At 35.1% G+C, this 57,671-nt stretch carries 48 protein-coding genes, 1 rRNA gene and 1 riboswitch (1 of these 50 running past the window's edge); of the genes, 44 read left to right on the top strand and 5 right to left on the bottom strand.

What is annotated here, in order from left to right; genetic code table 11:
- The 14 genes from rrf to purD all read left to right on the top strand — a co-directional run.
- Window positions 1–76: ribosomal RNA gene (rrf, locus tag CAB05_RS22775) — 5S ribosomal RNA — on the top strand; the annotation flags it as partial.
- A gap of 260 nt (window positions 77–336) precedes the next feature.
- Complete coding sequence (locus tag CAB05_RS22200) at window positions 337–1,428, top strand: PRK06851 family protein (protein WP_088001766.1); 1,092 nt, start codon at window positions 337–339, stop codon at window positions 1,426–1,428.
- A 320-nt stretch (window positions 1,429–1,748) separates the two neighbouring features.
- A riboswitch (purine riboswitch) is annotated at window positions 1,749–1,850 on the top strand.
- A 117-nt stretch (window positions 1,851–1,967) separates the two neighbouring features.
- Window positions 1,968–2,453: a 5-(carboxyamino)imidazole ribonucleotide mutase gene (gene purE / locus CAB05_RS16305; protein ID WP_088001768.1), complete on the top strand. Its 486-nt coding sequence runs from the start codon at window positions 1,968–1,970 to the stop codon at window positions 2,451–2,453.
- The gene (purK, locus tag CAB05_RS16310; RefSeq protein ID WP_088001770.1) at window positions 2,450–3,598 is read left to right on the top strand and encodes a 5-(carboxyamino)imidazole ribonucleotide synthase; all 1,149 of its coding nucleotides are present in this window, start codon (window positions 2,450–2,452) and stop codon (window positions 3,596–3,598) included. Before purE ends, purK begins: the two co-directional genes overlap by 4 nt.
- Window positions 3,595–4,890, top strand: coding sequence for an adenylosuccinate lyase (gene purB, locus CAB05_RS16315; RefSeq protein ID WP_088001772.1), 1,296 nt, complete (start codon window positions 3,595–3,597; stop codon window positions 4,888–4,890). Before purK ends, purB begins: the two co-directional genes overlap by 4 nt.
- Window positions 4,891–4,999: 109 nt before the next feature.
- Window positions 5,000–5,722, top strand: coding sequence for a phosphoribosylaminoimidazolesuccinocarboxamide synthase (gene purC, locus CAB05_RS16320; RefSeq protein WP_088001774.1), 723 nt, complete (start codon window positions 5,000–5,002; stop codon window positions 5,720–5,722).
- Entirely contained in the window at window positions 5,710–5,964 is a 255-nt protein-coding gene (gene purS, locus CAB05_RS16325; protein WP_088001776.1) for a phosphoribosylformylglycinamidine synthase subunit PurS, read from the top strand. Before purC ends, purS begins: the two co-directional genes overlap by 13 nt.
- Complete coding sequence (gene purQ / locus CAB05_RS16330) at window positions 5,961–6,644, top strand: phosphoribosylformylglycinamidine synthase subunit PurQ (protein ID WP_088001778.1); 684 nt, start codon at window positions 5,961–5,963, stop codon at window positions 6,642–6,644. The genes purS and purQ overlap by 4 nt, the downstream gene beginning before the upstream one ends.
- Entirely contained in the window at window positions 6,628–8,850 is a 2,223-nt protein-coding gene (gene purL / locus CAB05_RS16335) for a phosphoribosylformylglycinamidine synthase subunit PurL (protein WP_088001780.1), read from the top strand. Before purQ ends, purL begins: the two co-directional genes overlap by 17 nt.
- Complete coding sequence (gene purF / locus CAB05_RS16340; RefSeq protein WP_088001782.1) at window positions 8,835–10,247, top strand: amidophosphoribosyltransferase; 1,413 nt, start codon at window positions 8,835–8,837, stop codon at window positions 10,245–10,247. The genes purL and purF overlap by 16 nt, the downstream gene beginning before the upstream one ends.
- Window positions 10,248–10,339: 92 nt before the next feature.
- Window positions 10,340–11,377 (top strand): phosphoribosylformylglycinamidine cyclo-ligase, encoded by a 1,038-nt coding sequence (gene purM / locus CAB05_RS16345; RefSeq protein ID WP_088001785.1) that lies wholly within the window; start codon window positions 10,340–10,342, stop codon window positions 11,375–11,377.
- Complete coding sequence (purN, locus tag CAB05_RS16350) at window positions 11,377–11,943, top strand: phosphoribosylglycinamide formyltransferase (protein WP_088001787.1); 567 nt, start codon at window positions 11,377–11,379, stop codon at window positions 11,941–11,943. Before purM ends, purN begins: the two co-directional genes overlap by 1 nt.
- 50 nt (window positions 11,944–11,993) lie before the next feature.
- Window positions 11,994–13,529 carry a bifunctional phosphoribosylaminoimidazolecarboxamide formyltransferase/IMP cyclohydrolase gene (gene purH, locus CAB05_RS16355; protein ID WP_088001789.1) on the top strand — a complete coding sequence of 512 codons (1,536 nt, stop codon included), beginning with the start codon at window positions 11,994–11,996 and terminating at the stop codon, window positions 13,527–13,529.
- 19 nt (window positions 13,530–13,548) lie between these two features.
- Entirely contained in the window at window positions 13,549–14,814 is a 1,266-nt protein-coding gene (purD, locus tag CAB05_RS16360; RefSeq protein ID WP_088001791.1) for a phosphoribosylamine--glycine ligase, read from the top strand.
- Window positions 14,815–14,929: 115 nt separating this feature from the next.
- Here purD and CAB05_RS16365 read toward each other — a convergent pair whose 3' ends face one another.
- Window positions 14,930–15,187, bottom strand: coding sequence for a YgaP family membrane protein (locus CAB05_RS16365; RefSeq protein WP_244972783.1), 258 nt, complete (start codon window positions 15,185–15,187; stop codon window positions 14,930–14,932).
- A 264-nt stretch (window positions 15,188–15,451) separates the two neighbouring features.
- On the opposite strand from CAB05_RS16365, the gene pcrB reads away from it, so the two are divergent.
- The 9 genes from pcrB (at window position 15,452) to gatB (ending at window position 27,679) form a co-directional block, all read left to right on the top strand.
- Window positions 15,452–16,150: a heptaprenylglyceryl phosphate synthase gene (gene pcrB, locus CAB05_RS16370; RefSeq protein ID WP_088001793.1), complete on the top strand. Its 699-nt coding sequence runs from the start codon at window positions 15,452–15,454 to the stop codon at window positions 16,148–16,150.
- Window positions 16,151–18,322: a DNA helicase PcrA gene (gene pcrA, locus CAB05_RS16375; protein ID WP_088001795.1), complete on the top strand. Its 2,172-nt coding sequence runs from the start codon at window positions 16,151–16,153 to the stop codon at window positions 18,320–18,322.
- Between the two features lie 15 nt (window positions 18,323–18,337).
- The gene (gene ligA / locus CAB05_RS16380) at window positions 18,338–20,338 is read left to right on the top strand and encodes an NAD-dependent DNA ligase LigA (protein WP_088001797.1); all 2,001 of its coding nucleotides are present in this window, start codon (window positions 18,338–18,340) and stop codon (window positions 20,336–20,338) included.
- Window positions 20,339–20,427: 89 nt separating this feature from the next.
- Window positions 20,428–21,624 carry a CamS family sex pheromone protein gene (locus CAB05_RS16385; RefSeq protein WP_088001799.1) on the top strand — a complete coding sequence of 399 codons (1,197 nt, stop codon included), beginning with the start codon at window positions 20,428–20,430 and terminating at the stop codon, window positions 21,622–21,624.
- A 200-nt stretch (window positions 21,625–21,824) separates the two neighbouring features.
- Window positions 21,825–23,372 carry an L-glutamate gamma-semialdehyde dehydrogenase gene (gene pruA / locus CAB05_RS16390; RefSeq protein ID WP_088001801.1) on the top strand — a complete coding sequence of 516 codons (1,548 nt, stop codon included), beginning with the start codon at window positions 21,825–21,827 and terminating at the stop codon, window positions 23,370–23,372.
- A 396-nt stretch (window positions 23,373–23,768) separates the two neighbouring features.
- Window positions 23,769–24,296: a deoxycytidylate deaminase gene (locus CAB05_RS16395; RefSeq protein WP_088001803.1), complete on the top strand. Its 528-nt coding sequence runs from the start codon at window positions 23,769–23,771 to the stop codon at window positions 24,294–24,296.
- A 177-nt stretch (window positions 24,297–24,473) separates the two neighbouring features.
- The gene (gene gatC, locus CAB05_RS16400) at window positions 24,474–24,764 is read left to right on the top strand and encodes an Asp-tRNA(Asn)/Glu-tRNA(Gln) amidotransferase subunit GatC (RefSeq protein ID WP_088001805.1); all 291 of its coding nucleotides are present in this window, start codon (window positions 24,474–24,476) and stop codon (window positions 24,762–24,764) included.
- A 14-nt stretch (window positions 24,765–24,778) separates the two neighbouring features.
- On the top strand, window positions 24,779–26,233 hold the full coding sequence (gene gatA, locus CAB05_RS16405; protein WP_088001807.1) for an Asp-tRNA(Asn)/Glu-tRNA(Gln) amidotransferase subunit GatA: 1,455 nt from the start codon (window positions 24,779–24,781) through the stop codon (window positions 26,231–26,233).
- A 15-nt stretch (window positions 26,234–26,248) separates the two neighbouring features.
- Complete coding sequence (gene gatB / locus CAB05_RS16410; protein ID WP_088001809.1) at window positions 26,249–27,679, top strand: Asp-tRNA(Asn)/Glu-tRNA(Gln) amidotransferase subunit GatB; 1,431 nt, start codon at window positions 26,249–26,251, stop codon at window positions 27,677–27,679.
- A gap of 47 nt (window positions 27,680–27,726) precedes the next feature.
- Here gatB and CAB05_RS16415 read toward each other — a convergent pair whose 3' ends face one another.
- On the bottom strand, window positions 27,727–28,524 hold the full coding sequence (locus CAB05_RS16415; protein ID WP_088001811.1) for a formate/nitrite transporter family protein: 798 nt from the start codon (window positions 28,522–28,524) through the stop codon (window positions 27,727–27,729).
- 316 nt (window positions 28,525–28,840) lie between these two features.
- On the opposite strand from CAB05_RS16415, the gene CAB05_RS16420 reads away from it, so the two are divergent.
- From CAB05_RS16420 to CAB05_RS16500, 18 genes are all read left to right on the top strand, one after another.
- Window positions 28,841–29,725: a diacylglycerol kinase gene (locus CAB05_RS16420; RefSeq protein ID WP_088001813.1), complete on the top strand. Its 885-nt coding sequence runs from the start codon at window positions 28,841–28,843 to the stop codon at window positions 29,723–29,725.
- A 297-nt stretch (window positions 29,726–30,022) separates the two neighbouring features.
- Window positions 30,023–31,396 carry a 23S rRNA (uracil(1939)-C(5))-methyltransferase RlmD gene (gene rlmD / locus CAB05_RS16425; protein WP_088001815.1) on the top strand — a complete coding sequence of 458 codons (1,374 nt, stop codon included), beginning with the start codon at window positions 30,023–30,025 and terminating at the stop codon, window positions 31,394–31,396.
- A 178-nt stretch (window positions 31,397–31,574) separates the two neighbouring features.
- Complete coding sequence (locus CAB05_RS16430; RefSeq protein WP_088001817.1) at window positions 31,575–32,675, top strand: glycosyl hydrolase family 8; 1,101 nt, start codon at window positions 31,575–31,577, stop codon at window positions 32,673–32,675.
- A gap of 125 nt (window positions 32,676–32,800) precedes the next feature.
- Window positions 32,801–34,477 (top strand): DUF2334 domain-containing protein, encoded by a 1,677-nt coding sequence (locus CAB05_RS16435; RefSeq protein ID WP_088001819.1) that lies wholly within the window; start codon window positions 32,801–32,803, stop codon window positions 34,475–34,477.
- Between the two features lie 325 nt (window positions 34,478–34,802).
- Complete coding sequence (locus CAB05_RS16440) at window positions 34,803–35,531, top strand: hypothetical protein (RefSeq protein ID WP_088001821.1); 729 nt, start codon at window positions 34,803–34,805, stop codon at window positions 35,529–35,531.
- A 19-nt stretch (window positions 35,532–35,550) separates the two neighbouring features.
- Window positions 35,551–36,867: a glycosyltransferase family 2 protein gene (locus CAB05_RS16445; RefSeq protein ID WP_088001823.1), complete on the top strand. Its 1,317-nt coding sequence runs from the start codon at window positions 35,551–35,553 to the stop codon at window positions 36,865–36,867.
- Between the two features lie 28 nt (window positions 36,868–36,895).
- Complete coding sequence (locus CAB05_RS22805) at window positions 36,896–36,988, top strand: acyl-CoA dehydrogenase family protein (protein ID WP_142283123.1); 93 nt, start codon at window positions 36,896–36,898, stop codon at window positions 36,986–36,988.
- A 185-nt stretch (window positions 36,989–37,173) separates the two neighbouring features.
- On the top strand, window positions 37,174–38,106 hold the full coding sequence (locus CAB05_RS16450; RefSeq protein ID WP_088001826.1) for an N-acetylglucosamine kinase: 933 nt from the start codon (window positions 37,174–37,176) through the stop codon (window positions 38,104–38,106).
- Between the two features lie 25 nt (window positions 38,107–38,131).
- Window positions 38,132–39,259, top strand: a complete 1,128-nt coding sequence (locus CAB05_RS16455) for a MupG family TIM beta-alpha barrel fold protein (protein ID WP_088001828.1) — start codon at window positions 38,132–38,134, stop codon at window positions 39,257–39,259.
- Between the two features lie 24 nt (window positions 39,260–39,283).
- Complete coding sequence (locus tag CAB05_RS16460) at window positions 39,284–40,651, top strand: nucleotidyltransferase family protein (protein WP_088001830.1); 1,368 nt, start codon at window positions 39,284–39,286, stop codon at window positions 40,649–40,651.
- A gap of 57 nt (window positions 40,652–40,708) precedes the next feature.
- Window positions 40,709–41,425 (top strand): SIS domain-containing protein, encoded by a 717-nt coding sequence (locus CAB05_RS16465; protein WP_088001832.1) that lies wholly within the window; start codon window positions 40,709–40,711, stop codon window positions 41,423–41,425.
- A gap of 415 nt (window positions 41,426–41,840) precedes the next feature.
- Window positions 41,841–43,781 carry a BglG family transcription antiterminator gene (locus tag CAB05_RS16470; protein WP_088001834.1) on the top strand — a complete coding sequence of 647 codons (1,941 nt, stop codon included), beginning with the start codon at window positions 41,841–41,843 and terminating at the stop codon, window positions 43,779–43,781.
- A gap of 323 nt (window positions 43,782–44,104) precedes the next feature.
- Window positions 44,105–48,211: an InlB B-repeat-containing protein gene (locus CAB05_RS16475; RefSeq protein ID WP_088001836.1), complete on the top strand. Its 4,107-nt coding sequence runs from the start codon at window positions 44,105–44,107 to the stop codon at window positions 48,209–48,211.
- Window positions 48,212–48,332: 121 nt separating this feature from the next.
- Window positions 48,333–49,679, top strand: a complete 1,347-nt coding sequence (gene celB, locus CAB05_RS16480; protein WP_088001837.1) for a PTS cellobiose transporter subunit IIC — start codon at window positions 48,333–48,335, stop codon at window positions 49,677–49,679.
- A 15-nt stretch (window positions 49,680–49,694) separates the two neighbouring features.
- Window positions 49,695–50,276: an RDD family protein gene (locus CAB05_RS16485; RefSeq protein WP_142283118.1), complete on the top strand. Its 582-nt coding sequence runs from the start codon at window positions 49,695–49,697 to the stop codon at window positions 50,274–50,276.
- A 29-nt stretch (window positions 50,277–50,305) separates the two neighbouring features.
- Complete coding sequence (locus CAB05_RS16490) at window positions 50,306–50,611, top strand: PTS sugar transporter subunit IIB (protein ID WP_088001839.1); 306 nt, start codon at window positions 50,306–50,308, stop codon at window positions 50,609–50,611.
- A 148-nt stretch (window positions 50,612–50,759) separates the two neighbouring features.
- A complete protein-coding gene (locus tag CAB05_RS16495) occupies window positions 50,760–51,071 on the top strand; it encodes a PTS lactose/cellobiose transporter subunit IIA (protein WP_088001840.1) in 312 nt (103 codons plus the stop codon).
- Entirely contained in the window at window positions 51,071–52,387 is a 1,317-nt protein-coding gene (locus tag CAB05_RS16500) for a 6-phospho-beta-glucosidase (protein ID WP_088001841.1), read from the top strand. Before CAB05_RS16495 ends, CAB05_RS16500 begins: the two co-directional genes overlap by 1 nt.
- Before the next feature lie 164 nt (window positions 52,388–52,551).
- Here the strand turns inward: CAB05_RS16500 and CAB05_RS16505 are convergent, their stop codons facing one another.
- Genes CAB05_RS16505 through CAB05_RS16515 form a run of 3 tightly spaced genes read right to left on the bottom strand, consistent with a single transcriptional unit; the run spans window position 52,552 to window position 54,838 of the window.
- A complete protein-coding gene (locus CAB05_RS16505) occupies window positions 52,552–54,222 on the bottom strand; it encodes a b(o/a)3-type cytochrome-c oxidase subunit 1 (RefSeq protein WP_213087743.1) in 1,671 nt (556 codons plus the stop codon).
- Window positions 54,215–54,691, bottom strand: a complete 477-nt coding sequence (locus CAB05_RS16510) for a cytochrome c oxidase subunit II (protein WP_088001842.1) — start codon at window positions 54,689–54,691, stop codon at window positions 54,215–54,217. The genes CAB05_RS16505 and CAB05_RS16510 overlap by 8 nt, the downstream gene beginning before the upstream one ends.
- An 18-nt stretch (window positions 54,692–54,709) precedes the next feature.
- Window positions 54,710–54,838, bottom strand: coding sequence for a cytochrome C oxidase subunit II (locus tag CAB05_RS16515; protein WP_088001843.1), 129 nt, complete (start codon window positions 54,836–54,838; stop codon window positions 54,710–54,712).
- A gap of 419 nt (window positions 54,839–55,257) precedes the next feature.
- Here CAB05_RS16515 and CAB05_RS16520 point away from each other — a divergent pair, with 419 nt between their 5' ends.
- From CAB05_RS16520 to CAB05_RS16530, 3 genes are all read left to right on the top strand, one after another.
- On the top strand, window positions 55,258–55,911 hold the full coding sequence (locus CAB05_RS16520; RefSeq protein ID WP_088001844.1) for a response regulator transcription factor: 654 nt from the start codon (window positions 55,258–55,260) through the stop codon (window positions 55,909–55,911).
- Window positions 55,904–57,016 carry a PAS domain-containing sensor histidine kinase gene (locus tag CAB05_RS16525; protein WP_235821544.1) on the top strand — a complete coding sequence of 371 codons (1,113 nt, stop codon included), beginning with the start codon at window positions 55,904–55,906 and terminating at the stop codon, window positions 57,014–57,016. Before CAB05_RS16520 ends, CAB05_RS16525 begins: the two co-directional genes overlap by 8 nt.
- 83 nt (window positions 57,017–57,099) lie before the next feature.
- Window positions 57,100–57,671: the beginning of a methyl-accepting chemotaxis protein gene (locus CAB05_RS16530; protein ID WP_088001846.1), read on the top strand. It continues 721 nt past the right edge of the window; 572 of the gene's 1,293 nt are visible here — the first part of the coding sequence; the start codon lies at window positions 57,100–57,102; the stop codon falls past the right edge of the window.

A 57,671-nucleotide genomic window follows, 5' to 3' on the forward strand; every position in this document is an offset into this window, starting at 1 on the left:
CGAACACGGCAGTTAAGCTCTTCAGCGTCGATGGTAGTTGGGGGTTTCCCCCTGTGAGAGTAGAACGTCGCCTGGTAAATGAAAAACATCAGCTATTAAGCTGATGTTTTTTTGTGTTTGTTCCTATTATACTCATAACCGAGAGAGGTCCAGTGAAATTTAGGTGGCAAGTATAATGACCGAATGAAATTTTTCATATCTCACTTAAATAAATGTATACCTGAATGAACAATAACAATGGTCTTATATTTTATGGTAAAGAGTAAATAATATCATTACTAGGCAAACACCCTTCTAAGAGAGTTTACATATGTTAGATTGAACGGAGGGGAATAGATGAGAGGGAAAATTCGTAATTATTATGCAGGTGGCAACACAGCAAAAGGATTTTATAATTTCTATGACTCAGCTTTAGAGGATTTAAACAAATTATATATTCTAAAAGGCGGACCAGGAACAGGTAAATCAACATTGATAAAATCAATTGGAGAGTTCATCGTAAACAAAGGGATAAATATAGAATATTTACATTGCTCTTCAGATACCAAATCTGTTGACGGTGTTATTGTCCCGGAATTTCAAATTGGAATAGTTGATGGAACCGCACCCCATGTAATTGAACCGAAAGCTCCTGGTGTAATTGAAGAATACGTCAATCTAGGTGTCGCATGGAACTCGAAAAAATTATCAGTTCATAAAGAAGCAATATTATCTTTAAATGATGAGATTTCGAGGAAATTTCAAACTGCATATGACACATTTTCAGCTGCACTAAAGGCTCATGATGAAATTGAAGAAATTTATATATCTAATATGGACTTTCAAGAAGCTAATAAACTGACTGATGAACTAAATGAGTTATTCTTTAGTAATGATACTGTATCAAAAGAACCTAAGATAAAGCATAGATTTTTAGGCGCAGCTACTCCAAGTGGTGCAGTTGATTTTATTCAAAATTTAACAGAAGACATTGAAAAACGTTATTTTATTAAAGGTAGAGCAGGTTCCGGTAAATCTACTATGTTAAAGAAAATTGCATCAGTAGGAGAATCAAGAGGGTTTGATATTGAGGTTTATCATTGCGGATTCGATCCGAATAGTCTTGATATGGTGATAATTCCTGAAAAAAGCATAGCAATTTTTGATAGCACTGCTCCACATGAATACTTTCCAGATCGAAAAAATGATGAAATAATTGATATGTATGAAAGATGTATTACACCAGGGACTGATGAGAAATTTTCAAATGAAATTGAAAGAACGACAAAGTCCTATAAAGATAAAATGAAAGAGGCTATATCTTACTTGGCAGAAGTAAAAGTCCTTCGGGATCAGTTAGAAGCGATTTATATTGAAGCCATGGACTTTTCTAAAGTTGATCAAATTCAAAAGGAAATACTTAAAGAAATTATAAGTATAATCGAATAAAAATATATTGTTTGAAAGGGCGTAGACCACATCGGTCACGCCTTTTTAATTTTATTGTGTTGATAGCTTACTGATTTTAAGTTAATGTATAAGTAGCTTCAAAGCGGTAAGTATTTTAATAATTTGTTTAGTGAGAATTTTTTATTTCAAATTTATTAAATAGGATGCAGAAAAGAAGTAATTAGAGAAAAGAATGTGAAAATCATTCATATTCACGTAAAATAGAACATAAAAATAGAGTAAAACACGAACATTAAAATATTTTTTAAATAAAATATTCATATTTATTGAAAAAGGTAACATTAATTGTTACTATAAATATAGGAAGTTTAGCAAAACCTCATATAAAGTTGGGAATATGGCCCAAAAGTTTCTACCTAGTAACCTTAAATTACTAGACTATGAGGGGAAGTTAATCACACGTGTACGTTTATTTGTATGCGCCTAGGTAGATTATCTTTCTCATCATAGAGATAATACTACTCTAGGCTTTTTTTGTGGAAAAAATTAACAGCGATAATTTACTTGGGGGAAAATGGATGAAACCGGTAGTTGGGATCATTATGGGAAGTACAAGTGATTGGGAAACAATGAAAAATGCATGTGATGTATTAGATGAACTAAATATTAGCTATGAAAAACGAGTGGTATCAGCTCATCGTACACCAGATTTAATGTTTGAATATGCAGAAACTGCTAGAGAAAGAGGAATACAAGTAATAATTGCTGGCGCAGGTGGGGCTGCTCATCTACCGGGAATGGTTGCTGCGAAAACAACATTACCCGTAATTGGTGTACCGGTTCAATCTAAAGCTTTAAATGGCTTAGATTCATTACTATCAATCGTACAAATGCCAGGAGGAGTGCCAGTAGCAACAGTAGCAATTGGTAAAGCAGGAGCTACAAATGCTGGATTACTTGCAGCACAAATTATTAGTATTCATGAACAAGAAGTTTATCAAGCGTTAGAATCCCGTCGTGAAAACACACGAAAAGAAGTGACAGAAGGTAGTGTTTTACTATGAATAAAAAAGTAATCTTACCAGGGCAAACAATTGGCATTATCGGCGGTGGACAGTTAGGTAGAATGATGGCGCTTTCTGCAAAAGAAATGGGATATAAAATTGCCGTTTTAGATCCTACGCCAAATTCACCGTGTGGACAAATAGCTGATTTCGAGATAACTGCTGAATACTCTGACTTACAAGCAATTAGTCAGCTCGCGGAATTAAGTGACGTTATAACATATGAATTTGAAAATATAGATGTAAAAGCTTTGGAATATTTAGAAGGAAATTCATATTTACCACAAGGTAGTGAGTTATTGAAGTTAACGAGAAATAGGTTAACAGAGAAGACTGCCATTCAAAATTTAGGCATCCAGGTTGCACCTTTTCGTTTAGTAGAAAATGAGGCTCAATTTTTTGAAGCAATTTCAATAATTGGTTTACCTGCAGTTTTGAAAACAACAACGGGTGGATATGATGGAAAAGGGCAAGTCGTTATAAAATCAGAAGTAGCTTTCGAGGAAGCATTAAGTTTAATTGCTAAACAACAATGTATTCTTGAAGGGTGGGTACCTTTTGAAAAAGAATTGTCAATTATTGTCGCAAGAAATTTAAACGGGGATGTAAATACTTTCCCAATTGCAGAAAATGTTCATTTTAATCAAATACTGCATACATCATCAGTACCAGCAAACATAACAGAATCTGTAAAAAACACTGTTGATCAATATGCAGAAAAAATTGCTAGTTCATTTCATTTAGTGGGTGTTTTGGCAATTGAATTATTTGTTACAAATGATGGACAGGTTTTTGTAAATGAATTAGCTCCACGTCCACATAATTCAGGACATTATAGTATGAATGCGGGCGAGACTTCACAGTTTAATCAACATGTTAGAGCAATATGTAATTTACCTTTAGGTAGTACTGAATTATTAAAACCAGTTGTAATGGTAAACATACTTGGTGAACATGTTGAAGAAGTATTAAAAGTTATGAAGAAAGATAGCACATTAAAAGTTCATCTTTACGGTAAAGAGGAAAGTAAAAAAGGCCGTAAAATGGGACATATTAATATAATGGCAGCAACAACCGAAGAAGCAATGAAAAAAGTAGAAGAGTTAGGGATCTGGAAAAGGAACCCAGTGGAGGTAAATGTATGATTGAACGTTATTCACGCCCAGAAATGGCAGCTATTTGGACAGAAGAAAACAAATTTAAAGCTTGGTTAGAAGTTGAAATCTTAGCTTGTGAAGCGTGGGCTGAATTAGGTGATATTCCAAAAGAGGACGTAAAAGTATTACGTGAGAATGCTTCTTTTGATATCAATAGAATTTATGAGATTGAAAAAGAAACTCGTCATGATGTAGTAGCGTTTACTCGTGCAGTATCAGAAACATTAGGCGATGAGCGTAAATGGGTACATTACGGTTTAACATCTACAGACGTAGTAGATACGGCACTTTCGTATTTATTAAAACAAGCAAATGATATTTTATTTAAAGACATAGAGAATTTTATTGGAATTCTTGAAAATAAAGCAAAAGAACATAAGTATACAGTAATGATGGGACGTACTCATGGTGTTCATGCAGAACCAACTACATTCGGCCTAAAGCTTGCTCTATGGACGGAAGAAATGAAACGTAACTTAGAACGCTTCAAGCATGCTACTGAAAGTGTGCGAGTTGGTAAGATTTCAGGAGCTGTAGGAACATATGCAAATATTCCTCCGTTTGTTGAAGAATATGTATGTGAGAAATTAGGTATTCAAGCTGCACCTATTTCAACTCAAACATTACAACGTGATCGTCATGCACACTATATGTCGACATTATCTTTAATTGCAACATCAATCGAGAAGTTTGCAACTGAAGTACGTGGATTACAAAAAAGTGAAACGCGCGAAGTAGAAGAATTCTTTGCTAAAGGTCAAAAAGGTTCTTCTGCAATGCCTCATAAGCGTAACCCGATTGGTTCTGAAAATATGACAGGGTTAGCACGTGTTATTAGAGGACATATGATTACAGCATATGAAAACGTGTCACTTTGGCATGAAAGAGATATTTCTCATTCATCAGCAGAAAGAATTATCTTACCAGATGCAACAATTCTTTTAAACTATATGTTAAACCGTTTTGGTAATATCGTGAAAAACTTAACTGTTTTCCCTGAAAACATGAAACGCAATATGGATAGAACGTATGGATTGATTTACTCACAACGTGTATTACTTGCTCTAATCGAAAAAGGAATGTCACGTGAAGAGGCTTATGATACAGTTCAACCAAAAGCAATGGAAGCATGGGAAACACAAGTACAATTTAAAGAATTAGTAGAAGCTGAAGAAAAAATTACCTCATTATTAACGAAAGAGGAAATTGCTGATTGCTTCGACTATAGCTACCATTTAAGTCAAGTAGATACAATCTTTGAACGCTTAGGATTAAATTAAGATACATGCGTTTGGCTAGGGTGGATTTATTTTCGACCTTAGCCAAACAAAATAAAAATAGCTAACATTCAATTAAGTGTAGATATAAATTTATGGGGGGCAATGTTTCATGGTAGAGCAAGAATTATTGTATGAAGGTAAAGCTAAGAGAATTTATTCTACAGACAATCCAGAAATTGTACGAGTAAAGTATAAAAATTCTGCGACAGCTTTTAATGGGGAAAAGAAAGCAGAAATAGCTGGTAAAGGTCGTTTAAATAATGAGATTACTAGCTTACTATTTTCAAAGTTAATGGATTCAGGTATAGATACACATTTCGTAGAAAAAACATCAGAGCTTGAACAACTCGTTAAACGAGTAACAATTGTTCCGTTAGAAGTTGTTGTACGAAATATTGTTGCTGGTAGTTTATCTAAACGAATGGGATTAGATGAAGGTGTGGTTTTAGCTAAACCAATCGTTGAATTCTACTATAAACGTGATGACTTAGGAGATCCGATTGTAAATGAAGATCACATCGCATCACTTGAGCTAGCGAAACCTGAAGAACTTCAAACAATTAAAGAAATTGCTCTTCGTGTAAACAATATATTAGTTGATCATTTTAATGAATGTAATGTTCGATTAGTCGATTTTAAATTAGAGTTCGGTAAGTTAAATGATGGCTCAATTTTATTAGCAGACGAAATTTCACCTGATACATGCCGTTTATGGGATAAAGAGACGAACGCAAAGTTTGATAAAGATGTGTTCCGAAGAGATTTAGGGAACTTAACAGATGGATACGAAGAAATTTTAAAACGCTTAGGGGGATTATCATGTTCAAAGTAAGAGTATTCGTTACATTAAGAGAAAGTGTATTAGATCCACAAGGAAACGCAGTGAAAAACGCGCTTCATAGCATGAATTTCAATGAAGTAAATGATGTTCGTATCGGTAAATATATGGAACTTTTAATTGATAAAAATGTAGCTGATTTAGATGCTTCAGTAAAAGAAATGTGTGAAAAATTATTAGCAAACATCGTAATTGAAGATTACCGTTATGAGGTAGAGGAGGTAGTCGCACAGTGAAGTTTGCAGTAATTGTGTTTCCAGGCTCAAATTGTGATGTAGATATGTATCATGCAATAAAAGATGAATTAGGCGAAGAAGTAGAATACGTATGGCATGATTCAACTAATTTAGATGAATTTGACGGTATTTTATTACCAGGTGGTTTCTCATATGGTGATTACTTACGCTCTGGCGCAATTGCAGGTTTTGCCAATGTGATGGAAGCTGTAAAAAAGGCTGCTGCTGAAGGTAAACCAGTATTTGGAGTATGTAATGGATTTCAAATATTAACAGAAGCAGGTCTTTTACCAGGAACGCTTCGACGTAATGAGAAATTAAAATTTATGTGTGGCCAAGTAGAATTAGTTGTTGAAAACAATGAAACGATGTTTACAACTGGTTATGAAAAAGGTCAAGTGATCACTGTACCAATCGCACATGGTGAAGGAAATTACTATTGCGACAATGAAACATATGAATCTCTTAAAAATAATAATCAGATTATTTTCCGTTATCAAAATAATCCGAATGGTAGTTTAGATGATATTGCAGGTATTGTAAATGAAAAAGGAAATGTTTTAGGAATGATGCCACATCCTGAGCGTGCAGTAGATACTTTGTTAGGCAGCGCTGATGGACTTCAACTATTTCGTTCGATTGTAAGAAACTGGAGGGAAAACCATGTCGTTACTTCTTGAGCCAAACCCAATGCAAATTGAAGAAGAAAGAATTTATGCCACTATGGGCTTAACAGATGAAGAGTTCCAATTAATTAAATCAATTATTGGTCGTGGACCAAATTATACTGAACTTGGATTATTCTCTGTAATGTGGTCAGAACATTGTAGCTATAAAAATTCTAAACCTCTATTACGTAAATTCCCTATAAGCGGAGAGCACGTTTTACAAGGACCAGGTGAAGGTGCAGGTATTGTTGATATTGGTGATGAGCAAGCAGTTGTATTTAAAATTGAAAGTCATAATCATCCATCAGCAATTGAACCTTACCAAGGGGCTGCTACTGGAGTAGGTGGAATTATTCGTGATGTATTCTCAATGGGTGCACGACCTGTTGCTCTTCTGAACTCTTTACGTTTTGGTGAATTAGAAACACCTAGAGTAAAGTATTTATTCGAAGAAGTAGTGGCTGGAATCGCAGGTTATGGTAACTGTATTGGAATTCCAACTGTTGGCGGAGAAGTAAATTTTGATCCTTGTTATGAAGGAAATCCTTTAGTAAATGCAATGTGCGTTGGCTTAATTAATCATAAAGACATTAAAAAAGGTCAGGCTCATGGTGTAGGAAACACTGTTATGTACGTTGGTGCATCAACAGGTCGCGACGGTATTCATGGCGCAACATTTGCTTCAGAAGAATTATCAGATGCATCTGAAGAGAAACGTCCAGCGGTTCAAGTGGGTGATCCATTCATGGAAAAACTATTACTTGAAGCATGTTTAGAGGTTGTTCAAAATGATGCGCTTGTTGGTATCCAGGACATGGGTGCAGCAGGACTGACATCTTCATCTGCAGAAATGGCTTCAAAAGCTGGTATGGGTATCGAGATGAATCTTGACTTAGTTCCTCAACGTGAAGCGGGTATGACTGCTTACGAAATGATGTTATCTGAATCTCAAGAGCGTATGTTACTTGTTGTAGAAAAAGGAAGAGAAAATGAAATTGTAGAGTTATTCGAAAAATATGATCTACACGCTGTATCTGTTGGACGTGTAACGGATGACAAAATGCTTCGATTACTTCATAACGGAGAAGTTGTTGCAGAATTACCAGTTGACGCTTTAGCAGAAGAAGCACCAGTATATCATAAACCATCTACAGAGCCTGCTTATTATGGTGAGTTCCAAGCGATGGAAAACTATGTTCCTGAGTTGAAAGATTCAAAAGAAACATTAAAACAATTACTAGCTCAACCTACAATCGCAAGTAAAGAGTGGGTTTACGGACAGTATGACTATATGGTAAGAACAAACACTGTAGTGGCACCTGGTTCTGATGCAGCTGTAATTCGAATTCGTGATACGAAAAAAGCTCTTGCAATGACGACAGATTGTAATGCACGTTATCTATATTTAGATCCAGAAGTTGGTGGCAAAATTGCTGTTGCTGAAGCAGCACGTAATGTTATTTGTTCAGGTGCTCGTCCTCTAGCAATAACTGACTGCTTAAACTTTGGAAATCCAGAAAAGCCTGAAATTTTCTGGCAGTTAGAAAAAGCAACTGACGGCATGAGCGATGCTTGTAATGTATTAAGTACACCTGTTATCGGTGGAAATGTATCACTTTACAATGAAACGAATGGCGAAGCAGTTTATCCAACACCTGTAGTAGGTATGGTTGGATTAATTGAAGACATTGATCATATTACAACACAGCATTTTAAAACTGCTGGTGATTTAATTTATGTAATTGGTGAAACGAAAGAAGAATTTGGTGGCAGTGAGCTACAAAAGCTTTTAAATGCTGGAAAGATCTTCGGTAAAGCACCAAGTATTGATTTAACAGTTGAGTCAAAACGACAAGAACAAATTCTTGCAGCGATTCAAGCAGGTGTTGTTGCATCAGCTCATGATATCTCTGAAGGTGGACTTGGTGTTGCAATTGCTGAAAGTACATTTGGTCCAACAAGTGTAGGGGCAAATATTTCAATTGAAGGTAATGAGGTAGCTGCATTATTTAGTGAAACACAATCTCGTTTCTTACTTTCTGTTAAACCAGAGCATAAGGCACAATTTGAAGCGATGGTTGAAGCGAAATTAATTGGTACAGTTACAGAAGAAACTTCAGTTACTATCCGCAATCAACAAAATGAAACGGTTCTTCATGCTTCTGTTGAGGAATTAAAACAGTCTTGGAAAGAGGCGATCCCATGTTTGCTGAAATAAAAGGGTTAAATGAAGAATGTGGAATATTTGGAATTTGGGGGCATACTGATGCTGCCCAAATTTCCTACTATGGTCTTCACAGTCTGCAGCATAGAGGCCAAGAAGGTGCAGGTATTGTTGTAACTGATGGTCAGAAACTTGAAGGTGCAAAAGGCTTAGGTTTAATCACTGAAGTTTTCAGTAAAGGTCAATTAAATGACTTAAATGGAAAAGCAGCAATCGGTCATGTGCGCTATGCAACTGCAGGTGGTGGAGGGTATGAAAACGTTCAACCACTTTTATTTCAATCGCACACAGGCGGACTTGCACTTGCTCATAATGGAAATCTAGTTAATGCGAATAGATTAAGAAAAGATTTAGAAATGCAAGGTAGTATATTCCAAACTACATCTGATACAGAGGTTCTTGCCCATTTAATCAAACGAAATGGTTCAGCACCATTAAAAGATTGCATAAAAGCATCTTTAAATATGATTAAAGGAGCATTTGCTTATTTAGTACTAACTGAAGATGCAATGTATGTTGCATTAGATCCAAATGGATTTAGACCTTTAGCTTTAGCCAAATTAGGTGATGCTTATGTAGTAGCTTCTGAAACATGTGCTTTTGACGTTGTAGGTGCTAAATATATTCGCGATATTAATCCTGGAGAATTATTAATTATCTCTGATGAAGGAATCGAATCAGATCAATTTACTTCTACAATCGATCACACAATTTGTAGCATGGAGTATATTTACTTCTCACGTCCTGATAGCAATATTGATAATATCAATGTTCATGCTGCTCGTAAAAACATGGGAAGAGTATTGGCAAATGAGTCTCCAGTTGAGGCTGATGTTGTCATTGGTGTTCCTGATTCAAGTATATCAGCGGCTATTGGTTATGCAGAAGAATCTGGCATCCCATATGAAATTGGTTTGATTAAAAATAGATATGTTGGACGTACGTTTATCCAGCCTTCTCAGGAACTTCGTGAGCAAGGTGTAAAAATGAAGCTTTCACCAGTTCGTTCAATTGTTGAAGGTAAACGAGTTGTAATGGTTGATGATTCGATTGTTCGTGGTACGACTAGCCGAAGAATCGTACAAATGCTTCGCGATGCGGGAGCTAGTGAAGTACATGTTCGAATCGGTGCACCACCTATTAAAAACCCTTGCTACTACGGAATTGATACTTCAACTAGAGAAGAGTTAATCGCTGCTTCTAAAACAGTTGCAGAAATGTGTGAAGAAATTGGAGCAGACACACTTGAATTTATTAGTTTAGAAGGCTTATTAGGTGCTATTGGTCGAAACCATGCAGGACCAACAAGAGGTCAATGTACAGCATGCTTTACTGGATGCTATCCTACAGTGATTTATGATGAAAATGAGCTAGTACATTCTCACAATTAATAGAAATACCGTTAAGACAAATTAGAGGCGGCGAGCAAAAGTCGTCGCCTTTCTTGAATATATTTATGAGGAACGAGAGGGGAAATCATCACATGGCGAATGCATATAAACAAGCTGGTGTAGATATTGAAGCTGGTTATGAAGCAGTCAACAGAATGAAAAAACACGTTCAAAAAACAATGCGTCAAGAAGTACTTGGTGGTTTAGGTGGATTTGGAGGAATGTTCGATTTATCCAAGTTCAATTATAAGGAGCCGGTTCTTGTATCAGGAACTGACGGAGTTGGAACAAAATTAAAGTTAGCATTCCAAATGGACCGTCACGATACGATAGGCATTGATGCAGTCGCGATGTGTGTGAATGATATAGTTGTTCAAGGAGCAGAGCCATTATTTTTCCTTGATTATTTAGCTGTAGGAAAAGCAGTGCCTGAGAGAATTGAACATATTGTAAAAGGTGTTTCAGAAGGTTGTATTCAAGCAGGTTGTTCTTTAATTGGAGGAGAAACTGCAGAAATGCCAGGTATGTACCCAGAAGATGAATATGATATTGCAGGATTTGCTGTTGGGATTGCAGATAAATCTAAGTTGGTTACAGGACAAAACATTCAAGCAGGTGACATTCTTCTAGGTATTTCTTCAAATGGTATTCATAGTAATGGTTATTCGCTAGTTCGTAAAGTGCTATTAGAAAAAGGTGGATACACTCTTGATCAACACATTGATCAACTTGGACATACATTAGGTGAAGAATTACTTCGTCCTACAAAAATTTATGTAAAACCAATCTTAAATGTGCTGAAAAACTTTGAGATTAATGGAATGGCTCATATTACTGGTGGAGGATTTATTGAAAATATTCCTAGAATGCTTCCAAAAGGTATCGGTGCAGAAATTGACTATGGTTCATGGCCAATCCAACCAATTTTTGATCTTTTAGAAGAAACTGGTGAACTAAAGCGCGAAGAAATGTTTAATATTTTTAATATGGGAATTGGAATGGTACTGGCAATTAAAGAGGAAAACTTACATGACATTATTAATCTATTAGAAGAATCTGATGAAAAAGTTTTCATCATTGGTAGAACGAATGCAGGTGAAGGCGTCACTTTTGGTGGAGGTTCACTGTAATGAAAAACATTGCCGTATTTGCTTCAGGAAATGGCAGCAACTTTCAAGCAATTCTTGATGCGACTAGGAGCGGAGAATTAAACGCAACAATTCAATTGCTAGTATGTGATCGTCAAAATGCTTATTGTATACAAAGAGCAGAAGAAGCGAATATTCCTTCGTTTGTCTTTACTGCCAAACAATATGAATCAAAAGAACATTACGAAGCAGAAGTGATCTCTCATTTAAAAGAGCTAAATGTCGAATTTATCATTTTAGCAGGTTATATGAGATTGATTGGTCCGACAATTTTAGACGCATTTCCCGGGAAAATCGTTAATATTCATCCTTCATTTCTGCCTTTATTTCCTGGAAAAGACGCAATCGGTCAAGCTTTGCTTGCTAATGTCGAATCGACAGGCGTTACGGTACATTATGTTGATGAAGGTATGGATACTGGTCCAATTATTGCTCAAGAAAAGATCATAATTGATAAAGATGAAACAAAAGAATCGTTAGAAAAAAAGGTGCACGATATCGAGCATGTTTTATATGTGGATACATTAAAGAAGTTATTTAATCAATAGAATGATATTTTAATAGATAAAATGAATTCTTACATTTGGGGGCTTATAACATGAAAAAACGTGCTTTAGTTAGCGTATCAGATAAACAAGGTATCATTGAATTTGTAAGTGGATTAATAAAACAAGATTTCGAGGTTATTTCTACAGGTGGTACTTATCAATTATTAAAAGAAGCAGGCTTAGATGTGATCGGTATTTCCGAGGTTACGAATTTCCCAGAAATTATGGATGGTCGAGTAAAAACATTGCATCCATCAATACATGGTGGACTTTTAGGCGTACGTTCAAATGAAGAGCATATGCGCCAAATGAATGAGCTTGGTATTCAACCGATTGATTTAGTATGTGTAAACTTATATCCATTTAAAGAAACAATTATGAAACCTGATGTTACATTTGAAGATGCAATTGAAAATATCGATATCGGTGGCCCAACAATGCTACGCTCTGCAGCGAAAAATCATGAATTTGTATCTGTAGTAGTAGACCCAACTGATTATGATGTGATTTTAACAGAATTAGCTAATCAAAGTGTTGTTTCACTTGAAACGAATCGTCGATTAGCTGCAAAAGTATTCCGTCATACAGCGGCATATGATTCATTAATCTCAAACTATTTAACTGAGCAAGTTGGGGAAGAAAATCCTGAGAGCTATACAGTGACATATGAATTAAAGCAATCTTTACGATATGGTGAGAATCCTCATCAAAATGCAACGTTTTATCGTGCACCAATGCCAACAACTTCATCAATAGCTTATGCTACTCAATTACATGGCAAAGAACTTTCATACAATAATATTAATGATGCGAATGAAGCATTAAATATTGTGCGTGAATTTTCAAACCCAGCGGTTGTAGCTGTAAAGCATATGAATCCATGCGGTGTTGGAGAAGGAACAACAATTGAAGAAGCTTACGATCGTGCATATGCAGCAGATCCAGTATCAATTTTTGGTGGAATTATTGCGGCTAATCATGAAATCGATGGTGCAACAGCTAAAAAATTACATGAGTTATTTTTAGAGATTATTATCGCTCCTTCTTTTAGTGAAGAAGCATTAGAAATTCTTACAAGTAAAAAGAATTTACGCTTATTAACAGTTGATTTCGAAACGAAACCAACATTTGCACCTAAATTAACAACTGTACATGGTGGTCTACTTCGTCAAGATATGGATACTTTTGGTTTTGAAGATGCAACAATTACAGTACCTACAAAGCGTCAACCTACTGATGAAGAGTGGGAGAATTTAAAGCTAGGCTGGAAAGTTGTAAAGCATGTTAAATCGAATGCGATCGTATTAGCAAAAGACCATATGACAATTGGTGTGGGTGCTGGTCAAATGAATCGTGTTGGAGCTGCAAATATTGCAATTGAACAAGCTGGTGAAAACGCAAAAGGTTCTGCTTTAGCTTCTGATGCATTTTTCCCAATGAGTGATACTGTTGAAGCAGCTGCTAAAGCAGGTATTACAGCAATCATTCAACCAGGTGGATCAATTCGTGATGAAGATTCAATTAAAAAAGCTGATGAATACGGCATTACAATGGTCTTTACAGGGGTACGTCACTTTAAACATTAATAGATGAGGAGATGACAAGATGAAAGTATTAGTCATTGGTCGCGGTGGCCGAGAGCATACAATTGCTTGGAAGGTAAATCAATCAGAGAACGTAACAGATGTATTTGTTGCTCCAGGAAACGATGGAATGATTGATATAGCAAAGCTTGTCAATATTGATGAGGGTGATCATGAAGCCTTAATCGCTTTTGCTAAAGAAGAGAAAATCGATTTAACAATTGTAGGTCCTGAAGTTCCTTTAATGAATGGAATCGTAAATGAGTTTCGTAAAGAGAATTTACAGATTTTTGGACCAACAAAAGAAGCAGCGATTATTGAAGGTAGTAAAAGTTTTACGAAGGATTTAATGAAAAAATATAATATACCAACTGCTGCTTATGAAACGTTTACGAACTTTGAAGATGCAAAATCATACGTTGAAAAGATTGGTGCTCCAATTGTTATTAAAGCAGATGGATTGGCAGCTGGTAAGGGTGTAGTCGTTGCTATGACAATAGAAGAGGCAGTAGTTAGTCTTCACGATATGCTTTTAGATGATAAATACGGTGATGCAAGTGCATCTGTAGTAATTGAAGAGTATCTAGAAGGTGAAGAATTCTCACTAATGTCATTTGTTCATGGAACAAAAGTATATCCAATGGTTATCGCACAAGATCATAAGCGTGCTTACGATGGAGATAAAGGGCCGAATACCGGTGGAATGGGTGCATATTCACCAGTACCGCAAATTCCTCAATCAATCGTAGAGCAATCCTTACAAGAAATTGTCCTTCCTGTTGCTGAAGCGATGATTCAGGAAGAACGTGAATTTACAGGTATTTTATATGCAGGTCTAATGTTAACAACTGCGGGTCCAAAGGTAATTGAATTTAATGCAAGATTTGGTGACCCAGAAACAGAAGTTGTATTACCTCGTTTAGAAAGTGATCTAGCAGAAGTCATGCTAGCTATCTTAAATAATGAAGAAATTGAACTGAAATGGTCGGAGGAAGCAGTTGTTGGTGTAGTACTTGCTGCGAATGGATATCCGGAAGTACCTGAAAAAGGTGCCGTCATTAACGGACTTCAAGCAGTTAGTGATCAAACGATGATCTTTCATGCTGGTACAAAGCTTGAAAACAATGAATATGTTACAAACGGTGGAAGAGTATTAATTGTTGCCCATAGCGGAGCTTCCATTAATGAAGCATGTGACAAGGTGTATGATCAAATTAATAACATCCAATCAACTGGCTTATTCTACCGTCATGATATAGCTCATAAAGCGCTAAAAGTAAATAACTAAATAATGTACGTTTTTAATACAAAAAGGGTCGTCATTTGACGTCCCTTTTTGCATTATATAGAACTAATGTTCTTGTTTTGTCTATACATTCATAATTAGTTTTGATAAACTATTTTTATGAAGGTTGGATATATTCTTCGATAGAATCTTCCTCATTATGTTTTTCCACCATTATCATACATTTTTTACAAAATGCAGTCATAGGGCAAAAACGTAAAATTCCTTCTGCAACTTTCATTGCGCCAATTATGATTAAAATGAGTACAGAATTACTACATCTTCTTTTTGAAAGTTTTGCTGTGCCATAAGCTAATATAGTCAATCCGGCTGTAATTCGCAGTAATGAATTCATTAAACTAATATTTGGTCTCAACCTAACAATCCCCTTATAATAAGAATCAGTGACTAAATTCTATTTGAAAATCACTTATTACCATTTTTCCCTTTAATTGTTCCATTATCAGAGGAAACAATTTTCAACACTTCCTAATTTAGGGTAAGAAGGGTTACTTTTCCTTTTTAATAAGATACAATACATTTATGTTTTCTTAACCTACCTAAAACACGAAAAATAAGACAAGAATAGATAAATAAAATAAATGAAGAAATGAATGAAAATAAATCGAGGAGGAACAAAATGTACGATTATACACAATGGAATCACATATTTAAATTAGACCCTAACAAGGACATTACAGATGAAGAATTAGAACTAATTTGCGAATCGGGAACGGATGCAATACTAGTAGGTGGGACTGATGGGGTTACTTTAGATGATACATTATCACTTTTAGTAAGAATTCGTCGCTACGCAGTTCCTTGTATACTTGAAGTTTCAAATTTGGAAGCAGTGACCCCGGGATATGATTTTTACTTTATCCCAACTGTTTTAAATAGTACGGATCCGAAGTGGATTGTTGGCATGCACCAGCAAGCGATGAAGGAATTTGGTCACTTAATACATGCAGAAGAATTAGTAATGGAAGGATACTGTATATTAAATAAGAATTGTAAAGCAGCTGAGCTAACAAAGTCTGATACGGATCTTTCTATAGAAGATATCGTTGCCTATGCAGAAGTGGCAGAAACCTTACTTAAATTACCTATTTTTTATTTAGAATACAGCGGAACATTTGGACCTATCGAAGTAGTCGAAGAGGTATCAAAGGTTGTAAGTCAAACAAAGTTATTTTATGGTGGTGGCATATCGACTCAAAAACAAGCGGAAGAAGTAAGTCAATATGCAGATACAATTGTAGTTGGAAACATTATTTATGAAAATTTACAAGAGGCTTTACTTACGGTGAAAGCTGTAAAAAAAGGAGCGACAAAATAAATGAAAACAGCAGAAGAATTATTACATGGACTAAATCCAATGCAAAAAGAAGCAGTAAAAACGGTGAATGGTCCACTTTTAATTATGGCAGGTGCCGGTTCGGGTAAAACGAGAGTGCTTACTCATCGTATTGCATATTTGCTAGGAGAAAAAACTGTCGCTCCATGGAATATATTAGCTATAACGTTTACAAATAAAGCAGCTAGAGAGATGCAAGAGCGTATTTATAAACTAGTTGGTAAGGATGCAGAAGATATTTGGGTATCAACTTTCCACTCAATGTGTGTACGTATTCTTCGAAGAGATATTGATCGAATTGGGATTAATAGAAGTTTTTCTATTTTAGATACAACAGATCAACTAACTGTTATCAAAAACATCTTAAAAGAGAAAAACCTAGACGCAAAGAAATTTGATCCTCGTGCTATTTTGGGGTCAATCAGTAGCGCGAAAAATGAATTACAAACTGCGGCTGATTATTCAAGAGATGCATTTACGCCATTTGAAAAAGTAATTGGTGAAATCTACGCAGCTTATCAAGACCGCTTACGTAAAAATCATTCATTAGACTTTGATGATTTAATTATGATGACAATTACATTATTTGAGCGCGTACCTGAGGTTCTTCACTATTATCAAAGGAAATTTCAATATATTCATGTGGATGAGTATCAAGATACGAACCATGCTCAGTATAAGATTGTAAAAATGCTTGCAGAGCAATATAAAAATATTTGTGTTGTTGGTGATTCGGATCAGTCAATTTATCGCTGGCGTGGGGCAGATATCTCAAATATTCTTTCATTTGAGAAGGATTATGATAATGCCCAAGTGATTCTGTTAGAGCAAAATTATCGTTCTACTCAAACGATTCTAGATGCTGCAAATGCAGTCATTACAAACAATTCAAATCGTAAACCTAAAAAATTATGGACTGAAAATGGACAAGGAAATCCAATCCATTATTTTAGAGCTGCTTCAGAACAGGAGGAAGGCCATTTTATTGCTGGGAAACTAGCTGAATGGAAAAACCAACGCGTACATCAACTAAGCGATGTAGCCATTTTATACCGTACAAATGCGCAATCTCGTGCAATGGAGGAAGTTTTAGTCAAATCAAACATTCCTTATCGTATGGTTGGCGGAGTAAAGTTCTATGATCGTAAAGAGATTAAAGACGTTTTAGCTTATTTACGTTTTATCGCAAACCCAAATGATGAAATTAGTTTTTCGAGAATTATAAATGTACCAAAACGTGGTGTAGGTGCAGCATCTGTAGATAAGGTTATTAATTATAGTATTGCAAATGATCTTTCACTATCTGATACATTGGAGCAAATTGATTTTGTTGGTTTAAGTGCGAAAATCACAAATGCCATAGGTGAGTTCCATAAAATGACGAAAAATTGGCAGCAAATGCAGGAGTATTTATCAGTTACAGAGCTTGTTGAAGAGGTTCTTGAAAAAACTGGCTATATTCAAATGTTAAAAGATGAAAATACAATTGAATCTGCTTCACGAATTGAGAATATTGAAGAGTTCTTAACCGTAACAAATGCATTTGAAGAGAGCAGTGAAGACAAAAGTCTAGTTTCATTTTTAACTGATTTAGCCTTGGTGTCTGATATTGATCAAGCTGATAAAGAAGAAGAAGCGACTGATGAAGTTATTTTAATGACCCTACATTCAGCGAAAGGTTTAGAATTCCCAGTAGTCTTTTTAATTGGTTTGGAAGAAGGTATTTTCCCTCATAGTCGTTCTCTAATGGATGAAGAAGAGATGGAAGAGGAACGAAGACTTGCTTATGTAGGAATTACACGTGCTGAAAAGCAGCTCTATATAACGAATGCTCAAACACGTACACTTTATGGGCGTACAAGTGTGAACCAAGAATCGCGATTTATTAATGAAATTCCTGAAGAATTATTAGATCGTGCGAACAAAAAGGTTGCAACAGAACGACGCACGATCTCTAAACCTGTTATGAAAACAACAGGCGGGGAATCATTAGGATGGCGTGTAGGCGATAAGGCTTCTCATGGCAAATGGGGTACTGGTACAGTAGTTAGTGTTAAAGGTGAAGGCGAAGCGATGGAACTGGATATTGCATTTCCAAGTCCAACCGGTATAAAACGTTTATTAGCAAAATTTGCTCCAATTACGAAAGCATAGAAGGAGTGGTAACTCGTGGATCAAGGCATTATTGATAAAATTGAGAAGTTAAGAAGTGAATTAAGTCAATACAACTATGAATATCACGTATTAGATAATCCGTCTGTACCAGATACAGAATATGACATGCTACTACATGAATTAATTCGCTTAGAGGAGCAATACCCAGAACTTGTTACTGCCGATTCTCCAACTCAACGTATTGGTGGGCAGGCAATCGATTTGTTTGAGAAAGTAGTTCATACTTATCCAATGTTAAGTTTAGGAAATGCTTTTAATGAAGGTGACTTAAAAGACTTTGATCAACGTGTAAAACAGGACGTTGATCAAATTTCCTATGTTTGTGAATTAAAAATAGATGGATTAGCCGTTTCACTTCATTATGAAAATGGTATGTTCATTAAAGGAGCAACCCGCGGAGACGGAAGTGTTGGTGAGGATATTACTCACAATTTAAAAACAATCAAAGCTATTCCTTTAAAGCTTTCTGAGCCAGTAACGATGGAAGTTCGTGGAGAAGCGTTCATGCCAAAAGCTAGCTTTGAAAAAGTAAATGAACAGCGTGAGAAAAATGGGGAAGAATTGTTTGCAAATCCACGTAATGCTGCAGCTGGATCTTTAAGACAATTAGATCCTAAAATAGTAGCGAAGCGAGATTTATCTTTCTTTGTTTACGGTATTCCAAATGCTGAAGAATTTTCAATTCAAAAGCATAGTGAAGCTTTAGACTATTTACAAAAACTTGGTTTCAAAACAAATACATTTCGAAAAACATGCAATTCAATAGATGAAGTAATTGAATACATTGAAAACTGGAAAGAGAAGCGTCCAACATTACCATATGAAATCGACGGAATTGTTATCAAGGTTGATGAATATTCTACACAAAAGAAGCTTGGGACAACTGCTAAAGTACCAAGATGGGCGATTGCATTTAAATTTCCAGCTGAAGAAGTGATTACAAAGCTAGTTGATATTGAATTGAGCGTAGGAAGAACTGGCGTGGTAACACCTACAGCTATTCTTGAGCCGGTTCGAGTGGCGGGTACAGTTGTAAAACGTGCTTCATTGCACAACGAAGATTTAATTAAAGAGAAAGATATACGTATTGGAGATACAGTTGTTATTCGCAAAGCTGGAGATATAATTCCTGAAGTCGTTAATGTATTATTAGATCGTCGCACAGGCGAAGAACAGCCTTTCTCTATGCCAACTCATTGCCCTTCATGTGAGCATGAACTAGTCAGAATTGCAGGTGAGGTAGCGCTTCGTTGTGTAAACCCATTTTGTCCTTCACAAATAAGAGAAGGATTAATACATTTTGCATCCCGTGACGCAATGAATATTGATGGATTAGGTGAAAGAGTTGTTGCGCAATTATTTGAAGCGAAACTGATTACTACTTTTACAGATCTTTATAAATTAACAAAAGAACAATTATTATCATTAGAACGTTTTGGTGAAAAGTCAGCGGATAAATTAATTTCGGCAATTCATATTTCAAAAGAAAATTCATTAGAAAAATTATTATTTGGTTTAGGAATTCGACATGTTGGTGCGAAAGCAGCGAAAACATTAGCACAGCATTTCCACTCAATTGATCAATTAATGGCAGCATCTGTAGAGGAAATCAGAACGATTAATGAGATTGGTGATAAGATGGCTCAATCGATTAATGAGTATTTTTCTAAAGATGAAGTTAAAGAGTTAATAGAAACATTTAAAACGCTTGGGGTAAATACTGAATATAAAGGGATTTTAATTGAAAATATAGATACAAATTCTCTTTTTGCTGGTAAAACAGTCGTATTAACTGGTAAGCTAGAACAGATGACTAGAAGTGAAGCTAAAAAGCAGTTAGAAGCACTTGGCGCTAAAGTAGCTGGTAGTGTTAGTAAGAGTACTGATTTAGTAATTGCAGGTGAAGCAGCAGGTTCAAAGCTTGATGCAGCACGTAAGCTAAATATTGAAGTTTGGGATGAAGAGCGAATGATTAAGGAGCTTCAACCACAGTAATACTCTTTTAGCAAGCAACTAGAGGACAAAACTTCTTATTATCAATTTAATAAAAAGTCGTTCACTTAATAAATAAGAGGTGTGAGTAAATGAAAACACGAATAGGGCTACTCCTATGTTGTTTTTCTCTCATCTTATCTGGATGTTCGTTATCATTAAAGAATGAAGATAAGGTTGTACAAGAGAGCAGCAATAATAAAAAAGGGGAAGACGCAATTATACCCCGTTATTCAATTTCAAATGATTATTATAAAACGATCCTTCCGTTTAAGCCTAGTAAAACTAGAGGTGCAGTTGTATCGAATGTTGAGAACCGCCTTGATATAAATGAGTTTGAAATGGGATTAATGCGAATTGTACAAGATCAGTATTCTACAGATGATTATTTATATCAAGAAGGTCAATTACTGGAGAAAAAAACGGTTGAATCATGGTTAAAAAGAAAATATACTTCTGGCCAATTAAAAGAGGCAGAGAAGTCAGCTAGAAAAATTAATGTTAATGCTACAGTTGTTAACGATGGACTGAATCCAATTGAAAGTAATGCTAAATCTGAAGATGCGAAAGCTAAAGCAGCTCCTATCTATTTAAATCATATTTTAGAACAAGATTACTTGAAAAAAAGTGGTAAAGAAGTCAAAATCGAAGGCGTAGCAATTGGACTTGCAATGAATTCGTATTATTACTACCAGGAAGAGCATGGTTATCCTAGAGAGATGGAAATTAAAAAGGATGTCATGTTAAAACAAGGACGTGCAATGGCGCAAGAAATCTTAACTAGATTACGTAAAATGGATGAGTTTAAAGATATTCCAATTACATTTGCTATATTCCGCCAACAAAGTCAATCTTCAGTAGTACCTGGATCATTTGTTGCAAAGGCATCAGTTTCTGGAAATGAAAGTGCGATTAGTGGTTGGGATAATATAAATGAAAAATATTATTTATTCCCATCATCTGCAGCAACTGCAGATCACCGAGATGACGCAATGAAAATGGTGAATTTTAAATCAGATATAGAAAATTATTTTCCTAATTATACTGGTGTTGTAGGCACAGGATTTTATAAAGATAATGAATTAATACAACTAAAAATTGATATACCTATGCAATTCTATAGTAAGGCAGAAGTTATTGCTTTTACCCAATATGTAGCTGGGCTAATGATGGATCATTTCCCTTCATATCTAAAGGTTGAGACGAATGTGTTCTCGGCAAATGGACAAGAAGCTTTAATCGTAAAAGAGGTAGACGCGAAAGAACCTAGTGTGCATATTTATAATTAAAAGGAAGATTTCGACTCTTCCTTTTTTTTATTTTTGGCGCTAAATCTGTAAGCGTTTCCTATTTGAAGTATATATAGGAATAATGTATTATGTTATTGTGAGCTTTTTTAGAAGTTAATTTTGGCATTTAATTTTGAAAAATAGTTCAATTTTATATTTTTCAAATTGTATGCTATTTAAATTAAAGGGGGATTTATTCAATGGTTATACCTTACAAACATGAGCCATTTACAAACTTTGGCTTAGAGGAAAATCAAGAACAATACAATCAAGGATTAGCAAAAGTTTCATCTTATTTAGGTGAAAAATATCCACTTATCATTGGTGGAGAGCGTATCTTTACAGAAGAACAAATCGTTTCTGTAAATCCTTCAAATCATAAAGAAGTAATTGGTTCTGTATCAAAAGCTAGCCGTGAATTAGCTGAAAAAGCAATGCAAATTGCTGATACAACTTTTAATACATGGAAAAAAGTAAAACCTGAAGTTCGTGCTGATATTTTATTCCGTGCGGCAGCAATCATTCGTCGTCGTAAACACGAATTCTCAGCTTTATTAACAAAAGAAGCTGGTAAACCTTGGAATGAAGCAGATGCTGATACAGCTGAAGCTATTGATTTCTTAGAATTCTATGCTCGTCAAATGCTTCAATTAAAAGATGGTATTCCAGTAGAAAGCCGTCCAGGTGAATATAACCGTTTCAACTACATTCCATTAGGAGTAGGTGTTGTTATTTCTCCATGGAACTTCCCATTCGCTATCATGGCTGGTACAACAGTAGCTGCAGTAGTAACTGGTAACACAGTTCTATTAAAACCTGCAAGTACGACTCCAGTTGTAGCTTACAAGTTCCTTGAAGTATTAGAAGAAGCTGGATTACCTGCTGGAGTTGTAAACTTCGTACCAGGTAGCGGAGCTGAAGTAGGAGATTACTTAGTTGATCACCCGCGTACTCGTTTCATCAGCTTCACAGGTTCTAAAGAAGTAGGTATTCGTATTTACGAACGTGCTGCTAAAGTTAACCCAGGTCAAATCTGGTTAAAACGTGTTATCGCGGAAATGGGCGGTAAAGACACAATGGTAGTTGATAAAGAAGCTGATTTAGAATTAGCTGCTAAATCAATCGTTTCATCTGCATTTGGTTTCTCAGGTCAAAAATGTTCTGCATGTTCTCGTGCTGTTATTCACCAAGATGTGTATGATCAAGTACTTGCTCGTGCAATCGAATTAACAAACGAATTAACAGTTGGTAACCCAGAAGACCGTACAACTTACATGGGTCCTGTTAATGACCAAGCTGCATTCAACAAAGTAATGAGCTATGTTCAAATCGGACGTGAAGAAGGACGAGTAGTAACTGGTGGAGAAGGAGACGATTCTACTGGTTGGTTCATTAAACCAACAATCGTTGCTGACGTTAAAGAAGATGCTCGTTTAATGAAAGAAGAAATCTTTGGACCAGTTGTTGCATTCTGTAAAGCTAAAGACTTTGATCATGCTTTAGAAATTGCAAACAACACTGAGTATGGTTTAACAGGTGCTGTTATTTCAAACAACCGTGCAAACATCGAAAAAGCTCGTGAAGATTTCCATGCTGGTAACCTTTACTTCAACCGTGGATGTACTGGTGCAATCGTTGGATACCAACCATTTGGTGGATTCAACATGTCAGGAACAGATTCAAAAGCTGGTGGCCCTGACTACTTAGTACTTCACATGCAAGGTAAAACAACTTCAGAAATGCTTTAATACTGAATATACAAAAGGCACGATCTTCTTGGATTCAATCCAAGAAGGTCATGCCTTTTTTTGTTTTGCATATATCTAAAAGAATTTTTGGGATTTGAAACTACAAAGACAGAGGTTGATATCTACGGAAGGTGCCAGACTCATGTTGGAGATGCAGCAAGCTAAAGATCCTGCTGGTCAATCAAGATAAGCAAGGTAAAATCACGACATACTGATGTATAGTGTTCATGACTCACATCGCGTGAAGCTAGGGGGCTTAAGATAAGCCTCAAGGAAATGAATCGCCTTGGAGTTGTATTCACCAAACGCATTCTTATTAGCTATAGCTCTTATCCCTTAACTCTAACGTATGATATAATTCTATTTAGACTAAAATGAACAGAGAGAAGGGGAAGTATGCAAATTTTACAGAAAATCATTCAACTAGCTGACTCGATTCCTTTAGGAACTCGAGATGATTGGGATTCATATTTTTTAGGTCAAGCATTTATCACTTCTCTTCGTTCAACTTGTGGTAGTAGAAGGGTAGGAGCGGTTATTGTATGTGATAATCGAATCATTGCCTCTGGCTATAATGGCTATCCAAAAGGAGCTAAGCATTGTATTGATGGGGGGTGCCCTCGTTTTGCTGCTCGTGAAAAGGGCATTCTTGAAAGTGGTAAATATTCAGATGATTATCCATGTGATGCTTTTCACGCTGAGGAAAATGCAATTTATCAGCTTGTACAATCGGGTATTCAAAAAACGAAAAGTGATGAATGGACGATATACTGTACTACAGCTCCATGTAGAGCTTGTGCCAAAATGATTAATGGAGCAGGAGTTACTAGAGTTGTATATCATGAAGGTTATCCTGATGTGTATTCAATAGAATATTTTAAACAATATGGAATTGAATTAACTAGAATAGAAGTAGCTAATTAGAATTATTTTAACTATTTTAAACAAACGTTTGATTAATAGAAATGTAATGTAAATGTTTTCATTAAGTTTCCAAATATATTTTTACTTGGATTTAAGTGGAATGTTGCCCGAGACATGGGAAATTTGGTATTATCAGTATATTGTATGTTGTGCGAAATTTATGGAGGTGCAAAAATAATGTCAAAAATTACAATGGAACAAGTAAAGCACGTTGCTCATTTAGCACGTTTAGCGGTAACTGAAGAAGAAGCAGAGAAATTTTCAAAGCAACTTGGCGCAATTTTAGATTTTGCTGAGCAATTAGGTGAACTTGATACGTCAAATGTAAAACCTACTACACATGTATTAACAATGCGTAATGTGATGCGTAAGGATGAGCCTGCAAAAGGTTTAGCAATCGAAGAAGTGCTTAAAAATGCACCAGATCACCAAGATGGACAAGTTAAAGTACCGTCAATATTAGATTAAGGGGGGAATCGTAAATGTCTTTATTTGAATATACAGTTTCGGAATTACATAAGAAGTTAAAGTCAAAAGAGATTAAAGTAGAAGAGTTAGTAAATGAGTCATACGAAAGAATTTCTGCTGTTGATCAAGATGTTAAATCATTTTTAACATTAAACGAAGAGCAAGCACGTTTACAAGCAAAAGCTCTTGATGAAAAAGCATGGGACGAGTCTCGTGGTATGCTTTCTGGTATGCCAATTGGTGTAAAAGATAATATTGTAACAAAAGGTCTTCGTACAACTTGTGCGAGTAAGATTCTAGAAAACTTTAATCCAATCTATGATGCTACTGTTGTGACGAAATTAGCCCAAGCTGAAGCAATCACAATTGGTAAATTAAATATGGATGAATTTGCAATGGGTTCATCTAATGAAAACTCTGCATTTGGTGGAACTCGTAACCCTTGGAACATCGAGTATGTACCAGGCGGTAGTAGCGGTGGTTCTGCTGCTTCTGTTGCTGCAGGTGAAGTTTTATTCTCATTAGGTTCTGATACAGGTGGTTCAATTCGTCAGCCAGCTTCTTTCTGTGGTGTTGTTGGATTAAAACCTACATATGGTCGCGTATCTCGTTCTGGTTTAGTAGCATTTGCTTCGTCATTAGATCAAATTGGTCCAATTACTAGAAACGTAGAGGATAATGCACTATTATTACAAGCAATCTCTGGGTTAGATGCAAGTGATTCAACTTCTGCAAATGTTGAAGTTCCATCATTCTTAAGCTCACTTACTGGAGATGTAAAAGGTCTTCGTATTGCTGTTCCAAAGGAATACTTAGGTGAAGGTGTAGGCGAGGAAGCTCGTGCATCTGTTATGGCAGCATTAAACTTACTAGAAAGTTTAGGAGCTACGTGGGAAGAGGTTTCTTTACCTCATTCTAAATATGCTTTAGCAACTTATTACTTATTATCTTCTTCTGAAGCATCTGCTAACCTAGCACGTTTTGATGGAATTCGCTATGGTCACCGTGCTGATGATGTAGAGAATTTAATCGACCTTTACAAGAAAACTAGAGCAGAAGGCTTTGGTGATGAAGTAAAACGTCGTATTATGCTTGGAACTTATGCATTAAGCTCTGGTTACTATGATGCATACTATAAAAAAGCTCAACAAGTTCGTACTTTAATCAAAGATGATTTTGAGAAAGTATTTGAAAATTATGATGTAATTATTGGTCCTACAACACCAACTCCTGCTTTTAAAGTTGGCGAAAAAGTAAGCGACCCTATGACTATGTACGCAAATGATATTTTAACAATTCCAATTAACTTAGCTGGTGTTCCTGCAATTTCGATTCCTTGTGGTTTCCATGAAGGTCTACCTTTAGGTTTACAAATTATTGGTAAGCATTTCGATGAGTCTACGATTTACAGAGTTGCACATGCATACGAGCAAGCAACTGATTTTACAAAGCAAAGACCACAACTGTAAGGAGGCGCGGGAAAGATGAATTTTGAAACGATAATTGGTTTAGAAGTACACGTAGAATTAAAAACAAAATCAAAAATCTTCTCACCAAGCCCTAATGCGTTTGGTGCAGATCCAAATACAAATACAGGTGTAATTGACCTAGGTTATCCTGGCGTATTACCTGTGTTAAATGAAGAAGCTGTAAACTATGGCATGAAAGCTGCAATGGCTTTAAATTGTGAAATAGCGACAGAAACAAAATTTGATCGTAAAAACTATTTCTATCCGGATAATCCAAAAGCTTACCAAATTTCTCAATTTGATAAACCAATCGGTGAAAATGGATGGATTGAAATTGAAGTTGGTGGCAAGAAGAAACGTATTGGAATTACTCGTGTTCATTTAGAAGAAGATGCGGGTAAATTAAACCATACTGATGAAGGTTACTCTTTAGTAGACTTTAACCGTCAAGGCACGCCATTAATTGAAATCGTTTCTGAACCAGATATCCGTACTCCTGAAGAAGCTTATGCTTATTTAGAGAAATTGAAAGCAATCATTCAATTTACAGGTGTTTCTGACGTGAAAATGGAAGAAGGATCACTTCGTTGTGATGCAAATATTTCATTACGTCCGTTCGGTCAAGAAGAGTTTGGTACAAAGGCTGAGTTAAAGAACTTAAACTCATTTGCTTTCGTACAAAAAGGACTTGAGCATGAGCAAACCCGTCAAGAAAAGGTTCTTCTATCAGGAGGTATTATCCAACAAGAAACACGTCGTTATGATGAATCAACAAAAACGACAATCTTAATGCGTGTAAAAGAAGGTTCAGACGATTATCGTTATTTCCCTGAGCCAGATCTTGTTGAACTATACATTGATGATGAGTGGAAAGAAAGAGTGAGAAATAGCATTCCTGAACTTCCAGATGCTCGTCAAAAACGTTATGTTGAGCAATTAGGATTACCAGCATATGATGCAATGGTTTTAACTTTAACAAAAGAAATGTCTGATTTCTTCGATGCAACTGTTACGAACGGGGCAGATGCAAAATTAGCTTCTAACTGGTTAATGGGTGAAGTATCAGCATACCTAAATAAATCACAAAAAGAATTACGTGATGTTGCATTAACACCTGAAAACCTATCTAGCCTAGTGAAATTAATTACTGATGGAACAATTTCATCAAAAATAGCGAAAAAAGTATTCACTGAGTTAATTGAAAAAGGTGGCGACCCTAACGAAATCGTAAAATCACAAGGCTTAGTTCAGCTTTCTGATGAAGGCGCACTTCGTACAATCGTAATCGAAACATTGGATGCAAATCCTCAATCAATTGAAGACTTTAAAAATGGTAAAGACCGTGCGATTGGCTTCCTTGTTGGTCAAATGATGAAGGCGACTAAAGGACAAGCAAATCCACCATTATTAAATAAAATTCTGATGGAAGAAATTCAAAAACGATAATTTGAAGTCTTTCAAAAACAAAAACTACGAGTGAAAACTCGTAGTTTTTATTTTGAATTTAGCTCATTTTGATCTAAAAAAGGTTTATTTATATAGAAGTAAAAGGCTCCCATTAAAATACTACCACCAATAATATTACCTATTGTTACTGGTATGAGGTTATGGATTACACCATTAAATGAAATTGTCTCTGGGTGATCAATGACTAGAGCAATCGCAAACGTACACATATTTGCGATACTATGCTCATAACCAGAAATGAAGAAACAAAATACAAGAAGTAGCATTGTCAGTATTTTTGAAATGTCTTCTTTTAAGGTCATAGGAATAAAAAATGCTAAACAAACTAACCAATTACACAAGATACCTCTAAAAAATAGTTGGCCAGTTGGGACGTGCATCTTTTTTTCTACAACACTTAGCAAATAACTGTTAACGCTAGCATCATTAAATAGCCCGGTAAGATAAATTAATAATGCAAAGCAAGCAGCTCCTATAATATTACCTAAATAGGACAGCAACCATAATAAAAACACTTCAGACCACTTCATTTTTTTTCTAATTGCAGAATACGTAAAATAAAAAGTATTTCCAGTAAAAAGGTCTCCACCACCATACGCTATTAAAAGAATTGCAACACCAAAAGTAAATGCTGCCATGGGATATGCGAATGGGGAATGAACGACATAAAAAAAGTTACCTGATTTAAAAGCTACTATAACACCAAATCCAATAAACATGCTTGCCATACTAGCTCTCATCAGATATCTGATCACACTATTCCTATATACAGCTAATTTTTTGGCTGCTAAATATTCAACCTGTTCTAATGAGCGATTTTCCAATAATCCATACCGTTCCTTTTATATTATTTCGTTTTACAATATTAAAAATTACACATGTTAGTATTAAGTTGTTCAAAATCATATAAAATATATCAATGAAAACGATTAACTTTATTCGATGCTGCCATAGCAGTTATAATTTCCTTCTTGGTTATAGGAAAAAACAAAAAATACTTTGAAAAAATCTAAAATCTTTTAGCGTTTGAATAGAGTTTAGAAAGGTAAAAATAGTTAGAGAAATGGAAAAAGTTTACTACAAAAACGTTTTAGGTTACGATAGAGGGTAGAGGACTTAAATAAAAAAGTAGGATGGTTAATGATGAAGCGAGCAAGAATTATCTACAACCCTACTTCTGGTCGTGAAATTTTTAAGAAAAAGCTTCCTGAAGTGTTACAAAAATTCGAACAGGCTGGATATGAAACTTCTTGCCACGCAACAACAGGCGCAGGGGATGCGACAATTGCAGCACGAGAAGCATGTGAGCGGAAATTTGATCTAGTAGTAGCCTGTGGTGGGGATGGAACACTAAATGAAGTCATTAGTGGTTTGGCAGAACAAGAGTATCGACCAAAGCTAGGACTAATCCCAGTTGGGACAACAAATGATTTTGCTAGAGCAATCGGTGTAAATGTTTCAATTATGGAAGCAGCAGATGTAATAACGAAAGGTAATACAGTTCCGTTAGACATAGGAAGAGTTAATGATAAATATTTTGTTAACATACTAGCTGCAGGTAAAATAACAGAACTAACTTATGAAGTACCTAGTAAGCTAAAGACGGTTCTTGGGCAACTAGCTTATTATTTAAAAGGTATCGAAATGCTACCAAGAGTAAAGCCTACTCGTTTGAGAATTGAGTATGATGGAAAAGTATTTGATGAAGAAGCCTTCTTATTTTTATTATCAAACACAAACTCTGTAGGTGGTTTTGAAAAAATTGCTCCAGAAGCAAGTATTAATGATGGTCAATTTGACTTACTTGTATTAAAGAAATCGAATATAGCTGAAATCATTCGAGTTTGTGCACAGTTACTACGTGGAGAGCATGTACACAATGATCATGTTCTTTATACAAGAGCAAGTCACTTGAAATTTACTTCAGATGATAAATTACTTCTAAATATTGATGGTGAATATGGCGGAGATACACCATGTACGGTGGATATGTTGTATAATCATTTAGAGATTTACGTACCATAACAAGCAATAAACAGTAAATATTAGTACAAATAACCACGGTAGTTTCGTGGTTATTTCAATTTGTAGACAAAGTACTAAAACTAAGAGATTCAGACTGACTGAAAACGTTTGTCTTTCTAGGCTCAGGAGTCGGATGAGGAGTGGAGTTACCTTTGACGGTAATGAGCACCGCAAGCAGGCGAAGCAACGAAGAAAGCGAGCGTTTGGCAGGCAGTCTGAAATAACCACGGTGGTCTCGTGGTTATTTGTTTTGTATAATAGTTATTTGAATAAGTATTTGAAGGGTAGGTAAGGGACTTGTCGAAAAGAGTGTTACCTGTAGAAAAAAATCAATTTCTAGAAGTTGAATTTATTGATTTAACTCATGAAGGACATGGAGTAGCAAAGGTAGAAGGATATCCAATTTTTGTACCAAATGCGCTTCCTGGTGAAAAAGCAACAATCAAAGTGATCAAAACAAGTAAAGGCTATGCTTTTGGAAAAGTAGTTGAATTACAAAACCAAAGTCCTGTAAGAGTCGAGCCTGTTTGTTCAATTTATAACCAATGCGGCGGTTGTCAAACACAGCACATTAGTTATGAAGGACAACTCGACGCAAAATATAAACAAGTAACAGAAGTAATGAAGCGTATTGGAAAGCTTGAAGATGTCGTTATTCATCCGGTACTAGGTATGGAGAATCCTTGGAGCTATCGTAATAAAGCGCAAGTACCTGTCGGAGAACTTGAAGGTGGACTAGTTGTAGGGTTTTACCAAAAAAGGAGCCACGAAATCATTCCGATGAATGAATGTTTTATTCAAGGAAAAGAAAATGACGAAATGATTCAAGATGTAAAAGACATATGTGATGAATTAAAGATTGAGCCTTATAATGAACAAACTCATAAAGGAATTTTACGCCATATTATGGCTCGTTATGGTCATTTTACAAATGAATCAATGTTAGTATTAGTAACAAATAAAGTTAATTTTCCTAAGAAGGATGAGCTTGTTTCAAAAATTGTTGAGAAATATCCTAACATTACTAGTATTATTCAAAATGTAAATAACGAGAAAACAAATGTCATCTTAGGAAATCAAACGTTTGTTTTATTCGGAAGTGAAACAATTAAAGATAAAATCGGTGATATAACTTTTGAAATTTCCGCTAGATCTTTTTATCAGGTGAATCCAACTCAAACAAAAGTGCTTTATGATAAAGCCCTTGAATATGCAAACTTAAATGGAAATGAAACTGTGATTGACGCTTACTGCGGTATTGGTTCGATTTCATTATTTTTAGCTCAAAAAGCCAAAAAGGTTTACGGAGTTGAAATCGTTCCAGAAGCAATAGAAGATGCAAAAAGAAACGCCACAATTAATCAGATGACAAATGTTGAATTTGAAGTTGGCAAAGCTGAAGAAGTCATTCCGAATTGGTATAAGCAAGGCATAAAAGCGGAAGTCCTAGTAGTCGATCCTCCTAGAAAAGGTTGCGACGAAGCGTTATTAAATACAATTATTGATATGAAACCAAGTAAAGTCGTTTATGTATCATGTAACCCGTCGACACTAGCTCGCGATTTACGCGTATTAGAAGATGGTGGATATGAAACAGTTCAGATTCAACCGGTAGATATGTTTCCACATACTAGTCATGTAGAGTGTTGTGCGTTGTTAATTTTGAAATAGAATTTCGATGTGGCACAAAATGTTTTAGGTTAGTATAGTGACTGGAGTTGATTGTTAGGTCACTGATCCTAATATTTCCATATTACTGCTTTGTGCCCTTTTTCTTTAACAAAGGGGTTGTTGTATTATACCGTAGATACTTTTAGATTCTGGTTCAGAATGATTTAGGAGGATTTCTTTGAAAAAAGTTTTTGTAATACTATTAATTTCAAGTTTTTATATACAAGCCTCTTGCTCTAAACAAACATACGTATCATCAAACGTAACATTGGCTACAGAGAAATTTATTAGTTCAAATATGGTGAATGAAAATGGTATTTTAGCTACTTATTTAAAGGATGAGGCTTCAACCAATCCAACTCTTGCTGCTGGAAGAGAAGCACTTTCTGAATCGATTGGCTTACAATTAACTTATCTAGTCCAAAAGAATGACCGTAAAGCTTTCGAAACCTACTATCAGTCTCTAAATAAATATTTTATCTCGCAAGAAACAGGAATTGTTTATTGGAAACTTGAAAAGGATGGTTCCACTAATGTGACAACCAATGCTTTAGTTGATGATTGGAGGATTGCAGATGCATTGTTTAAAGCGGGAGAAAAATGGAATATTCAAAAGTATATTACAACTGCCAAAAACATATGCAATGCGATAAATACTTATAACAAAAATAATGGTTATATAGTAAACTTCTATGATGAACAGTATAAAAAAAGCAACGATACAGTAAGTATATTTTTTGTTGACCCAACTGCACTAAATTACATGTTAAAATACAACCTTATTGATTCTGAGACGTATAATCTCATGAATTCATTATTAAAAAATACGCCAAATGACGGAGTATTTTTTTCAGAAAATTACAATGTTATTACCAAAACTTATCAAAACGAACCTCGTGTAAATATGATTGAGCAGCTTTATATTGCTTATTTTCTAAAATTGGCTGGTATAGACTCAACTTCTTTTTACTCATTTGCGAAAGAACAGTTTATCAAAAATAAAATGCTCTTCGGTCAATATGACAGAGCTACTCGGCGACCGTTAGTTAAATATGAATCGAATGCTGTTTACGGTATGCTGATTCTTTATGCATTACAAATGAATGATCAAAAATTTGCAAAAAGTGTCTATCAGCGAATGAGAAAATTTGAAATAACGGATAAAAAAAGTCCGTATTATGGTGGATATGTTATAAAAACAAAAAATGGGTATAACACTCATATTTTTGATAATCTTTTTCCATTACTTGCCAAGCAAGAGTTGGAAACTATATACTGATAAAATGAGGGGGGACGGAATCGCCCCCCTTTTTTATCTAAAAAACGATTAATATAATCAGAGAAACGTAGATAAAAAATGTAATGAATTACTAGAAAGAGAATCGATAGGATGGGGAAAAAGAAGTGAAAAAATTAATATATTTATTAGTTTTTGTACTATGTATATCAGATTTAAATATAGTAAACGCAGAAGCTCCCAAGAATAAACATATATTAATTATATACTCTAAAGATGAACCCAAAGATACTGTACAAGTTAGAATTTTAGATAGTTTATTAGGTCACTTTTCAAATAACATTACAATTATTGAAGACAATAAACTAGATACCATAAACAAAAGTAAATTCAATTACATATTTTATATCAATCTGACTGCTAAAAGATTATCTTCCGAAGTAGGATCATTTGTTGATGATTTTAAAGGTCCTGTATTTATAATTGGAGGAAGTATCGAACAATCTTCCAAACGCTTTAATTTTATTAAAACAAATGGTGAAACGCTCATTAATTCTGTTACATTACTATCTAATCATTTAGAAATGCCTTGCTCAGAGGATCGAATCATAGTGAATATAAATCCTGACACCTCTGCTGAACTTTTACTTCTAGGAAGGAAAAAAGAGGGGGGGAATATCCCACTGTTGGTAAAAAAGAATCAGTCCTACTACTTAGGAGCTGAATCTTTATTTGATCCGATAGGTAGGGCTCTTGGAGAAATTTTGTTTTCCTTTTTTAACCAACCGTCTGAGAAGCAACTTCATAAGTATTTACGGTTAGAGGATGTCAATCCAAAAGCTGATTACGAGGTTCTCATGAAAATCGCAAAATATTTAAAAAATAAGCAGATCCCTTACATGATTTCACTTATACCTGTATATTTAAACCCTAAAACAGGTGAAGAGGTACATCTTTCCGATTCACCGCAGTTAGTAAAAACTTTACAGTATATGCAAAATAATGGAGCATCGATTATCTTGCACGGCTACAGGCACCAATACAGTAATGAAGAAACTGGTGAGGGTTTTGAATTTTGGGACGTAAAACAAAATAGACCGATTATGCAGGAGCAGAGTCAATTAGCAAAGGTGAGAGAAGACTTTAGCACTGAACAGAAATACCAAAGCTATTTAATCAAGGGAAAAGCCTATGAAAAAAAGTATATTACCGAAGCAATCCAAAGTGGTGTTCAAGAGCTTGTAACACATAAATTATATCCCCTTGCTTTTGAAGCTCCGCATTATTCTATGTCACAAATGGGGTATAAAATACTGTCTAAACATTTTTCAACTTATATTGGCCAAGTCCAACTTACCGATCAAACGTGGGAGGGAGTCTATGCGCCAATTTATGATTCCACACCCCATTTTCTTTATGGCATGAAACTATTGCCTGAGACAGTTGGATATGTTGTAGACGGTGATAAAAATTCTATAAAAAATATTAGAAGTACAGTTCTATATAACAAAGAATTCTCAGATGCCTATATTTCAGGTTACTACCATCCATATTTGGGAATTAGCAACCTAAAAAAACTTGTTAATATTATGGAGTCTGTTCCTAATGCCGAATGGTTGGACTTAAAAAACTCTGAGAACCATGTATCCGTTCCTAAAATTACTTTGACTTCATCCCACGGGAAAGTTATAGTAAAAAAATCATTTATTTCAAGTGATTATGAACGAAATTATATATTGAAAAAAATAGTATTATGGATTGGTGTCTTTTTATTACTACTATGTTTAATAGTTTATAAAATCGTATCAAAAAAAATGAGGAAAAAAACCACATCAATTGATTAGGACGTTTTTCTACGGTAAAATATGGACCGAATAATAGACAACACTTTTAGAAGTGTTGTTCTTTTTTGTTTAAGTTGATGCAAATTCGGCATTTATAAGTAGAAATTTTGCTTTATATGACGATATATATAAGGTGTATAAATTGTTTAGGTACAAAGGGGTATAATGAAAATGAATTTTTTTAAAAAAATAGTTAGATAGTACTGTTATTTTGTTGAAGTCTTATATTTTAAAAATTTCCAGTTGTTTGAAGAGTTATTGTATAGTTGAATTTTGTGACTTCTAATTCTGGAATTATGAGGTTAATTTGTTAGGAGGGATTGAAATGAAAAAATACCAAAAGTCCTCTTTATTTTGGTTACTACAAGTAATTATATTTATAGTATTTATACAATTTACTACTACTGCTCAAACAATTATTTTTACTTCAGTAATCATTTTAAGTGCTATCGTATATAGCTTATCAACAAAACGTATTTCTTTTATTTATTTTGTAGTCATTACCTTAGCTACAATCTTTTATTTTTTATTTTTAGCATTTATAGAACATTGGTCACCGGCTGAACAAGGTAAACAAATTTTACTACACTTTACTACTATGACTGTTTTATTCCTACTCTATATATCAAGTTATCATTTGAAAGATATTGTTAATGAAAATATAGAACTTACCAATAAAATGAGTGAGTTGGAAAAGTTTATAGGAAATACTAAATTACTAACTCAAAGTGAATTTGAAAATCGTGCACAAATTATTAAAAATTCAATGCAACGAAGAAATGAAACTGGATATTTAATCTCCATTGATCTTTCAAAAGTTAATAGTAATATTTCTGAAAGTATTTTACTTGATATTTCTATTTCTGCTATAAAATCAGTTCGAAATCAGTTTGATTTAGTTGGACAGTTTTCATCTAATAATATTAAAATCTTAATTCAAAATACGAACGAAGAAGGCTTAAATATAGTGAAAAATCGATTCTTTTCGAATTTTACTGAAAAGATCGATGAAAAAATTTATGACCAGTTACTGATTGAGTCAGTCAAAATATAGAAAGCGAGGTGCTATCCCTATGAGTACTTTGATTTTAATTATTGGTTTTTTAGCACTTTGCTTTTCTACTTTTATCGTTGTTCATCTTGTCGGAGTTAAGACAATGCTTTTAATTTCTTCTTTTTTGTTTATTATTTTATTAATATATTACTCTGTATTGACAATAGCTGGTTTAATTTATAGGTCTAATTCAAAGAAATTTCAAATTAAAAGTAATCAGGATATAACTCAATATCCTAGTGTTGATATTTTAATTCCTGCTCATAATGAGGGTGTTGTCATAAAAGATACTTTATCTGCAATGGCAAAGATAAATTATCAGGGAAAATTAACTGTCTATCTATTAAACGATAATTCAAGTGATGAGACTGGTGAAATTGCAGAAGAGTTCGACAAAGCCTACTATCACATTAAACATATTAAGGTGCCCCCAGGGGAACCTAAGGGGAAATCTCGTGTATTAAATTATGGATTAAGTATTTCAGATGGGGAGTATTTTTGTATTTACGATGCAGACAATCAGCCCGAACCTGGTGCTTTAACATTATTGGTTGAGGCTGCGTTATATACTAAAGATGCTGCTGGAGCAGTTGGATATGTAAAAACAATGAATGAACAAAAAAATTGGCTTACTAGAATGATTTCTATTGAATTTCAAGTATTTCAATTATTAATGCAATCTGGCAGATGGCTACTTTTTAAAACTGGTTCTCTTACAGGTACTAATATGTTAGTAAAAAGATCAGTCATTGAACAACTTGGTGGATACGATGTATACGCAATTGCAGAGGATGCAGAGCTAACCTTACGAATAACACAGAGTGGTTATTTATTGCCAATAGTACCCCAATCTGTAACTTGGGAACAAGAACCTGAAACATTAGGAGTTTACATTAAACAACGTACACGCTGGTTACAAGGGAATCTATATATACTTGAAAAGGTCTTTTCTACGCCTAGTTATTGGACGGGGAAATTAATCGTACATTCATTACATCAATTATTGGTTTATGTAGTTTTTTGGGTGTTCTTAGTATTGTCATACGGATGGTTTATTTTAGGACTATTCGGATTCATGAAAATTGAATACTCCCTACCATTATTATTTATGTGGTATGTTGCCTATACAGTTTATACATGCCAATTATTTAGTGCTCAAATATCGGAAGAAACAAATAAACCAATTAATATACTTAGCGCTTTGATCATGTATTTTACCTATGCGCAGTTATTTACTTATTTATTTGTAAGAAGCTTATTATTATATATTAAAGCGAGAATTAACAATAAAACAATTGGTTGGGATAAGACAACACGTTTCAAAACCCAAAAGTGAACAATATAATTAAAGTAAACAACAAGTTATTCGACACAAAATTGCTGAGATGTTAACTGAAGCGAAAGTAAATCGCGCTTATGTGAATCAATGCGTATCCTTACTAGAAAGTTGGGTATGATGTCTTGGCCGTAATAAATTTAGCGTTTGATAAGTAACTATTTTGAAAAAACCACTTTTTAATAAGTGGTTTTTTTCCTTATTATGTAGAAAATATTCACCTAGAAAAAGAGTAAAGTTTACTATACAATTATTCCAACCATTGAGAAAAAATAATTGATTAGGGAAAGGGTGAAGCGACTCATTATGATTAATAAATTGATTATTGGAATGGACGGCGGAGGAACGAAGACGAGAGTTATGGTCAAAGAACGATTAGATGGAGAAACTCTTTTTGATCAAAATTTTGGGATGTCGAATTATAATAACATCAACGTAGAAGGTCTGAGACCAGTATTTCGTGAAGTTTATGAAGAATTGGAAAATTGTTTTGGGGAACGACTGCAAGATGCCATTCTAGTACTTGGTTCTGCTGGTGTCGACCGACCAAAAGATGTTGAAATCTATTTGACTGCTTTAAGAGAAAGTGGATTCACTTGCCGATTAGAAGTGGTGAATGATGCAGAAATTGCACTTGTTGGTGGTAACGGAGATCGAAAGGATGCTTTGATGATTGCTGGAACAGGTTCTATTGTTGTGGGAGTTAATTCTAATGGGAAAATTGTGCGCTCAGGTGGATGGGGCGGATTAATTAGTGATGAAGGAAGCGGTTTTCAAATTGGTCGACTTGCGATTGCAGCTGTAATGCAAGAGTATGACAAAGTGATATCACCTACATCATTTACCGATCAGTTACTTGCTCATTTTCAGTTGAGTTCTCCAGAAGATTTTATGGATTTATTATACGTGGAAGATACACTTCCGGTTGATAAGATTGCTTCATGTACGCCAATTATACTAGAAGCATGGATACAAGGGGATCAGGCTGCTAATACGATTGTTGAAGGAGAACTAGAGAAACTAGTTCGTTTAGTTGTAGGAATCAGTCGACAAATGGGGACAGAAACATTCCGCCTCTCTGTTGCAGGTAGTTTGTTGACTAAATCATCCAAGTATTTCGGTGTGTTAAAAGATAAATTAAGTGTAGTTTTACCGCAAGTAGAGATTGCTACACCACTTCATGATCCAGTATTTGGTGCCATTATTATTGGTGCACAAATACAAGTAAATATCAATTAAGAATAGTAAGGAATGGGGACTTAGAATGCGTGAAATAGGAATTAGTGTATATCCCAATTTTTACCCTTTGGATCAAATCAAAAATTACTTGGAAAAGGCAAATTCATTTGGTTTTAAAAAAGTATTTGTTTCACTGATTTTAAATAATCATGGTTTTGAAGGTGCTCAGAATGTAAGTGCAAACACTTGGAATGAAATTCTTAATTACTGTAAAGAACTCGGTATGTCTGTGTCTGCTGATATAAATGATGAAGTGTTTAAAGAGCTTGGTTGTACATTGAATGATCTGACAGCTTTACAAAAGATGGGCATCACAAGACTCCGTATTGATGGAGGGTTTACGAGTGGAGAAGTTGCCATTCTTTCAAAAAATCTGCAGGGGATTCAAATAGAAGTAAATGCTTCGATGTCTTCTTCTAATAATATAAATGGAAGCGCTTTACGTGAGTGTCGGGAGTTTTTAGAAACTATTGAAAAAGAAGGAAACATTGGACAACTAACAGCTTGTCACAATTTTTTCCCGCTACCAGATACAGCATTGTCTTTAGAGGACATTCGCCCAATTAACAATTTGTTTGGTTCATATGGTGTACCGGTCGGAGGGTTTATTGCATCCCAACTTTCACCTAAAGATCTACACCACTTAGGTCATGGGGTTTGTACGATTGAAAAACATCGCTTTTTGCCTAGTCATATTGCCATGTTAGAGTTATTTGCAAATGGATTTAATGATGTGCTAATTGGAGACTCGTTTGCGGATCTTTCGGAGCTTTCTGAAATGGCAAGATGTTACAAACAGGATTATTTAGAGATTCCTGTTATTTTTAATCAGTATGTTCCTCAACAAACAAAACTGAAAATTCAAGAGCAGGTCCTTATTTCAAGAGTTGATCAACCCGCAAATCTAATTCGAGCGACGGATACAAGAGGAATAAATGTGCCTCCTTGTTATTGTGCAGCAAGAAATCAGTATACAATTTCTGTTTTGAATAATCGAAGTGCACAATATGAGGGTGAAGTACAAATCTCATTGAAAGAATTAGGACCATCGGTTGAGCATAATGTCATTGGATTTGTTCATCCCTTTGCAAAAGATTTATTACCTTATCTTTTGGCAGGTAAAAATAAATTTCGATTGGTAGAATATAAGTAAAAATTTTATATTCGAGGTGATGGAATGGTAAAAAGAGCAATTATTCTTGCTGCAGGTAAAGGGAGTAAAATGTTTCCTTTTAGCGAAGTTCGCTCCAAAACTACATTAAAAATCGCGGGAAAGTCATTAATCCGCTATAATATTGAATCCATTATGGCAATGGGAATAGAAGAAATCGTTGTTGTAGTAAGTGAAGAAAATCGAAGAGAATTAGAAAATTTTTTATATGATATAGAAAATATTCAATTTGTGACTGATCAAACAAATTTAGGAAGCGCAGAAAGTCTGGTTATAGGGGCAGAGCTACTATCTGATACAAATGAATTTATTGTTCTTTATGGAGATACCATCATTGAACAAAAAGATCTCGAAAAGTTATTGAAAACGAAAAATCGAGCCGTTTTGTTGAAAAAGTTAAAAGAATCAGCAAGAAATTGGGTTGGTGCGAGTATGGAAAATGGGTACGTTAAGTCCATCGGTGCGCACTATCGTGGGGACAGTATTACCCATCAATTCGCAGGTTTTCTTTTTGACGAGTTACTTCTAGATGAAGTGAAAAGAACACCAGATTATTTTCCAGATGTAAAAGTAGGTGTAGGTGCTCCAAAAGAGAGATTTCTTGAGGCTGCTCTACTGAAATCGCTTGAGAAAGATAAATTACAAGCGGTTGAATGTAGTGGTTATTTTTTTGACATTGATAAACCTTGGCATATGTTAGAAGCGAACGAATTTATGGTGAATCATTTTTGCAATGCTTTACAAGAGAACCAACTAGCAGAGGGTGCAACGATTTCAAAAGATGCAACCATTCATGGCCATGTAAAACTAGGCAAGAACTCCAGGATCGGAGACCGAGTTGTCATTCACGGTAATCTGATTGTGGGAGACAATACAGTCATTGATAACGGAGCCATTTTTAATGGTAATGCTGTGATTGGTGACCAGACAATCATTCGTAATTATTGCATCATATATAGTGGTGTTTCAATCGGTTCACATTGTATTTTTGATCATTGTGCTGAATTCCTTGGTGGATTGGTGATGGATAAGGTGTATCTTTACCATTATGGCGAGTTTTATGGTGCAATTGGCAGTCATACGGATATCGGAGCAGCAACGGTTTGTGGAACATTGCGATTTGATGATGGAGAAACTGAGCACGTTGTGAATGGACGGAAAGAAGTACCTTTACATTTTTCAAATGCTGCTTATCTTGGGGACTATTGCAGAACAGGTGTGAATACGATCATTATGCCTGGTTGTAAGATTGGTGCATATAGTGTTCTTGGTGCTGGTGCAATAATTGATAAAGATATCGAAAAAAATAGTCTAGTTTTCGTGAAACAGGATTTGATTATTAAAAAATGGAGCGAAAAGAAGTATGGGTGGTAATTTGTCCCCCTTATATATTTATGAGGTACTAAAATCAATTAAAGAAGGTATGGTACAATGGAGAACTACTATCAATATGTGACGGCAAATCTTGAAAAACTGTATACGACACAGATTCAAAAAATGGAAGAAGCTGCAACATGTATTTTTGATGCCATTCAAAATGGAGGTCGCTTCCTAGTTACTGGCTCAGGTCATTCACATATGTTTGCAGAAGAATTTTATGTAAGAGCGGGTGGATTTGCCCAAGTGTCTCCAATTTTGCCGAATGAGTTTTTTTTACACGATCATCCATTAAAAAGTACTGTAATTGAACGCGTAGAAGTATATGCGAAAGTAATCTTTGATTTATACAAAATTAACTCAAAGGATATACTTGTGATTGCATCTAATTCAGGTAGAAATGGAATGACTGTTGAACTTGCAAAAATGGCACAGGAATGTGGTGCAAAGGTAATTGCTTTTACAAATCCAAATCATCCTGTAGGTTCAAAATCCAGACACAGTAGTGGGAAATATCTTTACGACTTTAGTGATGTAGTCATTGATAGTTGTACTGGACCTGGGGATGCTGCTTTTTATGTAGAAGAAGCAAACACAGGCATGGGAGCAACTTCTACCATCGTGGGAGCTTTTGTTGCTCAAACGATTTCAATTTTATTAGCAAAAAAATACCATCAAGCTGGCTTGAAGCCACCAGTGTTTAAGAGTTCTAATGTTGATGGCGGAGATGAATGGAATAAAGAACTGTTTGCAAAGTATTATGGTGTATAACTGATTCGTAATTAGAAGATTGAATATGTACCAAATAAATAGAGCGTCCCTATCTTATGGGACGCTTTTTTTGTGTAGGTAGATTTAAAAAGATGAACCTCTCTTTCGGAATCGTGAACTTGCTGTGAAGTAATGCTTAAACAAAAGGTCGAAAAGTACCTGATAATTCAAATTTTTTAAAAAAGTGGTTAGAGCGTAGGTTTTCAGAAATTGGAATTAGTAAAATGTTCCTGTATTTCTGATAGGGCTTAAGTTGTATTATGACATTGGGAGTTTATACGTAGGTTCAAATTTATGTTCTAGTCGTGTTTGTTTGAAATTGCGAACTTTATTGGAAAAAATCAAACTGTTAAATAAATTTAGTGGAAAGTAAACTTAAGATACTAGAGCGGCATCTAGAGTGGTGAGGTAATGTATGCGAAGAGATCTAATCTTACAATATTTGTATCAAAAAGGAAAATCACTAACATCACATGAACTGGAATTAGAATTCGCCATTTCAAATCGGACTTTACGAAATGAATTGAAAGAATTAAATGTAATTGGTGAAAAGTCTGGATTTGAGATTCAGAAAAAACGTGGTGAAGGCTATTTACTTCATGTGGTAAACCAAGACCAGCTTCAAATGTATATGAAAGAAATTGAAGGAGCTTTAGCCCCAGATTTACCTCGTGTTCGTGTGAATAATATCATTATGCTTCTGCTTCAAACGACGGAGTTTCAAACTATTGACATGTTTGCTGATAGCTTAATGATCAGCAGATCGACAGTTTTTAGCGATATGATTGAAGTTGAAAAGCAAGTTCGAATTTTTGATTTAAAAGTAGAAACAAAATCACGTTACGGTGTCCGTTTACTAGGTGAGGAAACAAATTTTAGAAGGGCGTTTTCATATTTCTTAAGTCAAAAAGAAGCAGGGTTGTTGAAAAAGTCAAATTATCAAAATTTTGAAAAAGTATTTCCTTTTGTAGAAATTAGAACTGTATTGAAAGAAGAAGTACAAAATAATCAATTGAAATTAAGTTATTTTGCATTTGAGAACATTTTATTGCATATTCAAGTGCTCGCGTTTCGAGTAACACAACATAATTTTATTTTGCCTAATCAAGAAAAGAAGTTAGATGTTTCTCTCATCAAGCCATCATTTATGAATATATCCAAGAGAATTTGTGAAATTCTTTCTGAATTATATCATGTGGTTTTACCTGAGAGTGAGATTATCTATCTAGCCGCACATATAAGTGGTAAATCCAGTGTGGATGAAATTGAGGAAGCAGAAAAGATTGATTTGAATCAAAAACTTAAGAAGTGTTTAGAAAAATTAGATCAAACATTCTTGACACAGTTTTCAGGTGATCAGCAGCTTATGGATACGCTGATCATGCATATGTACCCTTTGTTAAGAAGGTTATATTTCAATTTAAAGCTGACAAATCCATTGATAGATGATGTATACAGTAGATATTCCGATGTATTCATGATTGCTTTAAATTTTTCTGAAATGATCAAGGAAATTTGGGGATTCGAACTTTCTAGTGATGAGATGGGCTACCTTACAATGCACTTAGCAGCTCATATGGAAAGAGAGAAGCAGAAGCAATTAAGTTCTTATAAAAAAATTCTATTATCCTATGGATTAGGAGCAGGGTCGGCTGATTTATTGAAAATGAAACTTGAAACCCTTTTTCAGGGAGCAATAATTGATGTCGTTGTGTATAGCGATCTACAATTTGTTGATCTAGATTCATACGATTTACTAGTTTCATCGATTTCTATTCAGTTTGACAATCTTTCAATTCCGTATATACAAGTTGCACCAATCTTAACAGAAACAGATGTTCAGAGAATTCGTCGGACACTGACAAAGTACCCAGCGAATAGAGTGAAGGAAAATGAACCAACACTATTATCTCTGTTTCATCGAGAATTGTTCTATATAGAAGAAAGCAAAGAGTCTCTTGACTATAAAGCTTTCATTAAAGAAAAAGCAAATAGTGTTGTTGAACTAGGGTTTGCAACACCTGACTATCCTGCTTTAGTAGTCGAGCGTGAAGAGAAAATATCGACGATTCTTCAAAACGGGATTGCAGCACCACATGCATTAAAGATGGTTGCGATTCAAGATTCAATAAGTGTTGTTATTTTTAAGAATCCGCCGACGATCGATGGGAAAGTAGTACAAATCTTATTTTTAATTAATTTACGTGCTGGCGAATTGTTTTTACACAAGGAGCTAAGTCGATTATTCCTACATTTAATGGATCACCCAGAAGCGAAACAAAAGGTTTTAAAATCGACTAATTTCAACGATTTTCAGTATGAAATTTCGAAAATCTTGTTTCAATACGGGTCATAATTGATAGACGTATAGGAATTAAAAACTAAAGTACGAATATTTGGGTTTAGTTGAATGATAGTTACGTAGAACATAATAAATTATGCGATATCATTTGTCCCTTTCTTATTAAATTGTAAGCGATTACGAATTAGAAGTAAGGGATGATGAACATATATCTTGGAAACTCAGCATTTTTCTGTAAAGGCATCTCACTAAGTATGGGGGGAGGTTGAAGGAAAATAAAATTGTTAGGAAGTTCGCAGATTTGATTTTGTCTACTTGTCGCACAATGATCTTGAGTTAAAAACAGATTTGAAAACTATTACTTAGGAGGAAGATAAATGAAAAGAAATAAATGGCGTTTTGGTAGAGCACTTCCAGCTTCAGTACTTGCAGCTTCAATGTTTGCTAGTAATTATAGTGGTATCGTTGCAAAAGCGGCTCCATCGGTTTCAACTCAATCGTTTACAGTAGCTCCTGTATCAACTGGTACAAGTATATATATGAATACGACACAAATCACTCGTGCAATGCCAACTGGATTAGATACAACGAAGCCAGTAAAATGGAAAACTTCTGATCCATATGTTGCTTATGTTGATCTAGTTGGTAACAAAAAGGGTGATTACAGCGGTAAGATTTTAGGAGTGTCTGGTGGTTCAGCAAAAATCACAGGTACTGGAGTAGATACGAATGGTAATCCTGCAACGGTAAATATCACGGTTACAGTCGTTGAAACGCAACAAGCTACAAATCTTGAAAAGGTTGTTTACTATTACAATGCAGGAGACCCGAATATTCCAGCAGCTCTTGCGACAACAAATTGGCAAGTAAACAATATTCCGACTCCTCCATCAGGGAAGAAATTTCCTTCTAAAAACTATGTTGGCTATGTGGATGGAGAAAATGGCGTAAAATGGTTGATTTCAAAAGATACTTTAATCAAGTCGAATGATAAAATTCTTTTGGGTGATGAGAGGCCTCATGGCGTAATTACTGGAATCGTATCAGATGCTATTACACTCTACGATCCTAACTTATCTCCGGCTGATCAAATACAATATTTACAAGGTGGAAGATATATACCTCAAACTGGTGAATCTTCAGGCTCTGGTACAAATAATAGTGGTGCGGCTGCTTCATTTAACGCAAAAGAAGTGATTACTAATATTATGCCTGATGGTAATAATGGACTTTGGGTTCTAGGTGAAAAAGGAAATGCAACACATATTGTAAGAAAACAAATGTCCCTAATGGGTAAAGCATTACTTCAAACAGAAATTTCTAGAAACTATACAGACAGATACGGATTCCAATCTGGTAATATGAGATTCAATTCGCAAGCGGATATGATTAAAGCGCTTATGACTGCTGATAAAGATGCAGCTAGAGGAAACTATGATACAGACAATGATGGTCTTTGGACGACAATGTATGCTTCTGGTGAAATCTGGAGATATAACTACATGAAAGAGCACTTTGGCGAATCTGATTCAAGAACACAGGATGCAAAAGCATCTGCTATTCGTGCAGTTGAATCAATTGTAACGCTTGGTTATATTTCTGGAACACAATTAAAAGTTACATCTAAAAACAATGTAAACGACTATGTCTATGTTGTTAACTCTTATGGTGGAAACGTACAAACAATCGATGAAGCAAAAGCGTGGCTTGCAGAGAACGAAGGAAAGCCTGTTTACGTTGATGAAAATGGTAAGTATACATTAGATCATACAAAAAAACCTGCTGCAGCTGGCTTCTTTGCTAGATCGTACAAAGTTAACACAAGTAACAATGGCGCTACACTTCCAGAAGCTGAAACTTGGGATAATGCATGGATCAAAAAGAAGGCAGGACAAGCTACAGATATAAATGGAAATACAGTTTACTATAATGTCCCAGGATCTTTCAAAAACGGAACGAATTCTGCTCTTAAAGCTTATGACACAGTTGCAGTACCTCCACGTTTAACAGAAATTTTTGCAAACCAAAACGAAGGTATGGATGCTGCTACAAAAGCATTAGACTCAGATAAAGTTGTTTACAAAGCTACAACTTCTACAGATGAATTAGTAGGTCATTATTTTACACTTGATCTAGCATATAAAGCTTTCAAAGAAGAGGATCCAGAGTTAGCAGCGTTAATCAAAAATAATATGATTAACCACACAAATGCATTAGTTCTAAACAACTATTTCCAATTGACTGTTAATGGTGAGAATCCAACGGAATCTCGTTTTAATGAAGGGACTATTCGTGGAAATGGATTAAACGTTCCAAATGCTCCAACAAGATGGGCGAATATGAATCCTGAATACCTTGATGGTAATAAGGATGCATGGGGTAGAGACGCAGACTATGAAGATGGTCCTTTAAATGCACAATTACTGTTACAAGCACTTGTAGTTGCTAAAGATTTTGGTGGGTATACTCCTGAAGAAAAAACAATCCTTAAAGCTCAAGGTATTGATGTAATTGAACCACTTGATTTTGCGAACGAATACAAAGTAATGAATGGTGTTAAAACAGAAAAAGCTAATGAACATAATGATTTCGAAGTAAGATATCCAAAAACATATAACTCAAAATCAATGCTTGATATGACTTTACAATATCTATCAAGATACTTTGGTATTGCTGCCCATAACGGTGATGATATCGGTGTAAGTGGCGTAACTCACGAATCATACATGAATTATTCTGATGAGGAAGAAGAAGCACTAGCATACTATACATTATCTCACCACGCTGATCAGTTTAACGGTGACGAAATCTTAGAAGGCATGAACCAATGGTGGACAAACGAAAAGAGAGAGAAAAACCCATTCATGACAACTTTCTACGCAGCTTCTCTAGGTGCATTGAAAGCTAAAGGGATAAATATTGGAAATGCACAAGTTGACCTTGCAGGTTCAGAATGGTACATGTCTCGTATCCCTAACAATTTCATGAACTTTGATGTATTATCGGCAAACAGAAATGATGTAACACATGTAGCACCAAATCTTATGGTTGACCAATTAATTCCACGTGATGAAGTGATGATGTCTAAGTATAACACCAACATTTTCGGAACAATGGATAGAAGAACAGTTGACTCTGGTAACAGTTTAACAATGGAATCTTCTACTGTAATTTCTATGCCTTATTGGATTACGCAAAACCCTGAAGATGCTGAATACGTAGAAAATTTAGGATCAAAAGTTACTGCACCTGTAAATAAAGGTACAGAAAGCTTAGCTTTTCCAACGAATATTGCATCTATGAATCCTCATGCTAAATATAATGCAGATACACATACATTTACGATTAACGTGGGTGACTCTGTAAAATTAGATGCTAAAACAAAGGGATATGTTAGAAATGTTTCTTGGTCTACGAATTCTTGGGATCAAGCAGGATATAACAATGGATTACCTACACAAATCAATGCTGATGCAAATGTATCTCAAGTGATCGACCTAAGAAATATCGCAACTTACGGTGATGAAGGAAACGTAAGACCAACCGATTTAAGTGTGAATGGAGAGTACTACGGTGCTTATGCAACTGCTTTAAAACCAGGAACAACTACAGTTACTGCGTATGTGATTGACGGATTCTTTAGAACTCCAGCTAAAATAACATATACAATCAAAGTTGTTGACCCTAAGAAATCGGCAGAACAAATTGCTCCTGCTCAGCTTGACAAAAATTCATTTGCATATCCAACATGGTTAAAAAATGCAATGGTTGAAAAAGGATTAAATACGGATGGAAACAAAAATATACAAATTAGTTACGAATCTTCTTCACCAGACGATGTAGCTGTGGATAGCGAAACAGGACAGGTTACGTATAAAACAAATAATCCAGCTAAAATCACTGCAACGGTTGTATACTCTGCAATGACAATAGATGGAGAGCCTAGATTTGAAACAGACAGCCACGTTATGACGTTTGAGCGTACTGTTTCTAAAAATGCGACACATAAAGTTTCGTTTAATTCAAATGGTGGATCGGCAGTTAATGCACAAAGTGCAACTTACAATACTGAAATTGCAAAGCCGGTTAATCCAACGAGAAAAGGATTTGTATTTGCTGGATGGTACCAAGATGAATCTTTGAAAACAACTTGGAACTTTACAACTGATAGAGTAGTAGAAAGTAAAACACTTTATGCTAAATGGGCGGTTGCTACACCATCAAGTTTAAAAGCTTCAAAAGCAAGTTCGACTTCAATTAAGTTAACTTGGACTGGAGTAAGTGGTGTTTCAGGTTTTGAGGTTAGTCGCGCAACAGCAAGTAATTTTTCTGGTAAAGTGACAAAAACAACTTCAAAAGCAGTATTTACAGCTACAGGACTAGTGAAAGGTAAAACTTACTACTTTAAGGTTCGTGCTTACACTGTTGTTGGGAAAGCTAAAGTTTATAGTAACTACACAACTGTTGTAAAAATCAAACTTTAATTTATTGCAGACTTTAGTAGAGTAATAGCTTAAAAGATTGTTGAAAAAAATTCTAATAGGATCTTGGTATGTTAGTTTGAACTGATATACCAAGATCTATAAATAAAGGAGTGAAGTCCTAATGAAGAACAAGTTTTTTGAAAAGAAATTTTTACCAATCGCTTCGAAAATAGGTAATCAAAGACATTTACTTGCTTTACGTGACGGTATTATGTTTGCAATGCCTTTAATGATCATTGGTTCATTCTTCATTATCGTAGCTTGGTTAGAAGCTGAATGGTATCAAAACTTTATGGCCAAAGTATTTGGAGAGAATTGGAATGCTTTTGGAGACATCGTTTATAACGGTACAATGGGGATCATCGCTTTAATTGCTGTATTTGGGGTAGCATACTCACTTGCTAGTAGTTACAAAGTCGATAAAAAGAATATTGATGGTGTTCCAGCTGGTGTTTTAGCATTAGCGGGGTATTTAATTGTTAATATCATGAGCACATTTACGGTTGATGAAGAAAGTGTTTCTGCTTGGTCACCTGATCTATTTAGTGCTCAGTACTTATTCCTTGGTTTAATTGTTGCAATTATAACTGCTGAAATTTATCGTTTTTTCTTACAAAAGAAGTTAATCATCACATTACCAGATACTGTGCCACCAACGGTTTCGCGTTCGTTTACAGCTCTTATTCCTGGATTTGTGATTATTACACTCTTCTTACTTCTTCGATATGCGTTTTCATACACTGGTTGGGAAACGTTTGCAACTTTTATCCAAGAGGTTGTTACAAAACCATTTACGATTTTAGGTTCAACTTATATCGGTACACTGATTGCTAGTTTATTAGAACACACATTATGGAGTTTTGGTATTCATGGTTCATCAATCATCACGTCCGTAATGGAGCCAATTTGGATTACAAATGCGGATGCGAACTTAGCAGCAGTAAAAGAGGGGAAAGCACTACCTCATATTATTACGTACACATTCTATGAAAATGGGATCTGGATGGGTGGATCTGGTGCTACGTTACCAGTCGCAATCTATATGATGTTTTTAGCAAAGTCGAAACTTCTTAAGAAAGTTGGACGCTTGGCAATCGGACCTTCTATTTTTAACGTTAATGAACCAATTATGTTTGGTGTTCCGATTGTTTTAAACCCATTCTTAATGATTCCGTTCATGCTTGCACCAATAGCAGTATTAACAGTTACTTATTTTGGTACGGCAATGGGCATTTTCCCACATACGACTGGTACAATTATTCCTTGGACAACTCCATATTTTATCAGTGGTTATCTTATGACTGGTGGTAAGATCATGGGTGTTGTAATGCAACTAGTTGCTTTTGCAGTTGCCTTTGCAATTTGGTTCCCATTCATTAAGATGTGGGATAAGAAAAACTTAGAAATGGAGAATGCAAGTAATAATCAAGGAGTGTCTTCTTCAAGTAGTCAAACTATTCAAGGCTGACAACTATCCTATTCATTGCTAAATCTGATCGTACGAATTGGAACACTTGATTATGAAATGCTAAAACATACGATGAATAACAAAAAGAAAATAATTACACAGTTTCGATTAAAAAGAATAGTTGCTTTTCTCATCGATGCAGTGATCATTTCAATCCTCCTTTCGATCGTTTATCGACTAACAGGATTTGCAAACTTTCCTGGTGTCTTAACTAAGATGATTGAAATAAATAGAACCATGGGTGAAACAGGAACTTCTGATGCGACTGTAAAAGTAATGTCTCTCTTTAATGAAGCATTTCTACAATCGCTTATTATCTGGTTTTGTTACGATGTCGTAACTACCCTATTATTTAGAGGATCTACAATCGGGAAAAGAATCTTTCGATTGAAACTAACGCACATCAATCACAAAAAAGGTAAACTTGCTTATGGTCTATTAGTAATTGTTAGAAGTTTCTTTAAATTTTTGTCGATGTTTCTTTTTCAAGGCGTCCCATTCTTACTATCCGTTATTAGTATATTTGCTAATCCAAAGTCGTTAGCTGCCTACGATCGAATTGCTCGATTAGTGGTTGCCGATAAAAATGTCGTTTAAAAAGTTTACTAAAGAAAGAGGAAATCATCATGAATATATTACTTTGTTGTTCTGCTGGCATGTCAACAAGTTTAATTGTTTCAAAAATGGAAAAAATTGCTGAGTCAAGAGGGATTTCAGCACGCATTTGGGCGGTTTCTGAATCGGTTGTTCGTTCAGAGTTCATCGAGGCGGATGTGTTATTGTTAGGACCACAAGTACGTTTTCTTTTGGACGAAATGGAAAGTGTCTGTGGTGAGAACAATATACCAGTTGACGTTATTGATATGTTTAGTTACGGAATGTGTGATGGTGAAGCGATTCTCGATCAAGCCATAAAATTAAATAATAAATAGTATAAAATATTGAGAAGTTTCTCTTCTTATCTATGTTGATAAAAAGTAAATAACATTAAATACTTAAAAGGTTTTTTACATGAAAAATTTGAGGCCATAAGGATATTTCCTGACAGAATTGATCATGAAAGAGAAAGGAGGTCCGTTTATGGTAAAGAATGAAACAGAAATTTTCACATTGATTTTACATGGTGGGAATGGTCGAAGTGCGGCAATGGAAGCGATTCAAGCAGCAAAAAGACAGGATATGGATTTAGCTCGTAAGAAACTAAAAGAAGCAAACGATTCTTTAAATGAGGCACATCATATTCAAACAACCCTCATTCAATCAGAGATTGGCGGAAATCCAACAGAGATTTCACTTTTAATGATTCACGCGCAAGATCACTTGATGAATGCTATGACCGTAAAAGACTTAGCAAAAGAGTTTGTTGACTTGTATGAGAGGGGCCAAAAATAATGTCAAAGAAATTTAAAATTGTGACAATAGGTGGAGGCTCAAGTTATACACCAGAACTGGTTGAAGGTATCATAAAACGATATGACAAAATACCAGTAACAGAACTTTGGCTTGTTGACGTCGAAGCAGGTCGTGAAAAACTAGAAACAGTTGGAGCGCTAGCAAAGCGTATGGTCAAAAAAGCTGGAGTTCCAATTGAGATTCACCTTTCTTATGATCGTCGTGAGGCTTTGAAAGATGCTGATTTCGTTACGATACAGCTACGTGTTGGACAATTGGCTGCCCGTGCACTTGATGAAAGAATTCCATTAAAACATGGTGTAATCGGTCAAGAAACAAATGGTGCAGGCGGTTTGTTTAAAGCACTTCGTACGATTCCAGTTATTTTGGATATTTGTAAAGAAGTTGAAGAACTTTGTCCAGATGCGTGGATAATAAACTTTACAAATCCTGCAGGTATGGTGACTGAGGCTGCGTTAAGATATTCAAATATTAAGAGATTTATTGGACTTTGTAATATACCGATTGGAATGGAAATGGGCATTGCAAAGCTTTTAAATGTAGATTACTCTCGAGTTCGTATTGATTTTGCAGGGCTAAATCATATGGTTTTCGGTTTAGAAGTTTATCTAGATGGAGTCAGTGTAAAAGAAAAAGTACTTGAAATGATCATGGATCCAGCTAATGCAAGTTTTGTAAAAAATATTGATGCAGAAGAATGGGCACCTGAATTCCTAAAAGGAATCAATGTTATTCCGTGCTCATACCATCACTACTACTACAAAACATCTGAGATGCTGGAAAGAGCATTGAAAGACTTTGAATCAAATGAAACACGTGCAGAAGTAGTGCAAAAGATTGAAGAATCTCTATTTGAAAAATATAGAGATGAAACGCTAGATATAAAACCACCTGAGTTAGAAAAACGTGGTGGTGCTTACTATTCAGACGCTGCATGTCGTTTGATTTCATCAATTTACAATGATACTCGAGATATTCAACCTTTGAACACTGTAAACAAAGGGGCAATATCAGGCTTACCATATGACGGTGCTGTTGAAGTCAGTTGCGTCATTACAAAGGATGGTCCAGTTCCGTTAACAATTGGAGAGCTACCAGTACCAGTTCGAGGATTGATTCAAACAATAAAATCGTTTGAACAGACAGCAATTGAGGCTGCAGTAGAAGGAAGTCGTGAAAAAGCGATTCTTGCATTGACGATTAATCCACTTGTTGCTAACGATAAATTGGCTGTAGCTATTGTAGATGAAATGCTTGAGGCCCACAAAGAATATTTACCAAGATTTTTTAATTGATGATTATTGATCATAAAATCGGTAGAATGAAAAAAGGCATCGTTCTTTAATGAACGTGCCTTTTTCTAATTATTCTTCAATCATATCAATTTCAATCCATATGGTGATACAAATAGATGTCACTAATATTAAAGAAAATGTCAAAACGAACATAAGATCAGCTCCTACCAAGTTTTAAATCCTTCAGAACCTGTTGGTGTATGATGATGGTGTTGCAGCATATTTCCTAAAGGAATAGAATAGGCAATTACGATTAAAACTAGTGCGATTCCAATCCATAGCCACCAATTTTCTAATATTTTAGGTGTATTTTCTACATCACTTTCAGCAATCGGAAATTCGACGAAATCTTCTTTTGTCACTGCTTTTGGTGAAGTAAATAATGATTGCAAAACAATGATGATTAGTAACATAGCAGATAGAAATAATATTGACCCACCAATAGCAACTGTTACATGATTTGATAAAATACCGTTAAACCATTCAAGAGTAGCTGGGTGATTTGCATAGTCGGTATACGCTGTTCGGCGAGGAGCACCTAAAAGTCCTAAAATATGCATTGCTGTTGACATTAATAACATACCAATAGACCATGTAATGATTTGAATAAAGGCTAATTTTTGAACAACTTTTGTTAGTTTTCTTTCCGTTAGATAAGGGATTAACCAAAATGTTAAACCAAAAAAAGTCATTGCTACAGGAGTTCCGACCGTTATATGAAAATGGCCAACAACCCAAAGTGTATTATGAATGATCTCATTTAATGAGAAGCTTGCATTGATGATTCCACCTGCTCCTCCAGGAATAAAGAAAAACATAGCTATAAATATAGAAGTAAAACGAACGTCTTTCCAAGGTAGTTTAAAAAACCAACCGAATAAGCCGGTACCACCTTTTTTTCTTCCTGTTGTCTCAAATGTTGCAAACATTGAAAATGCTGTCATTAAAGATGGGATAATAACCATAAACGTCAGGACGGTCTGTAAAAATTTCCAAAAACTTGAAATTCCAGGCTCTTGTAATTGATGGTGGAAGCCAACCGGAATTGAAAATAATAAAAATAGAATAAAGGACAATCTTGCAAGTGAATCACTAAACACTTTTCCACCAATAATTTTTGGAACAATGACATACCATGCCATGTATGCAGGTAAAAGCCAGAAATAAACTAGAGGATGACCAAAATACCAAAAAAGTGATCGGCTTAACTCGACATTAATTGTGTCAACCAAACCAAATGCCCAAGGGATGAATTGGAATAGTACAGTGACGGCTACTCCTAAACTAGCAATTACCCAAAGAACAATCGTAGCAATCGTCATAAAAGCAAATAATGGACTTAAACTTCCTTTATGTTTCTTCTTCCAAACAATATAATGTCCAATTAACGAGAATCCGTTAATCCATGTACCAACTACAAAAAGAGCTAATGCTACATAGAACCATCCACTTGCTTGTAATGGAGCGTAGAAAGTATATAAAACGGAAGCCTCTCCAGATAAGATCATAACAACAGCAAGCAGTGTACCGACTGTCATAACGATAAATCCTATCCAGGAAAATAAACGCACCTTTGGGCCGAACTCACCTAAAGTTTTACTCATTCCTGTAATGAGGAATCCGAAAATAAAGTAAGTAGTAAATACTAATGCGAGTAATACGCCGTGAGCAGTTAAAACTTGATAGTAGTCTAGCCAAGACGGTAATTCTAGTGCTTTATTTCTTATAAACACTTGTAATAGTCCACAGAATGTACCTATTAAAAAAGCAATATAGGCGACTATAATATTTGTTAAAGCTAATTTTGAGTCTTTTTTATTGATCCTATTATTCACCTTTTACCACCTCAATCGTAGTTTGCATAAATTGATGTCCAGCCCCGCAATATTCATTGCAAAGTACTAAGTAGTTGCCAGTTTTTTTAAACGTATATTCTTTTGTATTAATTCGTCCTGGCACAACCATCATATTTACGTTTGTATGAACAATTGAAAAGCTATGAATAACATCTGTACTCGTCAACTTAAAAACAATTTTTTTACCTACTGGAACTTGTAGTTTAGTAGGTTCATATCCAAATGTTTTACCAATTAATACAACCTCATACGTATCATCGTTTAGTTTATTTACACCTGGATGATCGAAGGGAGCGGTTTCCTTCACTTTGTTTGGGTCAATTAAGTCCATACCTGTTGCAGGGTGATGGTGAAATCCAAAGGCGGTTATTGCTATGATTGTTAGAAATAACACTAAGGAGGCTATGCCAAAGATTAACCAAATTTTTTCGTATTTATGTAAATGCATCTTAACACCTCTTTCAAATTAACGTTGTAAATAAAATGCGTAGAATCCAAACCAAAGTAGAAAAATGAATATACCAATTCCAAAAACGCTAATTAATGTTCCTTTTAATTGCGGATCCTTTTCTTTTTCCTGATTTTTAAGTCCCAATTTTATTCCCCCGTTTATTCATCGTTTTCTTAATCTCAGTCTCATTTCTTCGTCCCATCATAAAACAGTTGAAATGACCACTAATATTAAGATTTTCCGCCTTTAATGTAAGTGTACTTTAAATATCAAAGCGTAATAATTAGGGGATACTCTGATGTTAATTGGAAAAAATCCCTAACAAATTATCTGATATTCCCTTAGAAGTAAGAGGGTTCTTATTGATTCAAAAGTAGTGTTTGTCCAATTAAGCGAAATCAAAATCAGATAGAAGTCCCAATTTTTTATAATCAACTAGACTGTCAATTTTTTTAGGAGTATAGTAATCTTGAAAATTTCATCAATTTGCCCGATGTATTGTAGTGAATAAAGTAAGATACAGGAATATAGGACTAATTGAATGCAATGAAGGAGGGGTCACTTTGATACGTGTGCTGCTTGTAGATGATCATATTGTTGTACGAACTGGACTAGAGCTTCTGCTACATGAGAAAAATGGAATCTCAATCGTAGGAGTTGCTGCAGATGGTGATGAGGCCATTCAAAAAGCAAAGGAGTTAACACCTGATATTGTGTTAATGGATTTAAGCATGCCAAAAGGAAAAGACGGAATAACGGCAACTAGAATTTTAAAAGAATATTTACCAGAAACTAGAATACTAATTTTGACGATGCATGATAGTGATGAATACTTGTTCAGAGCAATACAGGCAGGTGCTTCTGGATATATTTTAAAAAGTGCTCCCCATGAAGAACTGCTGACTGCAATCCAATTAATATATACAGGAAACGCTTATTTAACCCCAGCTGCAACAAAACGATTAATGAATGAGTATTTAGTAAAGATGCAGCAAGAGGGACATACAAGTTCTTACGAAATTTTATCTGAACGCGAGAAAGAAATATTAGTGTGGATCGCTAGAGGATATTCCAATAAAGACATTGCTGAACAACTTGTCATCAGCGTTAAAACTGTTGAAACTCATAAAAGCAATCTTATGGAAAAGATTGGACTTCGTTCAAGGCCAGATATCGTGCGCTATGCCTTACAAAAGGGGTTGCTTGACTTTGAATAATGTTAGTTTACATTATCATTCTAAAATCATTGAACAAATCACAAAAGACAACTTTTCTCTAATTGACGATTATATCGACGACCCATCATTTCGCAATACTTTAAAACAAATACTCAAACAATTGACTGATGTAAAAATTGCACTTGATGAATCATCAATTGTAGTAGTAACTGATCATCGTGGAATCATTCAGTATGTAAATGAAAAAACATGCGAAATTACGAAATATACGAGAGATGAGTTGATAGGTCAAAATCACCGCTTAATTAGTTCAGGGTATCATTCAAAAAGTTTTTTTATGGATCTATGGAAAACAATTAGCTCGGGACAGGTTTGGCATGGTGACATCAAAAACAGAGCAAAAGATAATACCTTTTATTGGGTAAACACTACGATCATGCCTTTTTTAGATGAAAATGGAAAGCCTTATCAATATTTAGCGATTCGTAATGAGGTTACAGCCTTAAAGGAAGCTGAAGAAGAGATAAAACGAATGGTAAATCGTCTTATGTATATTCAAGAGGAGGAAAGGAAGCGATTTTCGAGTGAAATTCACGATGGAATCGGACAAAGTTTATTTGGGCTTACGATTCAATTGGATCGGTTAATCGATGATAGTGAAGTGAAACCTACAGAACTTATTAATCTTAGAAATACAGTTACTGAAATCATTGGAGAAGTGAGAGGTCTCGCTTGGAATTTACGACCGTCAGTACTTGATGATTTTGGGGCTATTCCTGCTATCAGAACATATATAGATAATTTCAAACAGTACTATGATATACAAGTGAAATTTGAGTGTAAACTTCGTAAACGATTGGAACCGAGTGTGGAAACTGCACTTTATCGGATAGTTCAAGAAGCGTTAACGAATATCGGTAAATATGCAAATGTATCTGAAGCAATTGTTGAAATATGGGAAGATGAGCAAAAATTACATGGCCGTATTACAGATTTTGGAAAAGGTTTTACACCACATTTGGACCGAACTGGAGTTGGATTATTTAGTATGGAAGAACGAGCAAGAAGTATTGGTGGTTTTCTCGAAATTTGTTCTGCGCCTGAACAAGGCACAGTGATTTCTTTTTCAATACCACTTGAATAGCTGACTTCCGCAAAGTGAACTTTAGTTAGATTCAATTGATATCAATAGTAATTGAACTTGTTAAAATTAGGGGATGATTTTGCATGGTTGAGAGAAAAAAATACAAATTAAGTTTGAATAAAAGGCTAGCTATGTTTACGACGATTCTTGCAATTATTACATATTCAATAAGTGGATTTTTCATTTACTTTTTATATGAATATGTTTCAAGTTTCGTCAGTGAGCAAATTTTCATGGTATTAACATTGATATTAGGGGTTTTTTGGTCGGGTGTATTAGCTTATTTTGCAGCTACACGATTTATCACGAAGCCGTTGCAATTACTAGAGTCGGCTGTAACTAAGGCTGCAAAAGGAGAGATTGGGGAAGACGCTCCAGTACCCAAAACTGATGATGAAATTCGGTCTCTTAGTCTAGCATTTAATGAAATGCAACGTAATATACGAGATATTGTAAGTAATATTGATATGAATTTTGAAAGTACGAAGGAAAAGGTCCTACTAATGACAGAGGGGGCAAATACAGCGGTTGAGCAATCAAGAAATATTAAGCTTACTATTTCTGAGATTTCAAATGGAACAGATTACTCTGCCAATGCAATGCAAGCAACGGCAAATTCTGTAGAGGATGTTTTGTTAATTGCCAACGAAGTGCA

The organism is Gottfriedia solisilvae (genome assembly GCF_002128405.1).
GTDB classification, from domain to species: Bacteria; Bacillota; Bacilli; order Bacillales; family Bacillaceae_G; genus Gottfriedia; species Gottfriedia solisilvae.

Excerpts from the sequence above, each read along its gene's own strand:
- purS (WP_088001776.1), top strand. The coding sequence starts at position 5,710 with ATGTTCAAAGTAAGAGTATTCGTTACATTAAGAGAAAGTGTATTAGAT.
- CAB05_RS16385 (WP_088001799.1), top strand. The coding sequence starts at position 20,428 with ATGAAAACACGAATAGGGCTACTCCTATGTTGTTTTTCTCTCATCTTA.
- CAB05_RS16455 (WP_088001828.1), top strand. The coding sequence starts at position 38,132 with ATGCGTGAAATAGGAATTAGTGTATATCCCAATTTTTACCCTTTGGAT.
- CAB05_RS16445 (WP_088001823.1), top strand. The coding sequence starts at position 35,551 with ATGAGTACTTTGATTTTAATTATTGGTTTTTTAGCACTTTGCTTTTCT.
- purM (WP_088001785.1), top strand. The coding sequence starts at position 10,340 with ATGGCGAATGCATATAAACAAGCTGGTGTAGATATTGAAGCTGGTTAT.
- CAB05_RS16450 (WP_088001826.1), top strand. The coding sequence starts at position 37,174 with ATGATTAATAAATTGATTATTGGAATGGACGGCGGAGGAACGAAGACG.
- gatA (WP_088001807.1), top strand. The coding sequence starts at position 24,779 with ATGTCTTTATTTGAATATACAGTTTCGGAATTACATAAGAAGTTAAAG.
- purK (WP_088001770.1), top strand. The coding sequence starts at position 2,450 with ATGAATAAAAAAGTAATCTTACCAGGGCAAACAATTGGCATTATCGGC.
- pcrB (WP_088001793.1), top strand. The coding sequence starts at position 15,452 with ATGTACGATTATACACAATGGAATCACATATTTAAATTAGACCCTAAC.
- CAB05_RS22200 (WP_088001766.1), top strand. The coding sequence starts at position 337 with ATGAGAGGGAAAATTCGTAATTATTATGCAGGTGGCAACACAGCAAAA.
- celB (WP_088001837.1), top strand. The coding sequence starts at position 48,333 with ATGAAGAACAAGTTTTTTGAAAAGAAATTTTTACCAATCGCTTCGAAA.
- gatB (WP_088001809.1), top strand. The coding sequence starts at position 26,249 with ATGAATTTTGAAACGATAATTGGTTTAGAAGTACACGTAGAATTAAAA.
- purL (WP_088001780.1), top strand. The coding sequence starts at position 6,628 with ATGTCGTTACTTCTTGAGCCAAACCCAATGCAAATTGAAGAAGAAAGA.
- gatC (WP_088001805.1), top strand. The coding sequence starts at position 24,474 with ATGTCAAAAATTACAATGGAACAAGTAAAGCACGTTGCTCATTTAGCA.
- purC (WP_088001774.1), top strand. The coding sequence starts at position 5,000 with ATGGTAGAGCAAGAATTATTGTATGAAGGTAAAGCTAAGAGAATTTAT.
- CAB05_RS16495 (WP_088001840.1), top strand. The coding sequence starts at position 50,760 with ATGGTAAAGAATGAAACAGAAATTTTCACATTGATTTTACATGGTGGG.
- CAB05_RS16440 (WP_088001821.1), top strand. The coding sequence starts at position 34,803 with ATGAAAAAATACCAAAAGTCCTCTTTATTTTGGTTACTACAAGTAATT.
- purD (WP_088001791.1), top strand. The coding sequence starts at position 13,549 with ATGAAAGTATTAGTCATTGGTCGCGGTGGCCGAGAGCATACAATTGCT.
- pruA (WP_088001801.1), top strand. The coding sequence starts at position 21,825 with ATGGTTATACCTTACAAACATGAGCCATTTACAAACTTTGGCTTAGAG.
- pcrA (WP_088001795.1), top strand. The coding sequence starts at position 16,151 with ATGAAAACAGCAGAAGAATTATTACATGGACTAAATCCAATGCAAAAA.
- CAB05_RS16475 (WP_088001836.1), top strand. The coding sequence starts at position 44,105 with ATGAAAAGAAATAAATGGCGTTTTGGTAGAGCACTTCCAGCTTCAGTA.
- purN (WP_088001787.1), top strand. The coding sequence starts at position 11,377 with ATGAAAAACATTGCCGTATTTGCTTCAGGAAATGGCAGCAACTTTCAA.
- purH (WP_088001789.1), top strand. The coding sequence starts at position 11,994 with ATGAAAAAACGTGCTTTAGTTAGCGTATCAGATAAACAAGGTATCATT.
- CAB05_RS16420 (WP_088001813.1), top strand. The coding sequence starts at position 28,841 with ATGATGAAGCGAGCAAGAATTATCTACAACCCTACTTCTGGTCGTGAA.
- CAB05_RS16500 (WP_088001841.1), top strand. The coding sequence starts at position 51,071 with ATGTCAAAGAAATTTAAAATTGTGACAATAGGTGGAGGCTCAAGTTAT.
- CAB05_RS16490 (WP_088001839.1), top strand. The coding sequence starts at position 50,306 with ATGAATATATTACTTTGTTGTTCTGCTGGCATGTCAACAAGTTTAATT.
- purE (WP_088001768.1), top strand. The coding sequence starts at position 1,968 with ATGAAACCGGTAGTTGGGATCATTATGGGAAGTACAAGTGATTGGGAA.
- CAB05_RS16465 (WP_088001832.1), top strand. The coding sequence starts at position 40,709 with ATGGAGAACTACTATCAATATGTGACGGCAAATCTTGAAAAACTGTAT.
- CAB05_RS16460 (WP_088001830.1), top strand. The coding sequence starts at position 39,284 with ATGGTAAAAAGAGCAATTATTCTTGCTGCAGGTAAAGGGAGTAAAATG.
- purF (WP_088001782.1), top strand. The coding sequence starts at position 8,835 with ATGTTTGCTGAAATAAAAGGGTTAAATGAAGAATGTGGAATATTTGGA.
- CAB05_RS16395 (WP_088001803.1), top strand. The coding sequence starts at position 23,769 with ATGCAAATTTTACAGAAAATCATTCAACTAGCTGACTCGATTCCTTTA.
- CAB05_RS16470 (WP_088001834.1), top strand. The coding sequence starts at position 41,841 with ATGCGAAGAGATCTAATCTTACAATATTTGTATCAAAAAGGAAAATCA.
- CAB05_RS16510 (WP_088001842.1), bottom strand. The coding sequence starts at position 54,691 with ATGCATTTACATAAATACGAAAAAATTTGGTTAATCTTTGGCATAGCC.
- purB (WP_088001772.1), top strand. The coding sequence starts at position 3,595 with ATGATTGAACGTTATTCACGCCCAGAAATGGCAGCTATTTGGACAGAA.